This window comes from Exiguobacterium sp. SH1S21 (assembly GCF_004337175.1).
GTDB lineage: Bacteria > Bacillota > Bacilli > Exiguobacteriales > Exiguobacteriaceae > Exiguobacterium > Exiguobacterium aurantiacum_A.
Genome location: NZ_SJUY01000002.1, coordinates 282,735 through 340,405 on the forward strand (window position 1 = coordinate 282,735; position 57,671 = coordinate 340,405).

Consider the following 57,671-nt stretch of genomic DNA (forward strand, 5'->3'; position numbering starts at 1 on the left):
CCTTTAAGTTGCGTTTGTCAGACCAATTGAAGTTCACGAGATTGAGTGTATCTCGTTTAGGACGTCGATACAAGCTATTTGTTTGAATTCGTTAAAATATTTTTGACGAAATATATTTTCTCAAGCGTGCGTTTCTTGTTGGCCGATTTGAAGGTAGCTCGCCACCATATCCAAAAGATCGACGACACGGCACGAATAGCCCCATTCGTTGTCATACCAAGCGAGCACTTTGACGTGGTTGCCACCGAGCACCATCGTCGAATCCGCATCGATAATCGAGGAGCGCTCGTCTCCATTAAAGTCGATTGAGACGAGTGGTTCGTTCGAGACACCGAGAATCCCGGTCATTTCTCCGTAAGCGGCCCGTTCGAACGCTTCGTTCACTTCGGCGGCCGTGACATCACGACGCAGCTCGACGACGAGATCGACGAGCGAGACGTTCGGCGTCGGGACGCGGAGCGCCATCCCGTTCAACTTGCCTTGCAGCTCGGGAAGCACAAGGCCAATCGCCTTGGCTGCCCCGGTCGAAGTCGGTATAATGGAACTACCACAAGCCCGGGCCCGGCGCAAATCTTTATGCGGATTGTCGATATTGTTCTGGTCGTTCGTGTAGGCGTGTACCGTCGTGACAAGTCCTGTCTCGATGCCGAACGTCGAATCGAGCACTTTGACGACAGGTGCGAGGCAGTTCGTCGTACAAGAGGCGTTAGAGATGATATGGTCTTGCTCCGGCATATACTCGCGATCATTGACCCCCATCACGATCGTCCGTAAGTCGCCTTTGCCCGGCGCCGTCAAAATGACTTTCTGCGCCCCGGCCGTCAAATGTTTGCGCGCCAAGACGTCCGAATTGAATTTCCCCGTCGCCTCGACGACGATCTCGACATCAAGTTCTTTCCATGGTAATCGTTCCGGATCACGCTCTGCGATTAACCGAATCTGTTTCCCATCGACAACGAGCGTATCCCCATGCGCCCGAACAGTGAGCTCAAACGGCCCATGGACCGTATCGTGCTTGATCAAGTGAGCAAGCGTCTCCGCCGGATAACTCGCATTGATCGCCACGACGTCGTGACGCCCTTCAAGCATCAATTTACGAAATACCATTCTCCCGATTCGTCCAAACCCGTTGATTGCAACTTTCGTCCCCATTCCAGTTCCCCCTTTTTTCTGCGTTACGACACCATTATAACGGAAAAATGGAAGCGTTTTCACTATGTATCGTCACATTTTTATCACTTTTTTACAGTTTCGTTTTTGAAAAAGAGGGAAATTTGGTGTAGAGCTTGGAAAGGAGCTACGTTATATGTTTGATTGGACAGACTTAGACAAATTTGTCATCTCGTTTTTTATCATCTTGCCGATTGTGACAATTATCCATCAATTCGGGCATTTCTTTTTCGCAAAATTATTCGGGGGATCACTCGATATGGAGATTGGGACCGGGAAGAAACTATTCAAGGTCGGGCGCATGCAGTTTAACCGCGTCTACTTCTATGACGCCTGGTGCGAATTCTCGGACTTGAAATACAGTAATCGCTTGACGAGGAGTATCGTCTACGCGGGCGGGTCGATCTTCAATCTATCGAGTATCTTAATCGTGAACTGGTTTATCCTGACACGAGAGATTGAACCGACCCTCTATACGTATCAGTTCGCCTATTTCTCGTTTTATTATGTGTTCTTCTCGCTCTATCCGATTTATTACTCGAACGGGCACCCGAGCGACGGGCGCGCTATTTTCGACACATGGAAAAAAGGGCGACCGGACGCAGATCCGCTCAACTGAACAAAAAAAGAAGGCGTCAGTCGCCTTCTTTTTTCATGTCTTGAAATTGTTCGACGAGACGCGTCACTTGAGGCAACAAGTCCCCGAGTGCCCCGTTGTTGTTGATTAAAAAGTCAGCGTGATGCTTCTTTTCTTCGATCGGCATTTGCGAGTGGATCCTTGCGAGCGCTTCTTCTTTCGTCAAGCCGTTACGCTCCATGAGACGCATCAACTGCATCTCTTCCCGGCAATAGACGACGACCGTATAATCGACGAGGTCACGCATCGTCCCTTCGAACAAGAGCGGGATGTCGAAGATGACGACAGATTCCCCTGCTGCCGCAAAGGAATGCATCTGCTCCTGCATTTCTTCCCGGATCGCCGGATGCATGAGCTGATTCAACAATTTCCTTTTTGCTTCGTCATGGAAGATCTCTCGCCCGAGCGCCGGCCGGTTCAACTGCTCACCTTCAAAACAGCGCGGAAACGCTTCTCGGACAGCAGAGTAAGCTTTACCTTCAGGGTCGACGACGGTACGGGCAATCTTGTCGGCATCGATAATCGGGATCCCTTGTTGTCGGAATAGGCGGGACACCGTCGACTTCCCTGTCGCGATGCCGCCTGTCAAACCAATTTTCAACATTGTGTCCACCTCTTACTGTTGGCAGTGCGGACAGTAATGCGTCCCCCGTCCGCCTAGTTTCATCTTTTCAATCGGCCGACCGCAATTGTGACACGGTTCACCGGTCTGTCCGTATACGTAAAGCGTCTCTTGAAACGTTCCAGCCGCCCCGTCCGGATTCGTATAGCTGCGGATCGTACTTCCACCCCGCTCGATCGCTTCTAATAACACGGCGACCGCTTCTTGACGGACGGTCTCAACTTCAGTGAGTGAAAGCGAGGCTGCTGGCCGGGTCGGATGAATCCGTGCCCGGAACAACGTCTCGTCGACATAAATATTGCCGAGACCGACAAAAATCGATTGATCGAGCAACGCCGTCTTGATTGCTCTCACGTTCATGCGCTTCAGACGGGCGTACAACGTTTCGGCCGTCACTTCAGGGTCGAACGGCTCGAGCGCGAGCAGCGACAGCGGCGGCGTCACGAACAACTCTTCGTTCGTCCGAAGTTCCATCGTGCCGAACTTCCTGACGTCGTTATAGTGCAGGCTCGTACCGTCGGTGAACGTGAAGACGACGTGCGTATGCTTGACCGGATCGACGGCTTCGCTGTGCGGAAAGAATTTCCCTTCCATCCGTAAATGAGAGACGAGGTAGCCGTTCGTCAATTTAAATAAAATGAACTTGCCGCGCCGCTCGACGTCGACCATCGTCTCGCCGATAAGCTGTTGTACCCACACATCGGCCTCATGTCCGCGAATGATTTTCGCGTCGCGTACATTGACGTCTTGAATCGTTTTTCCGGAGACGAACGGTCGCAGTCGGCGACAGACCGTCTCTACTTCTGGTAATTCTGGCATATCGATTTCCTTCCTTTACTTTATTTCGTGTCGAACCACGTCTCACCGAACGAGCCGTCCGCCCGAAGCGGGACATCGAGTGTGATCGTATGTTCCATCGCTTGTTTCACAAGTTTTTCAAGCGCGGACTTCTCAGCAAGCGGTCCTTCAAAGATGAGTTCATCGTGGACTTGAAGCAATAGTTTCGATTGCAGACCCGATGCCTGAAGCGCCGTATCGACGTCGATCATCGCTTTTTTAATGATGTCCGCCGCGGTTCCTTGAATCGGCGTGTTGATGGCCGTCCGTTCGGCAAAGCCGCGCAAGTTGAAGTTGCGTGAATGGATGTCCGGGATGTTACGGCGACGTTTGAGCATCGTCTCGACATATCCGTGTTCCCGCGCCCGCTCGATGGCGGCATCCATGAAGCGCTTCACACCAGGGAACTGCTCAAAGTACGTGTCGATGAACGTCTGCGCTTCTTTACGGCTGATGCCGAGGTTTTGCGACAACCCATAATCACTGATGCCATAGATGATCCCGAAGTTGACCGCCTTCGCTTGACGCCGCATGAGCGACGTCACTTCTTCTTTGGCGACACGGAACACGTTTGCCGCCGTCGACGTATGAATATCTTCGTCATTCAAAAACGCTTCGAGCATCTTCGCGTCTTTCGACATATGCGCCATGATCCGGAGCTCGATCTGCGAGTAGTCGACCGCATACAGCACCCAGCCCGGCTCACTTGCCGTAAACGCCTTACGGATCCGGCGTCCTTCCTCGAGCCGAATCGGGATGTTCTGCAAGTTCGGATTGACCGATGACAGTCGCCCTGTCTGTGTGAGCGTCTGCGTGTAGCGTGTATGAATCTTCCCGTCCGCTTTGATGACTTTTTGTAAGCCCTCGACGTACGTCGACTGCAGTTTTCCGAGCTCACGGTAATGCATGATATGTTCGACGATCGGATGGAGCGGCGCTAGCTTCTCTAACACGTCGGCCGCCGTCGAGTATCCAGTTTTCGTCTTCTTCACGGGTGGGAGTGCCAACTTCTCAAACAAGATGACGCCAAGCTGTTTCGGCGAATTGATATTGAACGACTCGCCGGCCAATCCGTGAATTTCTGTCTCGAGCTGATTGAGGCGGTCCCTGAGATCCGTTTCCATCGCTTGAAGCGTCGCCACGTCGACGTAAATTCCGGCCCATTCCATTTCCGCGAGCACCGAGGCGAGTGGACGTTCTAAATCTTGATAAAGTGACGTCTGCTCGTTTTCATCGATTTCCGGAATGACTTTCGCGAACAACGTGAAGATGGCCATCGCCTTCTCGCCGAGATGTTGGTCGAGCACCGCTTGTTCCGGAACGTGGAGTTTCGCCCCTTTCCCGTAGACGGCCTCGTCTTCAGGCAACGCGTAATCGAAGTGCGCGGCGATCGAATCGAGCGTCGTTCCGCCCGACAAGTTGAGCAAATAACCGGCGACGAGCAAGTCTTCGTAGCCGCGAAGTATCAGTTCGTTCCGTTTCAATTGAATGATCGTCTGTTTGGCGTCCAAACAGATCGTTTTCCGGGTCTCATCCGCTAGCCAAGCCTTCACATCCGGTACGTCTAACAACGACATATCACCGACGGTCACACCGACTTTCGATGCGATCGCCACACCGATGATGTCGTCTTCGAAATAGTCGTCCCGCAGCTGTTCGATAAACAGGACGGCTTCCGTAAAATCTTGCTGTTCGATGCCGACGTGCGTCACGTCTCGCGCTTCTGCCGCCTCTTCCGTCGTCGCATCAGTGTTCAGCTTACTGACCAGTGATTTGAACTGAAGGCTCATGAACAACGGTTTGACTTTTGCCGCATCATACGGGTGGAACTGTAAGTCATCCACACTGACGTCGATTGGGACGTCCGTATGGATCGTCGCGAGTTGTTTTGACATTCGAGCTTCCTGCTCGTTCGCCTCGACTTTTTCTTTTTGCTTCCCTTTTAATTCATGTGTATGTTCATACAGCCCTTCGACCGAGCCGTAATTTGATAGCAACTTGAGCGCCGTCTTCTCGCCGACACCCGGAATTCCCGGGATGTTATCGGATTTATCACCCATCAGCCCTTTGAGATCGATCATTTGGCGAGGTGCCAAGCCCTCGTAACGTTCGTGGAACGCCGCCTCATCCATCGTCTCGACGTCAGTGATGCCACGTTTCGTTAAGTAGACGGTGACTCGCTGATCGATCAGTTGAAGTAAATCTTTATCACCCGTGACGACCGTGACTTGTTCGAACGCCTCGTTTTTCGAAAGTGTCCCGATTATGTCATCAGCCTCATATTGATCGAGCTCGAGCACTTTGATTCCGAACGCCTCACACAGTTCACGAACGATCGGGAACTGTTCGCGGAGCTCACCTGGTGTTTTCTGCCGCCCACCTTTATAGTCCGCATATGTATCGTGGCGGAACGTCTTCTTCGACGCATCGAACGCGACCGCGAAATGCGTCGGTTGCTCGTCTTCCATCAATTTTAAAAGCATCATCGTGAACCCATATACCGCGTTCGTGTTTCGTCCCGATGCATCCGTCATCGGAGGCAACGCGAAAAACGCACGATACGTCAGTGAGTTTCCATCGAGGAGCAGTAATTTATTCATCGTCCAACCTCCATTCTCTTCTGTATCCATCATATCATACGGGCACATGCGTTCGAAAAAAAAGACCCTTTTCTAAGTACTAGAAAAGGGTCAATCTTCTCGACCGAGTGGAGATGAGCACCGGCCGGGATACGAGATGATGAAGAGGTCTCATCAATAGAGTAGCATCTGTTTGTAAAGTTCGTGTGAACGCGACATAAATTCCTTGTTAAGCGAGCGGGAATTCGATTGTGAACGTCGTCCCAACGCCTTCGTCGCTGTCGACATGGATCGTCGCGTGATGAAGATCGACGATGTGCTTGACGATGGCGAGGCCAAGGCCGGTCCCTCCAGAATTCCGGCTCCGGGCCTTGTCGACCCGGTAAAACCGTTCGAATATGCGGCTCACTTCTTTTGGAGCGATGCCGATCCCGTTGTCTTTGACGATCAAGCGCGCCGTCGTCTCCCGCTTCTCGACCGTAATCTCGACCTGGCTGCCTTCTGGCGAATAGTTGATCGCGTTCGCGACAAGATTCAAGATGACTTGCTTGATCCGATTCAAGTCCGCTTGCAAGACGACGTCGCCTTCGTGATGCGCTTCAAGATGGATTGATTTTTGCTCCGCCTTCTGGCTTAAGACGAGACACACCTCTTCGACGAGCTGATTGAGTTGGACAGGCGTGAACTCCAAATGGAAATTTTCCTGCTCGAGCCGTGACAGTTCGAGCAAGTCCTCGACGAGCATTTGCATGCGTGTCGCTTCTTTTTGGATGATATCCAAAAATTGATCGCGTAACTCGGGCACTTCTTTCGCCCCGTCGAGTAACGTCTCACTGAAGCCTCTGATCGAAGTGAGCGGCGTCTTCAACTCATGGCTCACGTTCGCGACGAAATCTTTCCGCATTTTCTCAAGCCGTTTCAATTCGGAGATGTCGTTAAACAACAGCGTCGTCCCGCGCAACATGCCGGTATCGCTAAAGATCGGGGCAGCTGACACCATATACGTTCTCTGATTGAATCCGATTCGAATCGATAGCTGGCGACGGTGCGGCTCTTCTGTCAAATAGACGTCCTCGATCAACGTCTCGACGTCCGGACTCGGTAAAATGCCATGGTAAAACTGGCCGATCATCAAATCGTCATATTGGAACATATCCCGGTATGACCGGTTGACGAGCGTGACGATACCGCGTTCATCGACGAGCAACAGACCGGCTCCCATATACTCGATCAGTGACTCGAGCCTTGCCCGCTGCACCGACTCCCCGAGCGAGATCGTCTCTAAGTTACGGGCGAGGACGTTGATCGACCCGGCCAGGCTTCCCGTCTCTTCATCGTTGCGCAGTTCATACACACGAGCCCGGTAATTCCCGTCGGCGAGTTCGCGTAACACGATTGTCGCCTCATCGATCGGCCGGATGAACTGGTTCGTCAGATTGTGGAGGACGAATAGAATGAGGAAGAATGAGAAGAACAATGCGAGCGCGACCGTCAGCCAAATCCGGTTGTAGACACCTTCTAAGTCAGAAATATAGCGGATGAAGCTAAGGTAGACCGTTTCACCGGTCGACAGTTCAATCGGTTTCGTGAACTGGATCAAATCTTCGCGTGTCGCGTTGCCGAACGCACCGTTAGCCGGAATCGTGTCAGCGTCAATCCGGTATTCGAACGCTCCGACGCGGAACGGTGTGCCCGCAATCACTTCCATCCGGCGGTTCAACAGCAAGATGTCGAAACTGCTCTCATCATCGATTTGTCGAACGTAGTCACGAATCTCCTCAAGCTCACCCCCGTCCAAATACAAGGCGGCGAGTTGGGCATCTTCTTTCAACCGGTCGCGCTCCGAGTCCAAATAGAAATCTTTGAACAGTTGACCGAGCACGATCCCGAGTGTCAGCAGCACGCCCGTCACGAGCAGGATGAGTGTCGTCAAAAAACGCGAGCGATACGTCTTCATTCGGGCATCGGTTCTTCCATCTTATAGCCGAGGCCTCGGATCGTCTTGATGTACGTCGGCTTCTTCGTCACCGGCTCAATTTTTTCACGCAAATGACTAATATGGACGTCGACGATGCGCGTATCACCGACAAAATCATAGTTCCAAATGGCTGACAGCAGTTGATCACGCGTCAACACACGGCCTTTGTTTTTGGCTAGATAAGCCAGCAGCTCAAACTCTTTCGGCGTCAATTCGAGACGTTCACCTTTTTTGAAGACCTCATAGTTCGAAGCGATGATTTTGACGTCTCCGATTTCGATGACGTCAGCGTCGACCGTCGGCGTTTCCTGTGGGCCTGACCGGCGCAAAATTGCTTTGACCCGGGCTACTACTTCGCGCGGGCTGAACGGTTTCGTCAAATAGTCGTCAGCACCAAGTTCGAGACCGAGCACTTTATCGAACTCGTCGTCTTTCGCAGTCAACATTAAGATCGGCGTATTCACTTTTTGTTGGCGTAGCCGTTTACATACTTCAAGCCCGTCCATCTCCGGCAACATCAAGTCGAGGATGATCAACACCGCGTCTTGTTTCTCCGCTAATTCAAGCCCCGCTTTTCCATCATGGGCCGTCTCGACCTCAAATCCGGCTTGTTCTAAATTAAATTTTAATAACGTCGCAATCGATACTTCGTCATCAACAACAATTACTTTATCGGCCACACTAGTTCCTCCTCGAATCTATCTGTTCAGTCGTTTACACTACCTATTTTACAAATCAATCCCACTCGCGACCAACTTCAAAGTAATTCTTTACAAAAACAAAACAAATCCACTGTCTATCTCCAGTTTAGCACGCTTGAAAGAAAAACGAATCCAACAAAAAAAGTCTAGCCTGCGACGCAGACTAGACTTTCTTTCAAGTTAGGACGTTCAAGACGGAACGGACCGAGTCAGCCGAGCGTTTGAGCGCGGCTTGTTCTTCGTCCGTCAGGTCAAGTTCGAGCACACGCTCGATCCCGTTCGCACCGAGAACTGTCGGCACGCCAAGATAGAGGTCACGGAAGCCATACTCTCCATCAAGATACGTGATGGCCGGTAAAATGCGGCGTTGATCTTTTAAAATCGCTTCCACCATCTCGACGATGGCCGCGGCCGGCGCGTAGTATGCCGAACCGTTGCCAAGGAGTTGGACGATCTCACCGCCGCCTTTACGCGTTCTCGCGACGATCGCGTCGATGCGTTCACTCGGCAACAACTTCTCGAGCGGGATGCCTCCTGCGTACGAATAGCGGATGAGCGGCACCATGTCGTCGCCGTGACCGCCGAGGACGAACCCGGACACGTCTTTTACAGAGACGTTCAACTCCGAAGCGACGAACGTCCGGAACCGTGCCGTGTCGAGCACACCGGACTGTCCGATGACGCGCTCTTTCGGGAAGCCCGACTCTTTGAACACCGTATACGTCATCGCATCGACCGGGTTCGTCAAGACGATCAAGATCGCATCAGGCGAATACTTGACAATCTCTTTCGTGACCGACCGCATAACGCTAGCGTTCGTCGTGACGAGGTCGTCTCGGCTCATGCCCGGCTTGCGGGCGATACCAGCCGTGATGACGACGATGTCCGAATCAGCCGTGTCAGCGTAATCTGACGTCCCGGTGATCAACGAATCAAATCCTTGAATCGGCGCCGTTTCTTGCATATCGAGCGCTTTTCCTTTCGTCGGGTTCTCAAACTCTGGCATGTCGAGAAGGACGACGTCTCCTAACTCTTTTTGAGCCAAGTATAGTGCCGTCGTGGCCCCCGTGAATCCGCTACCGATAACAGAAATTTTGTTGCGACGAATCATTGTGCTCTCCCCCTTGGTTTAGTCCAAACTTGAGTGCTACTTACATGTTTTTGATCAGTTCATCCGCAAACTCTGAACATTTCACTTCTGTCGCGCCATCCATGAGACGGGCAAAGTCGTATGTGACGACTTTCGATGCGATCGTATTCTCCATCGAACGAACGATGAGGTCAGCCGCTTCGTTCCAGTTCATGTGACGGAGCATCATCTCGCCTGACAAGATGACAGATGACGGGTTGACTTTGTCAAGACCGGCATACTTCGGTGCCGTACCGTGTGTCGCTTCGAAGATGGCATGTCCTGTCACGTAGTTGATGTTCGCACCTGGTGCGATCCCGATTCCGCCGACTTGGGCAGCGAGCGCGTCCGAGATGTAGTCACCGTTCAAGTTCATCGTCGCGACGACGTCGAACTCACGCGGACGTGTCAAGATTTGTTGGAGGAAGATATCAGCGATTGAATCTTTCACGATGATCTTGCCTTCCGCTTCCGCTTTCGATTGCGCTTCGTTCGCAGCAGCTTCGCCTGACTCTTCTTTGATGCGGTCGTACTGGGCCCATGTGAACACTTTATCGCCGAACTCTTCTTCTGCGAGTTCGTATCCCCAGTTTTTGAAGGCGCCTTCTGTGAACTTCATGATGTTTCCTTTATGGACGAGCGTGAGCGATTTACGGTTGTTCGCGATCGCATATTCGAGCGATGCCCGAACGAGACGTTTCGTCCCTTCTGACGAGATCGGCTTGATGCCGATACCCGATGTTTCTGGGAAACGGATCTTGTTGACGTTCATCTCTTCTTTCAAGAACGTGATCAACTTCTTCACTTCGTCGCTGCCTGAAGCATATTCGATCCCTGCATAAATATCTTCTGTGTTCTCACGGAAGATGACCATGTCTGTGTCTTCAGGACGTTTGACCGGTGACGGGACGCCAGTGAAGTAACGGACAGGACGCAAGCACGTGTACAAGTCGAGTTCTTGACGGAGCGCAACGTTGAGTGAACGGATTCCGCCGCCGACCGGTGTCGTGAGCGGTCCTTTGATGGCAATCAAATATTCACGGATCTCGTCGAGCGTCTCGTTAGGGAGCCACTCACCCGTTTGGTTGAACGCCTTCTCGCCAGCGAACACTTCTTTCCATTCGATTTTCTTCTCGCCGCCGTATGCTTTCTCGACAGCTGCATCAAAGACGCGGACTGCAGCGTTCCAGATGTCTGGGCCTGTTCCATCTCCGATGATGAATGGAATCGTTGGTACGTTTGGTACGTTGAGTGCACCGTTTTCTACTGTAATCTTTTGACCTTGTGTTGACATATGAATCCCCCTAAGTACATTTATGTAGGCCGACGCGAGCGCCGACCTACGTCATCTGTTAGTTTACCAAAGTTTATGTCTAAATTGTGACGCAATCTTCGAACGATGCGTCAATTAACGCTCGTTTACCGGTACGTATGAACGATTCGTTTCACCTACGTACTCGGCACGCGGACGAATGAGACGGTTGTCGGCGTATTGCTCGAGAATGTGTGCGATCCAGCCTGACATCCGCGAGACCGCGAAGATCGGCGTGAACAGCTCTTCGTCAAGACCGAGCGCATAGTACGTCGAAGCCGAGTAGAAGTCGACGTTCGGTTTGAGCCCTTTTTCAGTCTCGACGAGGTGGTCGATCTTCTCAGACATCTCGTACCAGTGTGGCTCATTGATTTGAGCCGTCAGTTGGCGACTCATCTCTTTCAAGTGTTTCGCACGCGGATCGCCGTCCTTATAAACACGGTGACCGAAGCCCATGATCTTCTCACGGCGTTCGAACTTGCCTCGCACGTAGTCTTCGACTTTGTCGACCGAACCGATTTCGTGAAGCATCTTCATGACCGCCTCGTTGGCGCCACCGTGAAGTGGACCTTTGAGTGCACCCATCGCTGCCGTCACACCAGAATACATATCTGAGAGCGTCGCTACGCAGACACGGGCTGTGAACGTCGAAGCGTTCAGCTCATGGTCAGCGTGAAGAATGAGCGCCTTGTCGATCGTCGTCTCGGCGACTTCATTCGGTTCTTCCCCGTTCAACATATATAAGAAATTGGCTGCATACGACAAGCCTTGCTTCGGTGCAATCGGTTGCTTGCCTTTTCGTAACCGCGCGAAAGCAGTCACGATCGTCGCGATTTGTGCTTGAAGACGAATCGCTTTACGCATGTTTGCCTCTTCGCTCATGTCTTCAGCCTCTTCATCGTACAACGCGAGTTGAGAGAGTGCCGTGCGAATCGTAGCCATCGCGTTCGCAGACTTTGGTGCCCGCTCGAGTGTCGCGATGACGTCTTCTGGCAACTTCGCTTCTTGAACGAGCGCCGCTGAGAGTTTCGTTAATTCATCTGCCTTCGGAAGGCGGTCGTTCCATAATAGAAAGACGACTTCTTCGAACGTGGCATGGTCTGCCAAGTCATCGATTGTGTATCCTCCATAAGTCAATTGTCCGTCAATGATCGAACTGACTTTTGAGGCCGCTGCCACAATTCCTTCTAACCCTTTAGTTGTTGACATTAATAACTCCCCCTCAGTCTTTAAAATAGTCGACCGCATCATACAGTCTGTTTGTAGGGAATAAGGGTGGGGGTTCGATAAATCTCCCCAGCACGTATCGAGTTCGCGCCACCCTGTCCTTCGTCTAGTATAAACAATTTACTGAAAAAAAGAAATGTAAGCGTATCCAGGCGTAAAAAAATGTCAAACCCACTTCTCGATAAGGTTATATCCCCCTAAAATGAGCGCGGCAATCCCGGCACCAATCAGTGGACCGACCGGAACGCCTTTCATGAATCCGACCGCGAGAATGGTGCCTGCGAGCAATGCCGTCGTCACGACCGGATCGACACGCATCAGTTGCACGCCCTGGGCGGCGGCGAGGGCGACGAAGATACCGGACGAAAAGGCAATGATGCCGACCGGTCCTTTAATACTATTCCACAATTCTCTAAAACCTATGTCTCCGGTCGCGATCGGGACGAGGACGGCAATCGTGATGATCGTCACACCCCAATGGATCCCTTTTGCGGCGAGCGTCGGGAACAGCTGGTCACCGAAGCCGATTGCTTTAATGATTAAGAGTACGCTACTCGCGATAATGATGGACTGATTATGAGCAATCACGCCGATCAAGACGAGCAATAGCAGAAATAAATAAGCACCCATGATTCATCCCTCTTTCTGAATGGAAAAAGAACCGACCTCATGAGAAGGTCGGTTCGATTGTCATTCGATTACGCGTTATAAATTTTTCCAGTAAGCGGGTCGATCGAGATCATCTGTCCGTCACGGAACGTAGACGTTGCAGATTCAACACCGACGATGACCGGTTTACGGAGCGATGGTCCAACGATGCCAGCATGGCTCGTCAATCCACCGTCTTCTGTGATGATGCCGGCTGCTTTTTCGATCGCTGGCATCATTTCTTTATCAGTGAACGGTGCCACGAGGATCATGCCGTCTTTTGCTTTAGCGTTCGCTTCGTCAGCGTTGTTCGCAACGACGACTTCTCCGACGAGGCCGCGCTCACCGATGCCGCGTCCGTTTGCAAGAGCGTGTCCGACGATGTGAATTTTCATCATGTTCGTCGTACCAGAAGTCGCTGCCGGAATACCTGCTGAGATGACAACGAGGTCGCCGTCTGTGACGAGTCCAGCGTGACGAGCTGCTTCAGATGCTTGAACCAACATTTCATCCGTGTTGTTCGGCATCGTGTCAGCAACGATCGGGTATACGCCCCAAACGAGGTTCAACTGACGAGCGACGCGCTCTGATTCAGTCACCGCGATAATGTTTGCTTCCGGACGATATTTCGCCGTACGGGCAGCCGTATAACCTGATTGTGTTGGCGTCAAGATCGCTTTCGCGTTCAAGTTGATTGCTGTATGGGCAACCGCTTGTGAGATCGCATCCGTTACCGTATGTTCACTGCGTTTTTGACGATCTTTGAGCAAGTTTTTGTAGTCGAGCATACGCTCTGTACGAACAGCGATCGCTGCTTGCATTTGAACTGACTCGATTGGGTAGTCCCCTGCAGCCGTCTCACCTGAGAGCATGACCGCATCCGTACCATCGAGGATGGCGTTGGCAACGTCAGACGCTTCCGCACGTGTCGGACGCGGGTTGCGTTGCATCGAGTCAAGCATTTGTGTCGCTGTGATGACCGGCTTACCGAGGTCGTTACACTTCTTGATCAATTCTTTTTGTACCGGTGTGACTTCTTCAGTCGGGATCTCGATACCGAGGTCACCACGCGCAACCATCAAACCGTCAGAGATAGACAAGATCTCGTCGATGTTATCGACACCTTCTTGGTTTTCAATTTTCGGGTAAATCTTGATGTGCGACGCATCGTGCTTCTCGAGAAGTTGACGAATGGCGACGACGTCAGACGCACGACGTACGAATGAAGCTGCGATCACGTCGATATCTTGCGAGATACCGAACTCGATGTCCGCGATATCTTTGTCTGTTAAGGCAGGAAGGTTAACCTTGACGTTCGGCAAGTTTACACCTTTCTTCGTCTTGATGACGCCTTCGTTTTCGATGATGCAACGAAGATCGCGGTTCGGAAGTTTTTCGACGACACGGAGACCGATGAGTCCGTCATCGAGCATGATGCTAGAACCGACTTCGACGTCATCGAACAATCCTTCGTACGTGACCGAGAAACGGTCTTTCGTTCCGACGATTTCTTCTGTTGAGACGATTGTCACTTCTTTCCCTTTTTCAAGGAGTGCCTTTCCGTCTGCGAACGTATGCGTCCGAATTTCAGGACCTTTCGTATCGAGAAGGACAGTCACGATTTTGCCTGCGACGCGTGATGCTTCACGGATGTCGCGGATACGTGCTCCGTGCTCTTCGTAGTCACCGTGTGAGAAGTTAAGACGAGCCACGTTCATTCCAGCTTCAATCATTTCTGGGAGAAGCTTCTCTGAAGCTGGTCCGATCGTACATACAATTTTCGTTCTACGCATAAATAAAAACCTCCTAGGGGATGTATTACATTTACACACAGAAAACGGGGGGTCGATTGACCTGATCCCGTCTCTGTGGAGTTCACTGTCACTCGTTAAATCGAAAGTTGGTTCGACAGGTCGATCAACTTCATGTCAAGCGTATGCTTGTTATGGTCGAGCGCCTCGTCGATATCGAGGTCCATCATTTTACCGCCACGGATTCCAACGACCCGTCCAGCTTTGCCTTCTAACAGGATTTCAACGGCGTAAGCGCCCATCCGGCTAGCAAGCACGCGGTCGGCGGCAGTTGGTGAACCACCACGTTGGATATGTCCAAGGATCGTGACACGTGTTTCCGAGTTTGTCTGCTCAGCAATGAGCTTACCAATCTCTTCGGCACTGCCAGCTCCTTCAGCAACGACGACAATCGAATGTTTCTTGCCGCGGGCAACACCATGGTTGATCCGCTCAACAATCGCACTCAAGTCTTCAGGACGTTCTGGGACGAGGATCGACTCCGCTCCACCGGCAAGACCGGCGTAAAGAGCGATGTCTCCCGCGTCGCGACCCATCACTTCAATGACATACGTACGTTCATGTGAAGAAGCAGTGTCACGAATCTTGTCGATCGCATCGAGCGCCGTGTTGAGCGCTGTGTCAAATCCGATCGTCGCGTCCGTTCCCGGAATATCATTGTCGATCGTACCAGGCAGCCCGATTGTCGGGAAACCAAGCTCCGTCAACTTCTGAGCTCCACGGTAAGAACCGTCTCCGCCAATGACAACAAGCGCATCGATGTTGAATTTCTTCAACTGTTTGACCGCTTTAGCCCGGCCTTCTTCAGTTCTAAACTCTGGGCAACGGGCAGAACGTAAGAACGTTCCTCCGCGTTGAATGATATCGCCGACTGAACCTAGGTTCAATTCAACGAGATCGCCTTCAATCAATCCTTGATAGCCGTTATACACACCGTACACTTCTAGACCTTCAAAAATTGCTTTTCGGGTCACTGCACGGACTGCAGCGTTCATTCCAGGGGCGTCTCCCCCACTTGTCAATACCGCAATTCGTCTTAAATTCACGTCACTCACCTCTTATGTGTTTTAACGAAATCTGAAATAAAAATACCATGTCTGACCTTTGTTTTACAACACAAGTATGTGAAAAAAATGCATGGGGTACCGTCGAAAGCAGTCATTTCGTGAGTGGTTTAACGTGAACCTCAAGCGGTTGTTACCGTTTTCACGAGCCAAATGTGCCAATTTGATGATATTTGGCAGCGCGCCCTTGCAGCAACTCATCGCGCGAGCGTTTCACCAACTCACTGACATGCTGTGTTAATACAGGCTTCAAGAGCGAAGACTGTATTGACACATCGATGTGGGCTCCGCCAAACACTTCCGTTACAATCTCATCGACAATCCCTAAATCGAGCAAATCTTGTGCTGTAATCTTCATCGTTTCAGCGGCCCTTTCCGCTAGCTTCGCATCTTTCCAAAGCAGTGCTGCCGCACCTTCTGGCGAGATGACCGAGTACGTGCTGTTCTCGAGCATGAGCAGCCGGTCGCAGACACCGATGCCGAGCGCTCCTCCAGAACCGCCCTCGCCGATGACGACAGAAACGATCGGGACTTTCAACGTCGCCATCTCAAACAAGTTGCGTGCGATCGCCTCGCTTTGTCCGCGTTCTTCGGCCGCCTTACCCGGGTAAGCACCTTTCGTGTCAATGAACGTGATGACCGGCCGGTTGAACTTCTCGGCCTGCTTCATGAACCGTAACGCTTTACGATACCCTTCCGGATGAGGCATGCCAAAGTTTCGCAACATGTTCTCTTTCGTATTGCGGCCGCGTTGATGGCCGATGATTGTCACCGGGACACCGTCGAGCGTGGCAATCCCCGCGACGATCGCCGCATCATCATATCCATGTCGGTCGCCATGCAGTTCAATAAAATCCGGGAACAGCTGATCGATATAGTCGAGCGTCGTCGGCCGTTTCGGGTTCCGTGCCAATTGCACGCGATCCCACGGTTTCATATTCCCATAATTGTCTTTTTCTAATCGGTGGAGCTTCGTCTCGAGATGGCGGATCTCCCGGGATAGGTCGATCCCTTTCGTTTCCGCCATCTCGCGCAACTTCACGAGTTGTTCGTTCAATTCTTTCGTTGAGTCAAACATGATGTGCCCCCCCGTCATGTAAATCGATGATGTTCTTTAAGAACGAACGCATCTGTTCACGATGAACGACGGCATCGAGTTGACCAGCCTCTAGCAAGAACTCAGCAGTTTGGAAGTTGTCTGGTAATTTTTCACGAATCGTCTGTTCAATGATCCGCCGCCCGGCGAAGCCGATCAACGCACCCGGTTCGGCGACGTTCAAGTCACCGAGCATGGCAAAACTAGCCGAGACGCCACCTGTCGTCGGATGGGTCAAGTAGGCGATATACAGCAATCCGGCCTCGTCATGTTGCTTGAGCGCGATGGACGTATTGGCCATCTGCATGAGGCTGACCATACCTTCTTGCATACGCGCACCGCCTGAAGCGGTGAACAACACGACAGGTAATCGTTCCGCAGTCGCAGTCCGGACGGCTGAAGCGATCGCTTCCCCAACGTAAGCTCCCATTGACCCCATCCGGAAGCGCGCGTCCATGACACAGATGACGGCGTGACGGCCAGAGATCATTCCACGGCCGCAGACAATCGCCTCTTCAATCCCAGTTCGTTCCCTGTCTTTTTTTAATTTTTCTTCATAATCTGGAAAATCGAGCGGGTTTTCTTTCACGCGCGGTCCAGCAAATTTCACGAATGAGTTCTCATCAGTGAGCAATCGAATCCGCTCATCTGCACTGAGCGGGAAATGGTAGCCACAATCGCACACTTTATGGTGTTCGTTCAATTGTTTCGTATAATGCATATATTTACAGGATGGACATTTCGTCATCAATCCTTGTGGTGCGTCAATTTTCGGTTCTCGTTGACGCAACGGCATGTATCGTTTTGGTTTCTTGAAAAAAGCAGTCATCGCTTCCCCCTCGTTCATTCCGGCATCCTCACCTTACGCCACATCTCCAATAATTGTGTTCGTTCTTCGATCGTATACAGTTCACCTGCGTCCGTCCCGTCATAAAATCGGTTCACTTCACTCCAAATTCGAATGAAGAGCTCGTTGTCTAGGCCTAGAATCAGCTGTTGACGGAACTCGCGATCATTCGCTAAGTTCGCTTCGAGCAGCTTGACCCGCTCCGGTGTCGGCTCGACTTCAGAAAACGCAAGGCGCTCAAGCAACCGCAACATGTCGACGATGTCGGACGCTTTCGTCTGTTTCGTGACGATAAACTCAGACAAGATCTCGATGTAGCGGTGCCGATCTTGTTCGCACAAAAACGTCCCGCCCCCGTGACGCGTCTCCACGATTCCAAGAAAGCTGAGGGCCCGAAGCGCCTCTCGGACCGAAGCGCGGCTGATTGAAAGCGTCTCGGCTAGTTCACGTTCGGATGGAAGACGGTCGCCCGGCGCGAGCGATGCCTGAACGATCAACGATCTAATTTTAGAAATGTTTTCGTGAAATGAGGATGCGTATTTTCCATGCATCTGACCGTTCAACTCCTTTTCGGATGGCATTCTCTTTAAAGTGGTCAGACCAATCAAACAGATTATACCACTTTTTATGACTTGGTACTAGTTCCCGCGCCGGACGTTTTTGAATCGACCCGCTTCAAGACGACGTCCGCTTCCCCGAACCGGCTCTTCAAAGCGGTCATGAAGGATTCCGTTGGATTGACCGAGTAAGCAGATGCCAATTGCTTCACCTCTTTTGAGTCGGAGAAGCGACAAATTACCGGGACGTCCCCACTTGCTGTATGAAGGAGTTCTTCGAGCTCGGCGAACGATTCACGGCGAAGCCGGACGAACAACGCTTGACCGTTTAACGGCCGCACCCGCTCCACGACGAGTTGAATCCGCCCGTCCCGCTCGTTTGGATGAACCTCGAGCAACAGGACGTTCCCGACATAGAGCGAGCGTGCGTAGTTTGCGAACACGCGTGGGAAGATGACGACCTCATCTTGCGAGACCCCGTCATCGACCATGGCGACACCCATCTCCTCGTTTTTCTTCGTCTTGAACGTCCGGATCGCATCGACGTAGACGACGATGAACCCTCTGTCGCCGCGCAACACTTCCTCGATCGTGGCCGTGTCCACTTGAAGGGGTGCCACCGTCGTCAAAGGTGAGTTGACGATCCACGTCCCGAGCGCCTCGCGTTCTTCTTCCGACCAATTCGGTTCCGGCGTCTCGGTCCGTTTCAAACCGAGGGCCGACAGTTCATCCGGGAGCAGATGTGTCCCCGCCTCTTCCCGCAAGCGTTCCACGGCCCGGAAAGCCCGGCTCCGCTCCCCGTGGTACATGCGATCTAACGCCCCGGAACCGAGCAGACGGCGCAATTTCAACTGATCTTTCGTTCCCCAGTCCATCAGTTCCACGAGTCGTTTCACATCGGTGAACTGATCGTGATGCTCAATCAATCGTTCCACGTCCCGCTTCGTCAATCCTTGAATCGCCTTGAGGCCGAGACGGACTCCCGGACCTTCTAGAGACGCTCCCGCTTTCCCGTGCAAGACGTCAGGAGGATAGACGGGGATTTTACCTTTCCTTAGCATACGCACGAGTTGATTCGTCTTATCGTACGTCACGAGATAAAAAATGCGTTCAAAGTGTGCTTTCACATACGCCAATCGATAACTGATCAAACTATAGGCGACGGCGTGCGACCGGTTGAACCCGTAGCCTGCGAATTTTTCAATCCATGAGAACACTTGTCGCATCGAATCCGCGTCGTACTCCGCCGTCTTCTCCAAAAAACGGGTTTTCTCGACCTCGATGGCGGCCATATCCTTTTTAGCGATGGCTCGACGAATCAAATCGGCCTCGGCGTATGAATATCCGGCGAGTTCGCGCAATAACTTCATGACTTGTTCTTGGTAGACGAGCACGCCTTTAGTCGTCTCCATCACTTCGCCAACGATCGGATGGACCGGCTTGTACGGCATCCCGTGCTTGCGTTTGGCATACGTCTCGATGAACTGCATCGGTCCAGGGCGATAAAGCGACATCGTGACGACGATATCTTCAAACTCGGTCGGCTTCACTTGCCGCAGCGCCTGCTTCATCCCGTCCGACTCAAACTGAAAGACGCCGTCTGTATCGCCTCGTGCGAGAACACGTAACGTCCGATTGTCATCGAGCGGGATCGATTTCAGCGAGAAGAGTGAATCGGTGTCACGAATCAACATCTCCATCTCGCGCAATCGTGTCAAGTTCCGGAGACCGAGCAAATCGATTTTCAGCAGTCCGAGCGCCTCGAGATCCTTCATATTATATTGTGTCACTTGGCCCCCGTCCGTCGGTTGCAGCGGCGTTACCGTGTCAAGCGGATCTCGGCTCAAGACGATCCCAGCCGCATGGATCGATGCTTGTCTCGGCAACCCTTCCAATTGAGACGCGATCGTCAACAGGTGCGACCGTTTTTGACTTCCAGCAAACCACTTCATTTTAGTCGGATTGTTCGTAATGCCCGCAATCCCGTCGTCCTTGACTTGTTTACTGGCAGCCTGGCCTTCTTCAAGCGTCATCCCGAGAGCGCGTGCCACATCACGTAGCGCCGCCTTCGCTCCGAACGTCGCTAACGTACCGATTTGAGCGGCGTGATGCAGCCCATACTTGTCAAGCACGTACTGGACGACCTCGTCTCTCCGTTCGTCTTCGAAGTCTAAATCAATATCTGGCATACTGATCCGTTCCGGGTTCAAGAAACGTTCAAACAGCAAATCAAAGCGAACAGGATCGACTTCAGTAATATGAAGCGCGAAACTGACGAGCGACCCGGCCGCCGAACCACGACCTGGACCGACTTCGATGCCTTTGTCCCTGGCGAAGCGAACGATGTCCTCGACAATCAAAAAGTATGAGGCGAACCCCGTACCGGCAATGACGTCAAGCTCGTACCGGGCCCGATCGATATACGTGTCGTTGAGCAAACCAAGTGCTTTCAATCGCTCCGCAACAAGACGTTTGAGTCGATCGACGGCATCAGGAAGTTCCGGGATCGCGGCAGTCGCGGCCGGAATATGCGTTACCGACGCAAGTTGTTCGAATCGCGCGAGTTCCTCGAGCTCCAAGGGTTCGAACCAGTCGTTCATCTCGCTCGGCAGCCGCACATACTTGCCTTTTTGATGAACGTCCTCTTGGGAGATGACCTCGCCTTCACCGATTGCGACGATGGCACGATACGCTTCAAAATCTTCTGGTCGCATATAGCATGTCTCTGGCGTCGGCACTAAACGAACACCGAGTTCTTCGCGCATCCCCCGAAGCTGTTTGACGATGAGCGTCTGTTCGGTCGTCTGCGGAGCAGGCAACCCGAGCCATAACCGTTCTTCTGCCACAAAGCCGAGTATACGGTTAAACAAACGACGTCGGTGGACCGGGTCACTCGTTTTCCAATTTTCAGGTAAGATGACGACCGATAAATCCGTCGGTTCGGTCAATCCGCCTGCCTCGACGATGCGATACAACTTTGGAATATCTAGGTCGGTCATCGCATACACGAGCACGGCCAACTCGAGCCCATCGACATGAAGGCTCGTCCGTAGACCGATGACCGGCTTGACCGCATAGCGTTCGCATAGTCTCACAAATTGAGGAACGCCATAAAACGCGTCATCTGCGACCGCGACCGACTTACTCCCCCGCTCCGCCATCGAGGCGACATATTGCTCTAAGCGAATCGTGCTATGCATCAAGCTAAACGCTGATCTTACATTTAAATGGAGCACAAGCGCCCCCCTCTCTTGTTTCTTAATTGTCAAACTCATCTCGATGCTTCTCTGATACAATAATTATAGACAAAACGAATGATAAAAGGGGGTAAAAGCGTATGATTATTAATCGGGGTAAAATCGCGCGCGACAAGTTAGAACTTTTACAGAACGGACAGACCGTATTTGCCGACAGTCCTGAAATTATCGACCGGCTGCGCAAATACATTACCGAGTACCAACTTGACGTCGTCGAAGACGTCACCGATCGCGGCACGTGGTTCATTCCACAAGACGACGATACAAAATGAAGAGAGCTGACCGCGGTCAGCTCTCTTCATTTTCAAATTCGAACGGTGCGGCCACTTCTTCTAGCGCGGCAATCACATCGTCCATCTCTTCCCATGTGTCAATTGTCGCACCGGCTGCCATCGGATGCCCGCCGCCACGGTAACGTTTGGCGATTTCATTGATGACCGGGCCTTTCGAGCGGATACGGACACGAATCTCATCTTTGTTCTCGACGAACATGACCCAACATTTCAACCCCTCCAGTCCAGAGAAGCTGTTGACGAGCAACGATGCCGCTTCCGGCGTCGCATGAAACGTCCGGAGTACGTCGGCGTCGATTTTGACATATCCGACGCCCGACTCTGTCACTTGGACGTTTTGCAGGACGTAACCTTGCAGTTGGAGTGTCGCCAAGTTCGTCTTATACATTTGGCGGTACAAGCGATTCGTGTCGATGCCGTAACTGATCAAGTCAGCAGCGATCTCAAACGTGCGTGGCGTCGCGTTCCGGAACTGGAAGCGTCCCGTATCACCGACGATGCCCGCGAAAAGTAAGAACGCCGACTGCTCATCGATAGCCAAGTCCCATATCCGAGCGAGCTCGGCTACAATCTCCGACGTCGAACTGACCGTCGTATCGACGATCTGATGTGTCGCATACTCGTCTTCGTCCGGATGGTGGTCGATCTTGACGACGGTCTTCCCTTTCAAGGCGTATGGTCCATCGATTCGTTCGTGGTTCGCTGTATCAAGCACGAGGACGAGCGCTTCGTCATACATCTCTGGCTCCACATGTTGCATCTTCCCTAAAAATTCGAGGTCGCGGGCAATCCCGCCGACGACATAAACGTGTTTATCCGGGTAAGCCCGCTCGATGATCCGCTTTAAGCCGAGTTGGCTTCCGAGCGCATCCGGGTCGGGACGGACGTGTCGATGGATCATAATCGTGTCCGCCGCCTCGATTAAATTCAATATCGTTGTTGCTTCAGGCCAATGTGCCATGGTCGTTCCTCGCTTTCTTGATGTCCATTCTATGGTATGATGATAACAGATTATACGTTTGAAAGGGGTTTCTCACTTGAGTCAATTAATCATGATCGGACTCATCTTGTTCTCACTCGGTGCGTATTTCGTCTATAAACGTCGGGCCTTCTTGACGAAGACGCCGTACCGGAAAGCGTTGTTCAACACGCAAGCGCTCATCTGGCTCAGCTTGTTTTTGGCGCTGTTCGCCATCAACCAGATGGTCGGCGGCCTCGGCCTCAATTCGACCATCGGCTGGATCGTCAGCATCGTCATGCTCGTCCTCGGGCTTGGCAACGCAATCGTCGGGATCATTCGCTATCGCAAGATTTTCCCGAAGGCGTCTGAAGAACCGATCAACCAATCTTAATATGTAAAACGAGCTGATGACATCATCAGCTCGTTTTTCTTTACCGGTCGATCAGTTGCGCTGTGACGAGCGCTTTGGCGACGAGTTGTGTCCCTTGTGTCATCTCGACGTCGACTTTCCCGAATTTTCGTCCGAGGTCGAACACGTTCGCCGAGACGCGGATTTGGCTCTCGATTTGAATCGGTTTCATGAAGTAGACCGTGATATTCTCGACGACAAGGTCGCCTTTTTTCATATGCCGCAAACTCCGGGTCGCCCCTTCGACAAGAAGCGTCGTCAAGACTCCGGACGACGCCGTCCCCATGTGGCTCGTCATTTGAGGTGCCACTTCGACCGTGAACGCCGTCCCGTTCGAAGTCGGATCCTCTTTCAACTGATTGGTGATCATATTATCAAACGTCTCACCGACTTGCGGTTGCCGGTTCGCGAGCTGAAGCGCCTTTAGGACGTCTTGACGGCTGATGATGCCGAGCAGGCGACCGTAGTTGTCGACGACCGGCAACATCTCGATCCCTTCCCATACCATCTGGTGGGCCGCATTCGTGACACTTGTCTGAACGCCGGCCGTGATCGGGCTTTTCGTCATCACTTTTTCGATTTCTGTATCGTGCGGCCGATCGATGAGATCTTTGGCGGTGATGACGCCGACGACTTTCATCTGGTCGTCGATGACCGGGTAGCGGTTGTGCTTCGTCCGTTCATTGAGTTCGTGCCACCGTTTGACCGTATCGTCCACTTTTAAATAAAACGTATCGTGCAACGGAATGACGATATCCGAGACGAGCAAAATTTCCTTTTTGATCAAACGGTCATAGATGGCGCGGTTGATCATCGTTGCAACGGTAAAACTGTCATAGGAAGTCGAGATGACGGGCATGTTGTACTTATCCGCCATCCGTTTCACTTCGTCGGTCGTATCGAATCCACCGGTGATCAGCACGGCCCCGCCTGACTGCAAGACGAGTTCATGCGCTTTCTCCCGGTTCCCGATGATGACGAGCGAGTCGACGTCGATATATCGCATCATCGCTTCGAGCTTCATCGCCCCGATGACGAACTTAGACAGCGTTTTATGCAGGCCGTCACGTCCGCCGAGCACTTGGCCATCAACGATGTTGACGACTTCGGCAAATGTTAGTTTTTCAATGTTCTCTTTATGTTTGCGCTTGATGCGGATCGTGCCGACCCGTTCGATCGTTGACACGAACCCCAAGTTCTCCGCTTCTTTGATGGCCCGGTAAGCCGTTCCCTCTGATACCGCCAGTTCTTTGGCGATTTGGCGAACGGAGATTTTAGACCCGACATCGAGCGACTCGATATGTGCTATGATCTGTTCATGTTTTGTTGTCATGTCACGAGTCCCTTTCCTCAATACATTTTCTGTCATCCTCAGTATACTGTATCAGTGAACCTTGTTCAAACTGTACTACTGAAAATGCAACATTTCCTTTCCATTTTGGAAAACGCTATAATGAACGAGAAAGCCACTGAACAAGAAGGAAGGGAATCGAGTTGAATCAACGAACCAACCACATTGCACAATCTTTGGCCACGAAAGGGCTAGACGCCGCGTTTGTCACGTCAAAAGCGTCCGTCTTCTATTTTTCAGGAGTATACGCCGAGGCCCATGAACGTTTAATTGCTACCCTAGTACTGAAGAACGGGACAACGGCGCTCGTCTGTCCGGCCCTTGAAAAAGGAATCGTCGAAGCGAGCGACTGGAACGGTGAGATCGTGACGTACATGGACCACGAGAATCCGTGGGACAAGGTCGTCAAACTATTTCTCGACCAACAAATCATTCCGGAACGAATCGGGATCGAAGGCGAGCATTTACCATATAACCGCGTCGAACAACTGCGTGCCGGATTTGCCGGACTGTCGATCATTGACTTGACGGAAGAATTACAAGCGCTCCGAATGATCAAGTCGACAGATGAGATCCGGGTCATGAAACGCGCGGCCGAACTTGCCGACATGGCAATCGAAGCCGGCATCCGCGCGTTGCGTGAAGGGGTGACCGAACTTGAAGTCATCGCCGAGATCGAATACGCCATGAAACGGCAAGGTGTCCGTGAAATGTCATTTGATACACTCGTCTTGTTCGGTGAAAATAGCGCCGATCCGCACGGTGTTCCTGGCAACAACCGACTCAAAAAAGGTGACTTCGCCTTATTCGATCTCGGTGTCGTCTGGCAAGGCTACTGTTCAGACATCACCCGCACCGTCGTCTATGGTGAGGCGAGCACGAAACAGCGGGAAATCTACGAGACCGTGCTTCGGGCCGAAGAAGCCGCCATCGAGATGGCGAACGTCGGGACGACGCTTGGCTCGATCGATATCGCCGCCCGCCAAGTCATCACGACGGCCGGATACGGGGAATACTTCACCCATCGCGTCGGTCACGGTATCGGCATCGAGGTCCACGAGTTCCCATCGATGGCAGCCAACAACGATATGACGGCCCAGGTCGGCATGACGTTCACGGTCGAGCCAGGCATTTATCTCCCTGGTGTCGGCGGCGTCCGCATCGAGGATGACATCGTCATGACCGAAAGCGGACCAATCTTGTTGACGAGCTTCCCGAAGACGTTACAAGAAATTTAAAAGAGGTTGACTAACACAATCAAATTCGCTCGTCCTTCCGGTGCCCACGCTTTCCGCAGGCAACCCCTGAGCCGTAGTACCATCGGACGAGCAAAGCAAACGGTCGCCCTCGGGCGGCCGTTTCACGTTCTACCGCGGACGAGAACGACCGTTACATAGCATTTCTTCAATTTTATGTCGGGCAGAGCGCCTCAAGGTCTTCGGACATAATAAAAGACGAACGAAATCGCTTTTAGCGACCTCGTTCGTCAACAGCTTGAGGTTGAAGGCATATGTCTTCAACCTCTTTTTCAATAGAACAGGCGCCACATCACTTCGCGCTGCGGCACTTCGTCACGCTCCATCTTGTTCATGAAAGACGGTTTATCGTACGGGATCGTCTTAGCACTGACACGCAGTCCCGTCTCATCCCACTGCAGCACCCCATAGCGGGCCAAATCGTCTTTGGCGACGCCGAGCGCCCCTGGATTGAAATACCATTTGCGCTCATCTTGAAACGCGTGGACCGGGTGATGGTGGCCGAAACAAACGACGTCCGCCGCGTAATCACCAAATAAGCGTTGCATGTTCGGAAGCGTCGCTTCGACGATGTCATGAAACGGCTCGTCGACGATCGATGCCTCACGCTTTTCAGTCGGGATGTGGTAATGAATGCCGTATATATGCTCCCTGCCTATCGTTTGCTCGATCGTCCGCGGCAATTTCATAAGCGCATCGGCGTAGTCAGGGCGCAACGTTCGCGCGACCCATTCGTGATGAGGCCGCGTATGGGCATAACTTTCGGGATGTCCCGTTCCCGCGAGCAGTGAGAGGACGGCTTCATCGTGGTTTCCCGTGATCATCTTGACACCTCGGTCGAGGAGTCGTGCCATCACTTCGTTCGAATCTGGCCCCATCGCGATCATATCGCCAAGACTCCAGATGTCATCGATCCCTTGACCGTCCAACTCGTTCAATACTGCGTCTAACGCTTGGACGTTCCCATGAATGTCCGTCAAAATGGCCAACTTCATAAGAAGCACTCCTTACTTTCGATATTGGTGGACGACGTTGACGCCTCCGGTCACATCGATGACCGCACCGGTGACCATGTCCGAGTCCCGCGCGAGCAAGAACATGATCATTCGCGCGATGTCTTCGCCGGTCCCATGCCGACCGACCGGTGTTTGATTATCCGCTTCAGCGGATTCGATCCGCATCTCTTTCTGCGCACCGACGATATTACCCGGATTGATCATGTTCGCCGTGATACCGTGCACCGCTTCCTCGAGCGCGACCGTCTTCGTCAAACTGACGAGACCGGTCTTCGCGGCAGCAAAGGCGGACCGATGCAACCAGCCCGGTGCCGTCGCACTCTCAGGGAATCCATACGTGATGATACGCCCGAACCGCTTCGCCCGCATATCCGGAATTGCTCGACGCATCAGCCAAAACGAGGCGGACAAGTTCCCGGTGATCACTTCGTCCCATTCCTCGTCCGTCAAATCAACGAGACATTTCCGTTCGAAAATATACGGACCCGCGTTCAAAATCAAAGCGTCCGGCTCACCGAACTTGCTCACCGCCTCGTCATAACCGGCCGTCACCGCTTCTCGGTCCGTCAACGGCGTCTCGATCATATGTAGCCGTTCGTGCTCCCAATCAATCGGTTTTCGTTGAAGCACGCTGACATACCAGCCTTCCTCCAACAGTCGTTCCGTCACAACCCGGCCAATCCCTTTCGCACCAGCCGTGATGACTACGTGTTTCATCGTCATCCCTCCTCTGTATCATCTTACCCGTTCCATCTATTGATTTCCAAACTTCAACCTGTTCCGTAAGAAAGTTGTGAAAATTTCATCCATTCTCAAAAGAAGCGGGCGTGAATTTCGAGTGAAGTGGTATACTATATATGTAAGCCGCACGTACATTTCAAGCGAAAGGTTGGGATTTACATGGCAATTGTCTACAAACATATCCTTTCTGCCGTCGACGGCTCGAAAGAGGCGGAACGCGCATTCGAAACAGCAATCGACGTCGCACTTCGAAACGACGGAAAACTGTATATCGGTCACGTGATCGATACACGGACGTTCGCAACGGTCGAAGCATACGATCGGACGATTACCGAACGCGCAGAAACCTATGCGAAAGAACTGCTCGACGACTATGTCAATCGGGCCAAAGAACGTGGTGTCAAAGAAGTCGAAACGGTCATCGAATACGGTTCGCCTAAAGTAACGATTGCGAAAAAAATCGCACCGAATCACGAAATTGACCTTATCATCTGTGGAGCGACCGGCTTGAATGCCGTCGAACGCTTCTTTATCGGTAGCGTATCCGAGAGCATCGTCCGATACTCGAAGTGCGACGTCCTGATCGTTCGTCAATAATTTCATTAAAAGAAAGAGTCATCGCGTTTGCGATGACTCTTTCTTATTGGCTTATAAGACTTTGACCGTGACCGTCTTGCGACCGAAGTTGATGGCCGCACTTTGCGAGTACATGAGAATGTCGATCTTATGTCCTTTGATAGAGCCGCCTGTATCAGCCGCCGTGTACGTACCCATCAACTTCCCACCGACATACACTTGTACTTTAGAACCGAGCGGGATGACGCGCGGGTCGACAGCGACGACGTTATGTCTTTGTGTACGAACGTTCCATCCGAGTGCCGTCTTACCTGAACACCCTTTGCAGTATGGTGTGTAGGCAGAAGCGTTCATCGTATACGATTTCACGCTCGCTTTCGCAACCGGTTTAACGGTGCGTAAGTATTTGGTTGCGATCCAACCGGCCTTGCCTTTATAGTTGACGCGAATCCAAGCCCCTTTTGTACCAGTGCGTTGGAGTTGTTGTCCTTTATTGATTTTTCCAAGTACCTTACCATTAATCGTAGCCGCTGAGCGAACGTTCAATCCGTTCACTTGGCTTTTTACATAAATTTTAGAAGACGCCTCTACTGGTTGTTGCGGTAAAAGCATGGCGAATGTCATGACCGTCAGTAATAAGACCGTTCCAATTTTTTTTAGCATGAGGTTCGTCCTTTCCTAGTCGGTTTGTTTTGTCGTTTTTCATAGTTGTCAGTTCTTGGTGATTGTTACGTTCAAACATAAACACGATGCGTCAAGACGAGTAATGTTTCGTCCAGATAACTATATGACGAAACAACCGGACGTGCGTTTACAACTAAAATTCATTTGAATGACACTAAAATTACAGGAGTGTTACAAAAACGGGCTATTTTAACGGGAGATGACAACTTTACAGACACACCACCTTTTACGTTATATTAAATCCCAATTATTGGTTTCAATATGACTGAAACGTTACAAACGTATCGTTTTTTGACTCTATTTATTACAGCCAGCGTCTTTCGAATAATCCTTTAGACACAACTTCCCCGGATGAACTATGACAAAAGAACTAAAAAAAGTCGCGCTGTTCGGATGAACAGCGCGACTAGAGAGGTTAAATTGTGTGGATTAAGCGTGTGCTTCTAAAAGGTTTGCGATCCGAACTGTATCGCGAGCGATGACCAATTCTTCATTCGTCGGAATGATGATGACTTTGACCGGCGAATGCGGATAGTTGATGAACAACTCTTTGCCGCGCGCTCCGTTGTTGAGTGATGGATCCCAGTAGACGCCCATGAATTCAAGCCCACGCAGGATACGCTCACGAATGACGTCAGAGTTTTCACCGACACCCGCCGTGAAGATGATGGCATCGACGCCGTTCATCTCAGCAGCGTACTGACCGATGTAACCGTGAATCCGGTTCGAGAAGATTTTAAGTGACACTTCAGCCCGGTGGTTACCTTCTGCTGCAGCTTGTTCGATATCACGTAAGTCACTTGAAATACCCGAGAGACCGTAAACGCCTGATTCTTTGTTCATGACGTTCAATACGTCTTCAGCCGACTTGCCCGTTTTTTGCATAAGGAACGGGATGAGGGCCGGATCGAGTGATCCTGAGCGCGTTCCCATCGTGATTCCTTCAAGCGGCGTGAAGCCCATCGTCGTGTCGATCGAACGACCACCGGCAACCGCCGCGATTGACGCCCCACTGCCGAGATGGCATGAGATCAAGCGCAAATCTTCGAGCGGACGACCGAGTAGCTCAGAAGCACGTTGCGTGACATATTTGTGGCTCGTCCCGTGGAAACCATATTTCCGTACGCCGTGTTCCGTGTAGTACTCGTACGGGAGGCTGTACAAGAAGTTTTCTTCCGGCATCGATTGGTGGAAAGCCGTATCAAACACGGCGACTTGCGGCACGTTCGGCAAAATCGTTTGGAACGCACGAATCCCAGTCAAGTTAGGCGGGATGTGAAGCGGCCCGAGTTCGACGAACGATTCGATGTTCTTCATCACTTCCTCGTCGATCACGACTGAATCCGCGTACAGTTCTTTCCCGTGAAGAACACGGTGCCCGACACCCGAAATTTCATCAAACGAAGCCATGATTCCAAGGTCAATCAATTTTTCGAGCGCAAGCTCGACCGCTTCTTTATGTGTGTGAAGCGGCGTGACGACGTTGAACTTTTGCCCTTCGCCGTATTTAATAGTAAAGATCGCATCGTCTTTTCCAACGCGCTCGACGAGACCAAGCGCGAGCATGTTCTCAGATGGCATCTCGAGAAGTTGGAACTTCAGTGACGAACTACCTGCGTTGACTGCCATAATTTTTGTCATGTCATACACCTCTTACCTTTCGATTTAAACACGTTTCTTTATCTGTTCTCTTTAAAACCGATAACTGTATCATAATGAAGATACTTGATATGGCATATGTTTTTCAAGTCTTTTGCCCAATAAATATTATGTTGTTTTAAACCATTCATCAATCTGTTTCACAATATTGGCAACAGCGCGCACATCAGTGAACGATGGCAACTCGACGAGGAGCGCTTGTTTCGGGCGTGTGACGCCCTCTCCTTGCTTCTGTAAGATGAGGATACTCTTCGCATACCGTTCATCTTTGAACATCGTCGTCGGCAGTTGGAGGACACCTTTCACGACCGCTTCTCGGTCCATCCACAGTTTTAATTTCCCTTCATCATCCTGTTCAAACAAATTGTTCGGGATGACGAAGACACCATGGCCTCCCGGCAACGTATGCCGCATCGCCTGCTCGATCATCAAGAAGTGAGAGTAGGAATGACCTTCTTCTCGCTTCAACTCATAACCGCTCGCCACTTCGTCGTTCGGATAATAACCGATCGGCAAATCGACGAGTGTGAGGTCACTCGGCTCGACGAACAGCGGTGCAAGTGCGTCTTGATGGAAGTAAGAAACCGGCTTTTTGAGCAAATTGCTGATCGCATATGACAAACGAAGCATCAGTTCATCGACTTCGACGGCTTGTGCGGTCGCGTCTTTCACTTGCGATAAAATGGCGTGGACGAGAGTCCCGGTGCCGCTTCCGAGTTCAAGCACGTTCGCTCCGTCTTTGACGAGCTTCGTCGCCAAATATCCGATAAATAAGCTGACTGCGTCCGGTGTCGGTTGATGGTTCGGCGGAAGCGTTGTCGTCTCTTCAAGCACAAGCAGACTCACTGCCTTGCGCACGTCATCCGGTTTCTCCGATTCAACGTCGACTCGTTCAAACACTTCGATCAAAGCTTCGAGCGGCAATAAATCGAGGTCGGCCACCAATTTTTTCGTTTCTTTCTTCCAATCTCGGTACAACTGTTCAAATCGTTCCATAGTCGTTCATCTCCTCCATACAAAACCGGCTCTCGTTTCGAGAGCCGGTTGGTTAACTACAATATAGTGTAAGCTATTCGTCCACGTTTCGCCAAGTGAATCAGTTTGCCGCGTCGAACGCTTCAAGCGCCGCGTCAAAATCGACTTCGTCTGTCATCTCATCCATATACTGAACGTATTGGATAGTTCCTTCCGAGTCGATCACAAAGACTGACCGGGCCAGCAAACGAAGCTCTTCCATGAGCACGCCGTACGAATGCGCGAACGACTGGTCGCGGTGATCTGACAACATGATGACGTTATCGAGACCTGACGCCGCACACCAGCGCCGCTGGGCGAACGGTAAATCGTTCGAGACGGTCAATACCGTTCCACCGAGCGATGCCGCGTTTTCATTGAACGCACGAGTTTGCGTGTCGCATAGTCCTGTATCGATCGATGGGACGACACTAATCAATTTTTTCCCTGGGTAAGACGCGAGCGACACTTCTTCGAGTGCAGTCGTGAGGGCGGTGAAATCGGGTGCAGCATCTCCCACTTTCACTGGATTCCCTTGCAATGTGACTGTATTCCCTTTAAATGTTGGCATCAAATCATCCCCTTGTTCTGAATTTTACTTCTTCATCATATCGATGGTGCCGTCACGAAGACAAGCATCCTGCTTCAGACGGCCTGATTGTCATTTTCCCTATATCGGACGCCTAAAACAAGTTATAATGAGAAGGACACAATTGACAAAGGGGATGATTTAGATGAGAAACAACGTGTATCTGCACCATCGTAACGTCAACGAGTTCACGAAAGAGGTAAAGAAATTAAGAGAGATCGGGGAGAAACATGGTTTCAACATCATGGACCGCCCGGAAGATGCCAACATCATCGTCGCCATCGGGGGAGATGGCGCGTTTTTACAGGCCGTCCGTTACACCGGGTTCCGTCAAGACGCCATCTATGTCGGTTTCGGCCGCGGCCTCAACGAATTTTACTGTGACTTCGATATACATAAACTCGACGAAGTCGACCGTTTATTCTCGGATAACTCTGCCCGGATCGAAGCCGGTCTCGAAGTACGGAAATATCCGCTCTTATCCGCTTCGATCAACGAATCGTCGCCACTCCTCTGCCTGAACGAGGCATCGATCAAATCGAGTATCATCAAATCGCTCGCGATCGAAGTCTACATCGACGACCTCCACTTCGAGACGTTCCGCGGGGATGGAATGGTTGTATCGACACCGACGGGATCGACCGCCTACAATAAATCGTTGAATGGCGCGGTCGTCGACCCGCTCATCCCATGCATGCAAGTGAGTGAAATTGCTTCAGTGAACAACAACCGTTACCGCACGCTCGGCTCAGCGTTCATCGTCCACGATTCACGTAAGCTGTCGCTCCGCATCGTTGAAGACGGAAACGATTATCCGATTATCGGTATGGATAACGAAGCGCTTAGTTTGAAGTATACAGACCGGATCGACATCGAATTGTCGGACAAGGTCGTCAAAACGGTCAAGTTGAAAACCAACTCGTTCTGGCACAAAGTGCAACGCTCTTTCTTCTGAACTGACAAAGGCTAGTCGTCCATCGCGGACGACTAGCCTTTTCTCATGCTTTGATGACGTCCGCCTCGTAGACGGGCGAACCTTCGACGACGGTCATGACAAGTCGGTTGTTCAAAATATCTTGTCCGTTCAAGTCAAAGAAATCTTCTTCCCAAACGGTGAACGTCGCGTTATAGCTTTGAATCAACAGGCCGTCACGGCCATGTGTTCCGGTCGCGACACGTGGCGAGTAGGTGAAACTCCGTAGCGCCTCGTACATCGACAGACGTTCCGGTGGATTCAGTGCACCCGACGCTTCAAACGATTGTCGTGTCACAGCGGCATAGAGCCCCTTTCTGACGTCGACAGAAGAGATCGGGGCATCACTCCCCCCGAGTACGAGCGCACCCGTATCGAGCATCGATTTGAACCGATACGCGTCGTCGACCCGTTCGTTGCCTAGGCGGTCGAACAACAAGTCCATATCATCCGACAAAAAGACCGGTTGCGCGTCGATGAGGACCGGCAACGCACTGATCCGCTTCAACAGCGAATCGTTCAATAGCGAAGCGTGGATGATGCGGTCGCGCGTCCCTCGTTTCGCCGGATACTTCTCGAGCAGCGTGATGAACTGCTCAGCCGCCGCATCTCCGATGACATGAGCCGCAACGTTCATCCCGTATGAGCGCGCTTTTTTGACGAGCGCCTCGAGGTGGTCCGGGCGGTGGACTTCGATCCCGCGCTGCCCGACTTCATCAGCATACGGCTCGGACAAGAGCGCCGTCCGACCGCCGAACGAACCGTCGACGAAAATCTTCATCGCCCCGAAGTCGAAGCGTAGGCGCTTCGCGAGCGCATCTTTTTGCAGCAATTGATCAACGACTTGTTCATGGACGAGCAGATGGGCATGGAACGGAAGTTCTTGAAGCACATCTTCATATGCTTGAATCGTCTCGAGCGGGTCTCCGTGGTAGAACAAGTCTTCCGTGTGGGCTCCGACGATCCCATGGGCGAACAACGAGTCGACGGCCCGACGGATCGAGGCGACGTTCTTCTCACGATTTCCGCCGAGCTCTTTATGGAGCAGATCGAGCGCCGCATCGTACAACACGCCGTTCAATTTCCCGTCATCATCACGTCCGAGCTTTCCGCCTTCGATGACGGTGTGATGAATGAGGCCTAAGCGCTCGAGGCCTTTCGAGTTGACGACGGCGACGTGGCGACAGACGCGCTTCAAGACGACCGGGCGATCCGGAATGACGGCATCGATCATCTCACGTGTCGGCATCTGTCCGAGCAGACGATCGTTAAAACCTTCAGCGACGATCCAGTCGTCCCCTCCCGACTTCGCTTTCATCGCTTCGAGCAAGGCGTTTAAATCCGTCGTCTCGGTCGCGTCGATGCGGTCGAGCGCCTCGCCATATCCGATCAAGTGAATGTGCGAGTCCGTAAACGCCGGATACACGCTCTTCCCTTCGAGGTTCACAATCTGTTTGATCCGGCCCGCGTATGTACGGCGAAGATGACCTTCCTCCCCGAGTTTCAACACGCGTCCGTGCTCGACATACATCGCCCGTGCCATTTCATGTTCTTTGTTCAGCGTATAGATCTTTCCGTTTACCCAAAGCGTTCCCATCACAAAATTCCTCCTCGATTCAAAAAAGATTGACGTCTACGTTAATTCCCGTTTACGTCAATCTTCATGCATAGATTATTTTCGAAGCATATCTTGTTGTTCCAAACCTTTTTCAACACGTTGACGGATCTCGCGAGCCGCTCCTTCGTCGAAGCGCCCGAGCACACGTTCACCGATTTCGACGGCCGTACCGTACTCGCCGTGTAAAAACTTGTTCTCAGCGAGCGTCAAGGCGACATGCACCTCGTTATCACGACGACGGTACCGATTCGCATACTGGAGCAACTGTTCCGCATAAGTCACTTGCCGGAGCAGCGCTTTGACGCGGTCACGGAAGTTATCCATCGTTTCCTCGACATCGTGACTGAGGCCGACGATATACGTCATGTTGAACGGTGCCTTCTCGAACTGTTCATCTAGCGACTGCACCCCTTTTTGAAGTTGTCGCATGTCACTCGTCAAATCAGTCGGAACGACCGGCATCGCACTCTTCGCCAAGAGGCGACGGTGAGCGGACAATTCCTTCTTCCATGACTCGAGTTTATTTCGAACTTCGAGCTCTTCTTTACGAAGCGAGTTCGTATTTTCGATAAACCGTTCATGCATCGCACCGAACTGGTCGAGTGACCGTTTCGCATCTTGCACTTTTGATTTGATCAGACTGAACGGAATCACCTGAGCGACGAGTGCTTGTTCGATATCAAGGACGTTCGCCGCGAGCACCGCACGTTCCCGGTCCAATTGTTCGAACTCCTCACCGACCCGGGCATTGATCTCATAGTTGCTGACAAGCCGCGACATCTCTTGGTGAAGGCGCGTCATCAATTCGTTCGTCTGCCGTTCGCGTTCTTTGACCCCAGCAAACTCTTTTTTTACGTACTGCCTTGCATCGACCTCGGAGCTGAACGCCTCGAACAATTGATCGATATCCGAACTGAGTTGCTGCATGTCCGTTTCAAAGTGTTCAAAATCAAGCTGTTCGATCCGAGTCATGAGCGCGAGACGGCGGTCTTCTGCCTGCTCGATCTCTTCGACTAACCCGAGCGTCTCGAGGGCGTAGCCATCCATCTGCATTTCTTTATGACCCGCACGCAGTTGATTCAGTTGGTGCTTTAAGTCAAATTGAACCGTCCGGACAAACTGGGGAATCACTTGAACGAGTTCTCGGATCTTCGTCACCTTTTCAGACAGGACTTGACCGGCCATGAACGCCTCTGAGACTTGCCCTTCTTGCTTGAGGGTCATCATCTCGGTCCGTTTCGCTTCCGCAACAGCGATTTCGGTTTCGACGAGATCGTACGTCGGGCCAAAAGCGCTATTTTGAGAAATGAGCGTCTTGCGGAACTGATACAGTTCTTTCTCGTCTTTTTTGACGATATCTAGCAGGGAGGCATGATGGTCGTTAAACTCTGCCATCTCATCGAGCATCGCGTGAACCATCGATTCGAGTTCTTCGATCAACTGTTCGGTCGCAGCCAAGTCTGATTTGACTTTAAGGAAACGATATTTGTCGAGGTCTTCCTCTGAACGGTATAACGCCTCATCGATTTGACCCGTGTGGACGCTGACGAGTTCATCCCACGACTGGTGCCAGCGTTCGAATTTTTCTTTCGTTTCGCCTTCCATCGGCCACTGTTTGAACTTTTGAAGCTCGGCCGGGACACTCGCACTTAAAATGCCTTGTTTTCGCATATCCAAATCATCAATTTTCTGGTAAAAACTTCGTCTAGCTAGCATACTACCTAACATTGCTCCTAGAGCGATGACAATAATTCCAATTAAAATTCCGTATATTCCGTAATCCATCTCTGTAACAACCTCCAAGCCGCTTTCGTGGACTTATGTATCTTAAAGAAGAAAATGAAGTATTTTATAAGTATAGATATTAATAATCATATTATAGAAACAATGTTTTGCATAGGTTTTCCAACGGTTTAGGGAGAGAATGTTATTTTTCGCGAAAATCTTTTTGGGAGACAAAATAAAAAAATGCGTGTACCATGATGCTAATCTGAAATATATCTCGATTAGGAGGGAAATAAATGTTCCAAACTACTACTTACTCTGGCGACCTTGCCGCCGGCTATTCATTACTTAACAAGCAACTCGCTGCCCTGCTCGAAGGAGAGACGAACCAAGTCGCTAACCTTTCGAATGCGAGTGCTCTGCTCAACCAGTTCCTTGACCGTATCAACTGGGTCGGCTTCTATTTGACTAACGGTGATGATAGCCTCATCCTCGGACCGTTCCAAGGTCTTCCGGCTTGTGTCCATATCGCCTTCGGCAAAGGCGTCTGCGGTACGGCCGCTTCGACACAAGAGACGCAGTTGATCGCCGACGTCCACCAATTCCCAGGCCATATCGCCTGCGACGCGGCCTCAAACTCCGAAATCGTCGTCCCGCTCATCCGTGACGGCAAAACGATCGGCGTCCTCGATATCGACAGCCCTGAGTTCGACCGCTTCTCAGAAGTCGATCGCCAAGGGTTAGAACAATTTTGCCAAACATTACTTCGCTTCATCTGATTGACAAGCTGTCCAATCCATCGTATACTGATTTTTGTGCATGAAATGACGATAGCAGTCCTAGACAGACGTATCCACCTTTCGGGCCTCGACTGAGTCGGAGGAGCATCTTGTAGCTTCGCTATCAAGTGAAGGTGCTTGAACCTAGAAAGGGGCGTCACCCGTCTTTGACACCGTTGTTCTTTTGTGCAAAATACATGAACAACAAGGAGGAGTCCAATCATGGCTCGTTACACAGGTCCAGCTTGGAAACTCTCGCGTCGCTTAGGCATCTCGCTTAGCGAAACGGGTAAAGAATTAGCAAAACGTCCTTACGCACCAGGCCAACACGGCAATGGTCGTCGTAAAATCTCTGAATACGGTCTTCAGCTTCAAGCGAAGCAAGCACTCCGTCACATGTACGGAATCAACGAGAAGCAATTCCGTCGCATCTTCAACGATGCTGGGAAAATGCAAGGTATCCACGGTGAGAACTTCATGTTCTTGCTCGAGTCACGCCTTGACAACCTCGTTTACCGTATGGGCCTCGCTCGCACACGTCGTGGAGCACGCCAACTCGTCAACCATGGTCACATCCAAGTTGACGGTTCACGCGTAGACATCGCGTCTTACCGTGTAAAACCAGGTCAAGTCATCTCAGTTCGCGAAAAATCGAAAACTTTCAAAGCGATCGCTGAAGCTCTTGAAGTAGCACCAGCTACAAAAGAGTACATCACATTCGACGCTGAGAAACTCGAGGGTACGTACGTACGTATGCCTGAGCGCGCTGAATTGAACGACCAAATCAAAGAGCAACTCATCGTTGAGTACTACTCACGTTAATGCTTTTATCCCCTTCTCTCGAGAAGGGGATTTTTTTATTGTTGTAAAATCTGTTCGCGAATCCGGCCCATCTGCGTATCGAGCGCGTCTGCCATACGAGCCGCTTCGATAAGCTCTTGTCGCGACGTCTCGGGGATTTTTTGCTGATACTTATATTGAAGCTTATGTTCGGTCGCCGCCCAAAAATCCATCGCGAGCGTCCGGATTTGAATCTCGGCCGGCACCCAGATGACACGTTCCGCCAAGTACACTTTCGTCCGCACGATCAGATGGAGACTGCGGTAACCGCTCGGCTTCGGATGTTCGATATAGTCTTTGATGACGTCGATCTGTAAGTCGTCCCGCTTTTTCAAGTGATCGAGAATCGCGTAGATGTCATCGCGGAAACTCGTGACGATCCGTACGCCGGCGACGTCATAAATATTGTCCCATAACGCTTCCACTTCGAGTGGGAGCTGTTTTTGATTCATCTTTCGAATGATCGACGGTAACGTCTTCATCCGCGTCTTCACGTGCTCGATCGGCGAATAGCCAAGCCGTGTCTGCCAATCGAGGTCGATGATGCCAAGGTCGCTCTCAAGCTCCGTGATCGCCATCTCGTAATAGCGGAACCGTTCCCGCCACTGATGAAACTGTTCGCCAAAAAACTCTTCGATATCCATTAGACGTCCTCCTCGTTCTCTATATTTGAAATGGTATCAGACCATACCTGATTTGACACAACAAAAAAAGTCCATGTTCGCAAACTTTGCGGACATGGACGGACCGGTTAGACGTGACGGATCACGAAGTATTTCTTTTTGCCTCGGCGGATGATTGTGAAGTCCCCGAGTGTGTCTTCACGCGTGACGAGCTTGTCGAGCGCTTGCTCGCGTTCGCCGTTCAAGTAGATCGCCCCGTTTTGGACGTCTTCGCGCGCTTGGCGTTTCGATGGAGCGATTTTCGCCTCGACGAGAAGATCGACGAGATTGCGTTCGCCGTCAAGCTCGAACTGCGGCATCCCTTTGAACGCGGCATCCATATCCTCGGGCTTGAGTGTCTTCAAATCGCCGCTGAAGAACGCTGTCGTGATGCGTTCCGCTTGGTCAAGACCCGCCTCACCGTGGACGAGCTTCGTCATCTCCTCGGCAAGACGGCGCTGTGCCGCACGTTTTTCAGGTGCTGCCGTCATTTCCGCTTCGAGCGCGTCGATCTCTTCATGCGTCATGAACGTGAAGTACTTGATGAACTTGATGACATCGGCATCGTCGACGTTGATCCAAAACTGGTAAAACTCGTACGGTGTCGTCTTGTCCGCGTCGAGCCATACCGCACCACCGGCCGTCTTCCCAAACTTCTGTCCGTCCGACTTCGTGACGAGCGGCACAGTCAGACCGAACGCCTTCTCCGAATGGCCGAAGCGACGGATCAATTCAAGCCCGGCCGTGATGTTGCCCCACTGATCGCTGCCGCCGACTTGGAGACGGCAGTTCTCTGTCTCGTATAACTTCAAGAAATCAAACGATTGGAGCAACATGTATGAGAACTCCGTGTATGAAATCCCGTTTTCCATGCGCGAATCGACCGAGTCTTTCGCGAGCATGTAGCTGATCGGGAAGTGTTTGCCGATGTCACGTAAGAAATCGATGATCGACAGCTCTTCTGTCCATTCATAGTTGTTGCGGATCGTGATCGGGTTCTCCCCTTCGAGCGGGAGGAAGCGGCTCAACTGATCTTTGATCCGGTCAGAAAATTCTTTGACCGTATCGAGCGTGTTGAGCGAGCGTTCGTCCGACCGTCCTGACGGGTCGCCAATCATCCCGGTCGCGCCACCGACGAGCGCGATGACGTGGTGTCCCGCCTCTTGGAAACGCTTCAACGTCAAGATCGGTAGCAAGTGTCCGATATGGAGCGAGTCCGCCGTCGGGTCGAACCCTGTGTATAGTGTCGTCGGTTTGCTCAGTTGTTCTTTCAATCCTGCCTCATCCGTCATTTGGTTGACGAGCCCTCGAAATTCTAAATCTTTTAATAGTTCCATGTTTTCCACTCCTTCAATTGACATAAAAAAAACGCCCCTTCTCAAATGAGAAGGGACGGAGATTCCGCGGTACCACCCTAATTGCCACAGCCGTGGCCACTTAAAACGAGAGATAACGGTCCCAACCCGGCCGAATGGCACGCTCCAAAAGTGTAATTCATCGTTGACATTGGCTAGTTCACAGCACCCACTAGCTTTCTGGACAAGCGGTCAACCGACTACTTCGTTTTTTTCATCGCGTCTACTATTATTGACTATGCTATTCATTTTATAAGTTACGTTTCCTCGTTGTCAACTGGAAGATTGAAACTTGCATTAGTCTGCTCATTCACGATAAGGTGGGCAAGGACTTGTGCTATAATCGTATATAATACTGTCTAAAATAGTTTTACACCATATTAAGGAGGCTGTCATGCTGCAGAAGATTCGAGACATATGGAACACACCAAAGTCGTTGAAAGCTCGCCGTTATGCCAATGTATTTTATGATGTGTCGTGGAACGTTTTGCTCCTCACCATCATCTCTGTCGTCCTCATCGGTTTCTTAGGTGCCGGGATCGGGGCCGGATATTTCGCATCACTCGTTAAAGATATGCCGACTCCAGCCTATAAAACGATGACGTCACAAATCAATACGTACTCATCGACGTCCGAGATTTACTTCGGAAGCGGTGAACGGATTGGGAACTACACGACCGATGAAGTTCGGGTACCGATCACGGTCGATAAAGTTTCACCTTTCGTCGTCGATGCCTTACTCGCCACCGAAGACGTCGAGTTTTATGAACACGACGGCGTCGTCCCGAAAGCGACGCTTCGGGCCATCCTGCAAGAGGCGACCGGTTCGGAAGAGCGGACAGGTGGTTCAACACTAACCCAACAGCTCATTAAAAACCAAATGCTGACGAACGAGGTCTCATTCGAACGGAAAGCAAAAGAAATCCTGCTTGCCCTCCGTTTAGAGAAAGCGATGGACAAAGATGAGATTTTAAACGCCTACTTGAACGTCGTCTCGTTCGGACGTAACTCGATGGGACGCAACATCTCAGGCATCGAGGCCGCCTCTCGTGGCGTCTTCAACACGTCGGCCGAGAAGCTGACGTTGCCGCAAGCCGCTTTCCTCGCCGGGATTCCGAAAAACCCGTTCCTTTATACACCTTACTATCAAGGCGGGGTCATTAAAGAAGACGTATCACCGGCGATCAACCGGATGAAAACGGTATTGAATCGGATGTATGTCGCAGGCAAGATTTCTAAAGAAGAATATGATGCCGCATATAATTACGACATCACGCAAGACTTCATGAAGACACAGTCGAAGCCGCGGGACCGTTATCCGTATGTTGTGGATGAAGCCGAGCTTCAAGCACGTGAACTCGTCACAAATTACTTGCTCGAACAAGATGGCATCGTATTATCAGATTTAAAGACCGAAGAACAAGATACGATTCGAACGACATATGCTAAACGAGCGCACAACATGTTACGTCAAGGTGGTTTCAAAATTCATTTGACGCTTGATAAAGAAATTCACGAAGCGATGCAACAACCGGCTAAAAATGCAAATAACTTCGCCCCTAATCAATATATCGCAGAAGAAGACCGCAATTTGCCAGAACAGACGGCAGCTGTCATGCTCGAAAACAAAACTGGACGAGTTCTTGGATTTGTCGGAGGCCGATACATTAACGGTAAAACTGACGAGGTGAACCGCGCCTTGCGTATGGAGCGTCAAATCGGATCGACAGCGAAACCAGTTCTTGTTTATGCAAATGCTATTGAAGCTGGAATGATTACACCTGAGACAACCATTCTGGATGAACAATACTTCTATAAATTCACCGGTCCAGGACAGCCGAAAAAAGAAGTAATGAACGAAAGTAGAACACATAACGGTGCAGTGACAGCGCGTGAAGCGTTGAAACGCTCCCTGAACGTACCAGCTGTTAAAATTTATGAAGAGCGCAACCAAAAACCAGCCGATACGCAAAAACTCGTTGATATGGGTATTCCGGTGTCTGAAGCAAACCGTACAGCTTCGGCAATGGCGCTAGGAACTGGTGAAGTTACTCCGGTCGACTTGGCATCGGCTTACGCGATGCTAGCTAACTACGGTGAACATGTTGAACCGTACTTCATCGAACGCATCGAGTACAATGGTGAAGTCATTTTTGAGAAACAAGCGAAGAAGACGCGTATCTATACAGATCGTACTTCGTACCTTGTTATTGATATGCTACGTGACGTTTACTCGTCGGGTACAGCGACATACGCTAACTCGCTCTTGAACGTCCCTGGCGACTGGATGGGTAAAACCGGTACAACCAATAATCGACGCGATTCGTACTTGGTCGGTTCAACGCCAAACGTCACGCTTGCTGTTTGGTCTGGATTCGACTCTCAGTTTGGTGAATTGGTCAACAGTGGTGAAGTAGGTCAGTATTACCAACGTACGCAACGGATCTGGTCACAGACTGCTAACCTCGTGTACGCTGATAAGCCTGAAATTTTCAACACAAACGCACGATTCAGCCAACCAGCTAGCGTCAAACCTAGCGACTTCAAAGACTCTGGAACGTTCTCTGAGAAGAAGAAACTCGAAGAGAAGAAGAAAGAAGAGGAAGCGAAGAAGCAAGCTGAAGAAGCAAAACAGCAAGCCGAAGAAGCCAAAGAAAAGGCTGAACAGGCACAGCAAGATGCCGAGGCACAACGCGACGCTGATGCAAAAGCTGAAGCTGAAGCGAAGAAACAAGCAGAGGCCGCACAGAAAGCCGAAGCTGAAGCCAAGAAGAAAGCTGAAGCTGAAGCCGAGGCTAAGAAAAAAGCCGAAGACGAAGCAAAAGCAAAAGAAGACGCCGAGAACGAGGCGGACGCATCATAACGCAAAGAAAGGTCGACACATCGCGTGTCGACCTTTTTTATGCTCAATCTTCCATCGTCGATAAGTCTCCGGCCTCAAGGTTCAACTCCCACGCTTTGAGGACGCGACGCATAATTTTCCCGCTCCGTGTTTTCGGAAGCTTGTCTTTGAACTCGATCTCACGCGGTGCCGCATGGGCCGCCAAACCTTCTTTGACGAATTTTTGGATCTCTGCTTTCAATTCGTCCGATGGCTCATAGCCTTTGCGGAGCGCGATGAACGCCTTGATGATCTCACCGCGGATCGGATCCGGTTTCCCGATGACTCCGGCTTCGGCGACAGCCGGATGCTCGACGAGGCGGCTCTCGACTTCGAACGGTCCGACCCGCTCTCCTGCCGTCATGATGACGTCATCCACTCGGCCTTGGAACCAGAAATAGCCGTCCTCGTCCATATAGGCCGAATCACCAGACACGTACCAGTCACCCCAGAAGTAGCTCTCGTACTTGGCATCATTTTTCCAAATTTTACGCATCATCGACGGCCAAGGCGTCTTCAATGCCAAGTTGCCCATCCGATGCGGTGGTAGCGGTTGGCCACGGTCGTCTAAGATCGCCGCCTCACAGCCAGGAATCGCTTTCCCCATCGACCCCGGTTTAATGTCCATCGTCGGATAGTTACAGATCATCATCGCTCCTGTCTCCGTCATCCACCACGTGTCATGAATGCGTAGTCCGAACGATTCGTTACCCCAGCGAATGACTTCCGGGTTGAGCGGTTCGCCGACCGATAGAATGTGGCGCAGTGATGACAAGTCGTACTTCTCGAACGCTTCTTCCCCCGCGCCCATCAACATCCGGAACGCTGTCGGCGCGCTGTACCAGACGGTGACGCCGAACCGCTCGATGACCGAGTACCAAAACTCAGGGTTGAACCGTCCGCCGACAATCACGTTCGTCGCCCCGTTCAAGAACGGCGCAAAAATTCCGTAACTCGTACCCGTCACCCAGCCCGGGTCAGCGGTGCACCAGTAAATATCGTCCGGTTTCAAATCGAGCACCCATTTCCCGGTCATTAAGTGCTGGACCATGGCGTTATGGACATGCAAGACACCTTTTGGTTTCCCGGTCGAGCCCGACGTATAATGCAAGATCATGCCGTCTTCCCGGTCGACCCACGTAATATTAAGATCGGTCGATGCATCGTGCGCCAGTTTCCGGTAATCGATGATTTTCCCTGACTCGTCGACGTCGTCGCCAACAAGCAAAATTGTCTCAAGATGTGGCAATTGATCGACGGGTATACGCGGCAACAGCGCCTCTGTCGTCACGATGACTTTCGCTTCCGCGTCGAGCAACCGGTCGTGTACAGCCTGTTCCATGAACGCCTCAAATAGCGGTCCGACAATCGCACCGAGCTTTAACGCACCGAGTAAAATAAAATAAAGTTCTGGACTCCGTGGCATGAAGATAAAGACACGATCGCCTTTCTCCACCCCAACCGATTTCAGAACATTTCCAGCGCGATTGCTTTCCTGTTTCATCTGCGCGTAAGTATACCGCTCTTCCCGATCCCCATCGAAATAGAGCAGTGCCAGTTTGTCCGCCAGCTCCCCTTCAGCGTGACGGTCAATCGCCTCGTACGCCATGTTGACATTTCCAGTCAAGTTCCAAGACAATAATGTTTCTGCTTGCGTCCACTCGAACGACTGACAAGCCTCTTCATACGACGCCAATTGATGCTCCCCTGATAACGCTTTCAATTTTTCCATCGTCAAAGATTCGCCTCCCCCTATAATGAATGGTGTAACCACTTTCAGTATAGTGTTAATATTATGACAAATCAATGAATTTCCAAAAACTCCAAAACAGTGTGAACGTTGCGCAATGAAAGCGCTATAATAGAACGTGAAGAAGGTGGTGACTCCATGGAAAAACAATATCATTCAAAAGTGTGGGAAACCTCACTCGGAGCCGTAATCATCGATGGACCAATCGAGAGCGACGTGCTCGCAACGTATCGGCTTGATGAAGGCTTGACTGCGTTTCGAGAGCCAGAAGACCAACATAAGGCGCTCGTTGAAATTGCCGGGTTGAAAGAAGGACGGATCATCGTCGCGCGCGTTGACGACCTCGTCATCGGTTACGTCACGTATTTATATCCGGATCCGTATGAACGTTGGAGTGAGGGCAATGATCCGTATATTCTCGAGCTCGGCGCCATCGAGGTGAGCCCACGCTTCCGGGGACAACGGATCGGTAAACAGCTACTCGAAGTGTCGATGCTGGATCCACATATGGATGATTTTTTAATCTTGACGACGGAATACTATTGGCACTGGGATTTAAAAGGAAGCGGTCTGTCGATTTGGGACTACCGCAAAGTGATGGAGAAAATGATGAACCACGGCGGTCTTGTCTTCTATCCGACCGACGACCCGGAAATCGCGTCCCACCCGGCCAACTGTCTGATGGCCCGCATCGGAAAAAACGTGCGGCAAGAATCGATCGATCACTTCGATTCACTCCGGCTTCGACGCCGGTTCATGTATGACTGAGGAGGGTTACGATGCTGATTGAGCAAATGATGAATCGCCACGTCGTGACGATTCAACCGACCAATACGATTGCGCACGCGGCAAAACTCATGCGCGACCATAAAGTACGCCACTTGATCGTCACCAATCCGGCCCGGCAAGTCGTCGGGATTGTCGGTCAGTTCGAGATGAGCGGCGCCACAAGTGTATTTCATCCAGAGAGTGAGCGTGCCGACTTTAAAAACCCGGTCTCGAGCATTATGCGTCAGGATGTGACGACGGCCCACCCGTACGATTTTTTTGAAGACGCGGCGGCCCTGTTCTATGAATATCGTTTGACGTGCCTGCCGATCGTCGAACAAGGGAAACTTGTCGGTGTGTTGACCGAAACCGATTTACTTCGTTATTTCGTCCAATTGACGGGCGCACTCGAACCGAGCTCGCAAATCGAGATCCTCGTCGAGAATACGACCGGGGCACTTGAAAAAGTGACACGGCTCTTAGCAAAAACGAACGTGAATATCATCAACGTCTTCGTACATCCGACACCCGATCCATATAAGCGAATCATCTCATTCCGTGTTCAAACGATGAACCCGCTGCGCATCATCGATCGATTAAAGCGAGAAGGTTTTGACGTACTGGGTCCGGAGATGTTCCAATGAGACCCGCCTACATATTCGGGGAGAATGAGAACTCGTACCGCTTCCACGCGGATCATCCGTTCAATCCGATCCGTTTAGAGCTGACGACATCTCTTCTGGTCGATTCCGGAAAACTGTCAGCCTCTGAGTGGATCACCTCACCGATCGCTTCAGTCGAGTCGCTCGCGCTTGTCCATGACGTCGACTACATCGAGGCCGTCCAAGCAGCTGCCGCGGGTAAACTGTCAGGGCTGAAAGCAAATAAATTCGGACTCGGGACGGAAGATACCCCCATCTTCCCAGCTATTCACGAAGGAGCTGCCCGGCTCGTCGGCGGAACGATGCATGCGCTTGAACTCGTCGCGAGCGGACAAGTCGAACGCGCTTTTCACGTCGGTGGCGGGCTCCATCACGGGATGAGACGAAAAGCGTCCGGCTTTTGCGTCTATAACGATGCCGCCGTCGCCATCGCTCACGTCCGCAAGCAATACGGGACGCGGGTCCTCTACGTCGATACAGACGCTCACCACGGAGACGGTGTCCAATGGCTGTTCTATGATGACGCTGATGTGATGACGCTTTCAATCCACGAGACCGGCCGCTACCTCTTCCCAGGCACAGGGGCGGTCACAGAGCGCGGCAACGGGAACGGCTACGGCTATAGTTGGAACGTCCCGATTGATGCTTTCACCCAAGACGAATCGTTCCTGCGCTGTTACGAGACTGTGCTCCGGGAAGCGTGTGAGTGGTTCAAACCAGATATCATCTTGACGCAGAACGGGGCTGATGCGCACGCGTTCGACCCGTTGACGCATCTCGCCTCGACGATTCATACGTTCGAACAAATCCCTCAAATCGCCTCTCGCCTCGCCGACGAGTACACGGAAGGACGACTCGTCGCCCTAGGCGGCGGCGGGTACGACTGGTTCCGAGCTGTCCCGCGCGCCTGGTCGCAAGTGTGGGCCGGATTGACACGCGAAGCTCCGTACGCAGGCGACATCCCGTCCGCTTGGATTGAACGGTGGCAAAACGAGTCAGACCAGCCGTTGCCGACGAGATGGGATGATCATTCGTACACGTTCGACCATATTCCGCGACGGCAACAAATCGAAGAGAAGAACTGGGAAGTGACGAAACGCGCATTTTGGCCGTTCATCTCAAACGACCGCAAGTCACTTTACTTATGAAAAACCCGATGTAAGTTGGCAATTGCCAACTTACATCGGGTTTTTTGATTCAGTCTTTTCGTAACGAGTCACGACGCTCGATCCGGTGCGGCAAGACGACGTTCTTCTCTTCGATTTCTTCAGCATTCAAGATTTTCGTCAATAATCGCATAGCGACAGCTCCGATGTCATACATCGGTTGAACGACCGTCGTCAACTTCGGACGAATCATCGTGGCGAGACGCGTGTTATCGTGACCGACGACTTCAAAATCGTTCGGCACAGAATACCCAGCGTCTTGAATCGCATGGATGACGCCGAGTGCCATCTCGTCCGTACCGGCGAAGATTGCTTTCGGGCAGTCATCGCGTCCGAGCATCTTTTGCATCGCTTCAAGGCCAGACGCATACGTATAGTTCCCAAGGATGACATCGTTCTCACGGAACGGAAGTCCTGCATCCTCAAGGGCACGGCGATAGCCAGAGAACTTCTTCTCGCCATTGATTTGTTGCTCGAGCGGCCCCGTGATGAAGCCGACTTGTTTATGGCCGTGGCCGATCAACATTTTGGTTGCGTCATAGGCAGCCTGCTCATAGTCGATATTGACCGCTGGGAGGTCATACCCTTGGTTCAACGTCGCTGCAAGAACGATCGGGACCGGTGATTTTTTGAACTCATCGACGAGGTCTTCGTGAAGACGGCCGCCCATGAAGATGATCCCATCGACTTGTTTACCGAGTAACGTGTTCAACAAATGAATTTCCTTGTCGCGGTTCGAGTCCGAGTTGCCGAGGATGATGTTGTATTTATACATCGTCGCCACGTCCTCGATTCCGCGTGCTAAATCAGCAAAAAAGATGTTTGAGATGTCTGGCACGATGACGCCGACTGTCGTCGTCTTTTTACTCGCGAGACCACGTGCGACGGCGTTCGGACGATAACCGAGTCGATCGATTGCTTCCTGTACTTTTTTACGGGTTGTCGGTTTCACGTTCGGGTTTCCGTTGACGACACGTGAGACGGTCGCCATTGACACCCCGGCTTCGCGTGCGACGTCATAGATTGTGATATTGTTACTGTTCATTAAAACTCCTCCTACAAGCAATGATTTTCAAACGATTTTCAAAAAACGTATCAAAAAAGGAAGACAGGTATCTGTCATCATTTTACCCTGTCTTCACGCTATATAAAACGTTTCCAATTGGAAAGCTTATTTTTTCACCAAATCAAGTTGAGGGAACTGAGCTGTGAGCCCATCGATGAACTGATCAAATTGATCGAAATCAAGCTGCTGCTGGGCATCGGACAAGGCGATTGCCGGATTCGGATGCACTTCGACCATGACACCGTCGGCCCCGACCGCGAGCGCCGCTTTCGCTGCCGGAAGCAACAAATCGCGTCGTCCCGTTGAATGGGTGACATCGACCATGACCGGTAAATGTGTCTCTTGTTTTAAAATCGGCACGGCCGTGATGTCGAGCGTGTTACGTGTCGCCCGCTCATACGTTCGGATACCGCGTTCGCACAAAATGACTTGGCTATTGCCGCTCGCCATGATGTATTCCGCCGCATAAATGAATTCTTCGATCGTCGCCGCAAGACCCCGCTTCAGTAGAACCGGTTTTGATGTCTTTCCGACTTCTTTCAACAAATCGAAGTTTTGCATGTTGCGCGCCCCGACTTGAATGATATCGACGTAAGGTAGCGCTGACTCGACCGCACCCGGTGTCATGATCTCTGAGATGACACGCAAGTCGTGGCGATCGGCCGCTTGTTTCAACAGTTTGAGACCTTCAAATCCGAGACCTTGGAAGTCGTACGGTGAAGTCCGCGGTTTATAGGCGCCGCCTCGCATGATTTTCACGCCTGACAACGCTAACTTCTCAGCCACTGCATTCACTTGCTCGAACGATTCGACCGCACATGGACCGGCAATCAATTGCGGCCGGCCGTTGCCGATAACTACATCTTGCAGTGTGACGATCGTATCTTCGGCTTGACGCTTGCGCGACACGAGCAACGTTTTATCTCGGTCTTCTCCTTGCAACTCGGCAGACGCTTTAAACATTTCTTTGAACAAATGCTGAAGGCGTGACGTCTCGAAAGGACCGGGATTCGAGGCGGCGATGAAATCTAACATTTCTCGTTCTCGAACCGGATCATACCGCTCCACACCTTGAAGACGTTTCACTTTTCCAATTTCGACCGCGAGCGTTCCACGACGACTAATCAAGTCGAGCATCTCACGGTTCAACTCATCCATTTCACGACGTAATCGATTCAATTGATCTTGTGGACTCATAATTTCCCTCTCATTCCTAATCCGTTCTTTCCAGAATCTTAATTATAGCGAACTTTATTCGCTTTGTCATAGAGAAATGGGCTGTGACACAAAATCCACAAAAAAAGTGTCCGGATCGTCCGGACACTTTACGCATTATTTATTGCCGTTCTTCAAGTCGTTCTTCAATTCTTTCAGCTCTTGTTTTGATTCATCGTCGAGCAAGTCTTTGACAGGTGCTTCGAAATCCGACTCATAGTTCGTCGACTCGTCGCGACTATTTTTCGGCTCTTGCTTGCTCGCATTCGACTTATTCGTGTTCGACTTGTTCGCATTCGAATTGTTCGCTTTCGAGTTTGATTCGCCTTTTGATTGGGTCGATTCTGGCTTAGCGTCTGTGTCAGCTTGTTCTGTTGCTTCGCTTGACGTCTCTTCTGCTGCTTGATCGAGCTGTTCTTTCACTTCGGCTTCCGCTTCCGCGACGAGCTGATCCGCTTTTTCCATCGCTTCTTCGATTGAGAGTTCATCTTCGTCAACTTGCTGTTTCAGTTCAGCAGCCTCGCGTGCTTTATCTTTGACGAGATTGAGGACCGGAGCAGCCTTGTCGCTCGCTACTTTGATCCATTCCCCGACGACCGGCTCAGCTTTTTCACGTACTTCTTTTGATTTGACAGTCAAGCGTTCACGTGAAGTCGATGTTTTTTCATCGAGATAAGTGCGTACTTCGCGTCCACTTTTTGGCGAGGTGAGCAAGGCAACGGCTGCACCGACGATACCGCCGAGGACGACGCCGGCTAGGAATCCACCGCTTGATTGCTGTTCTTGATTCGTTTGGTCTTTTTTAACGTATGTCATAATATATCCTCCTTGGGCTTGTTATGATTTGATTGTATCGTCTGTCGCGATTAATCCTGGTGAGACCGACGGCGTGTCTTGCTTACGCTCCCGGCGGCCACGACGGCGTGACGGGCGCTCTTCTGAAGAAGTTTCTGTTTTGTTTTTCTTGAATAATTCTACTGCGACCGAGCCCCAACGTACGGCTTGGGCAATCTGGTCTTTATTTTCGTCTGCTGCCACGTGAACAGATGAAGAAACTGTTCGTACCGACTCGGTCACTTCATTTAGCGATGTGCCGAGCTCATCGAGGGCATGCGCCACCGGTGCGAGCAACTCTGTCTTCTCTTCCACGTTATCTACGAGACGGTTCGTCTTATGTAAGAGCGCCGTCACTTCCATTGTGATGCCGTCCAACTGACGTTCTAAATTTTCTGTCGTATTCGCGACGCTGCCGAGTGTGCGATTGACGTTCGACAAGACGCGAGCCAAGAAAAATACGAGTACGACAAATGCAAGTGCTGCGATGAGCCCTGCAATGCCTCCTAAGGTGATTTCCATTCGTCCATTCCTCCTGTTCAATTATCTGGTGATTTCATTATAGCACCATTATGACTGAAAAGATTTGTCACTACCGTTTTCGCCATCCGGTCTGATTATTCCTTTACCCGTTTTTATGTTTTCGATTACACTAAAATAGAAATAAATTAAAAAAAGTTTAAGGGGTGTTTGTATGAGAGATCCAAGAATCACGCAATTGGCAGACGGACTGATCAATTATTCAACCGAATTAAAGCCAGGCGAACGCGTTCTCATCGAGAATTTCGGCGTCGAGGAGTCGCTCGTCGAGGCACTTGTCGAAAAAGCGTACGAAGCCGGGGGGCAGCCGTTCGTCTTGTTGAAAGAAAGCCGTATCTTGCGGAAGTTATACACGCAAGCAAGCAAGGAACAGCTCGAGTTGATGGCCGACATCGAACGCAAGCAAATGCAAGCGATGGACGCCTATATCGGTCTCCGTGCGGGTGATAACATTAACGAGCTGTCGGACGTTCCCGCCGAGCAACAAAAGCTTGTCGGCGCCACAATCGGTAAAATGCATACGGAAGATCGCGTCAAAGGGACGAAATGGGTCGTCTTACGTTACCCATCACCGTCAATGGCTCAACTCGCTGGAAAATCGACGGAGGCGTTCGAAGACTTCTATTTCAACGTCTGCACACTCGATTACGGCAAGATGGACCGGGCTATGGACGCACTCGTCACGCTCATGGACCAGACCGACCGTGTCACGATCAAAGGACCAGGCACGGAGCTCACGTTCTCAATCAAAGACATCCCAGCCATCAAGTGCTCGGGTCAAATGAACATCCCGGACGGAGAAGTGTTCACCGCACCGGTCAAAGATTCAATCAACGGCGTCATCACGTACAACACCCCATCGCCGTACCACGGTTTTACGTTCGAGAACGTGAAATTAACGTTCAAAGACGGAAAAATCGTCGAAGCGACAGCGAACGATACCGCACGCATCAATGAAGTGTTCGATACGGACGAAGGAGCTCGTTACGTCGGCGAATTTGCGATCGGCGTGAACCCTTACATCCAACACCCGATGAAAGATATTTTATTCGATGAGAAAATCGATGGCAGTTTCCATTTTACCCCGGGACAAGCGTATGACGATGCCTATAACGGCAACAACTCTTCCATCCATTGGGACCTCGTCAATATCCAACGTCCTGACTATGGCGGCGGTGAGATTTGGTTTGACGACGTCTTGATCCGGAAAGACGGCCGTTTCGTCGTCGACACGTTACAACCGTTGAATCCAGAAAACTTAAAATGAACGAAAAAAGGTGCGCCTACAATTGGCGCACCTTTTCATTATAGTTTCGTCTTTCTGCCGAGAGCAGCAGACATCATCCAAATTTCTTTTTCGAGACGCTCGATGTGGGAAACGAACGTATCTTCGATCGCTTCGTCCCCGTCTTCAAAGTTTTCCATCGCATCTTGCATCTCTTGACGGATTTGTTTGAAATCATTGATCACGTCTTTGATCATCTGTTCTGTATCGGCGTGACGATCACCTTCTTGTAGTGTCGAGTGCTCTAAGTACTCTTTCATCGTCGCATACGGTTCCCCGTCATTCATGAGTAAACGCTCGGCGACATCGTCATACAGCTCAGCGACCAAGTTGTAAAGCTCCTCTAATTTTTCATGGTATGTGAAGAAGTGAGGTCCGCTAATATACCAGTGGTAGTTATGAAGTTTGACGAATAATAGGCCGTAGTTGGCCACCTCTTTGTTCAACGTATTCAATGAGCCTTGGCTTGCCATCCTTAACATCTCCTTTTCTGTGTTCAGTCGATAATACTATTTCCTTCTTTAATCGAGTTTAAACACAAAAAAAGCGAATGGCCCGGGCCATCCGCTCACAACTTACGCTTCGAGTTTGACGAAGTTCTCATACTCGCGTTGATACGTCTGAATATCTCCTGCTCCCATGAACAACAAGACCGCATCGCGATGTTGACGGAGAACGCCGACATCAGGACGTTTCAATACGTTCGCACCGTCGATCCGCGATTGAAGGTCTTCGATCGTGACCGTTCCTTCTTGTTCTCGGGCTGAGCCAAAGATATCGCACAAATAAACGGCGTCCGCTTCGGCGAGTGATGACGCGAAGTCATCCATAAACGACTTGAGACGCGTGTACGTATGCGGTTGGAAAATCGCGACGACTTCCCGTCCGGCATACTTTTTACGTGCCGCTTCGACGGTGGCACTGATTTCGCGCGGGTGATGCGCGTAATCATCGATCAGGACTTGCCCATCGAGCGTCGATTCACTGAAACGGCGTTTAACGCCGTTGAACGTCTCGAGGCGCTCTTTCACAAGATCTTTCGATAAGTTCTCGTAGTCGCACGTCGCGATGACGGCAAGGGCGTTCAAGACGCTGTGGTTACCATATCCCGGAATGCGGAACGTCCCATAGAAATCGTCACGCAAATAGACGTCAAACGTCGTCCCGTTATCCGTCGAGTTCACGTTTTCGGCGCGGAAATCGTTATGGGCACCAAACCCGTAATAGACGATCGGCACGTTCGCTTGAATCTGTTGAAGATTCTCATCGTCACCACAAGCGATAATACCTTTTTCCACTTGTTTCGCCATTTCTTGGAACGCATCAATGACATCGTCTAGGCCAGAGAAATAATCTGAATGATCAAAATCGACATTCGTCATAATCGCATAGTCTGGGCGATAGTAAAGGAAGTGACGCTTATACTCACACGCCTCAAACACGAAGTTTTTCGAGTCTTCCACTCCTTCGCCCGTACCGTCTCCAATCAAGAATGATGTCGGCTCAATCCCACGCATGACATGAGCGAGCAGACCCGTAGTAGACGTCTTTCCATGCGATCCTGTGATGGCGACACTTGTATAATGATCCGCTAGTTCACCAAGGAACTCGTAATATTTATAAATCGTCAAACCGAGCTCACGCGCGCGCAAGATTTCAGGATGATCGTCAGTGAACGCATTTCCTTGAACGACGATTTGACCTTCAGTAATATTTTCAGGATCAAACGGAAGAATTTCGATACCTTTCCGTTTCAATGCTTCTTCTGTAAAAAATGTTTTGTCAACGTCCGAACCTCGGACTTCATTGTTCATATCATTTAAAATTTGAGCTAAAGGACTCATGCCCGTTCCTTTAATTCCGACGAAGTGATAACGGTTCATCTGTAAATAGCCCCCCTAATTCATTGCGGTTTGCAAAAAAAGCGACAAACCTTTGTCATTATAGCAAAACTCATGGAGTCGTGCTATTACAGATTATTGTTTTTTTGAGCAAGGCGTCGGCTTCGGTACATCGCCATCCGGTCTTGCGGAGTCATCATGACGTTTAATGGAGGGCTATCCGCTTTGTACGACACGTTGACAGCAGGTGTCAATTCGGCTTCGTCATGAGCGTGAAAGGGCTCGTCGGTATCGGTCTGTAATGTTTTTGCAACATCCTCGACGACAGGAGCTACTTCTTCGACCGATGTCACCTCGATTGAAACGTCCGCTGAAGCTGCCTCTTCTTTTTCTTCACGGACGGCGATCTTTGACGTTTTCAAATGGGTCGAACCCATGAACACCGAGGCAAAGCCGTCTTCTAAAATAGATACGTCTCCGAGTAACGGTTTCAGATCACTCGACGAGTCGGATGCGTTGTCGGCCTCCGATACAGAAGACTCATCAGCGTTCACGTCAGACGTTTCCAGGGAAATAGTCGTCTCTTCTGCTTCTGGCTCAGAAGGCTCGGCCACAGTCTGATGTTCTGCCGAGACCGTTTCCTCTACCACGAATGGAGACTCCACCGACTCGTTCACTTCCACGACAACCTCGTCTGGAACGAAAGGTTCTGTAGCTTGCACAGGTTCGTCAACGACTATTTCCTTGGTAACGGGCACTACAGTCGATGGTTCTGGATCAATATCAGGCTCGCTTTGATTGATGGACAGATCGTCCCTCGTCTCAGGTGAATGCTCGGTCGGTAAGTTGATTTTTGGTTTCGGTCGCGCATATCCATAAATCGGAGATGGGACGTCAGACGGAATGAACTCGCCCGTTGGTTCAGGTTTTGGTGCAGGCGCACTTTTCTTCCCTTCTTGGGATAGTTCGCGCCGAATTCGCTCTGCTTGCTGTTTTAATGAACGTTCATATGCATCCATAGTCGATTCCTCGCTTTTTCACTCAATCCTCATTTAGCAAAAAATCGGTCGAGTTTAGCGACCGATTTCAAATGCTTTCCCTACTTCATATTCGTCATCTAACACTAAAATTCCTTTTTCTTGCGGTGCATCAGGAAGGTTCAACTCGCGCGCTGAACAAATCATCCCGTGCGAGCTCTCCCCACGGAGTTTAGACGGTCGGATAATGAGACCCGATGGCATGACCGCTCCTGGTTTTGCGACGACGACCTTTTGCCCGGCCGCAACGTTCGGTGCTCCACAAACGATTTGAACCGTACCTTGATCGATCTCGACTTGGCAAATCGATAATTTATCCGCATCGGGATGTTTCTCAGCCGATTCGACATAACCGACAACGAACGTCGGTGTGAAGTCAACGCCCGATAAATCCGCTTCGATATTCTGCTTGCGTAAAATGACACCGAGCGTCTCAATCAATTCTGCCGTCAAGCCGACCGGACCGTGCCAGTCACTGACATTGAAATAATTACTCGCATTAAACACGTTGTAGCCGTTCACTGATCCGTCTGCCGCTTTAACGATGGCGACATCGTCTTTTCGTTCGACGACTTGATGATGGCGATCGCCTTCTTTTAACAACACCATGAGAACATCGCCAATTCCTTCACGATTATAAAAAGCATTAATTTGCATACGTAAATACGCCCCTTCTTTCAAACTAGACACAAATAGTTTAGCAGATTATGCGTCCGTTGGTGGGTTCTTTTTTCCAAAAATAAAAATTGGTTCGAGAACGCCGTCCTCATAATGAAACGCGAGAGCTGTCACCGGGATGCGTCCGTTCGTAAAAAAGTCGAACATGAGCTGTTGCATCGCGTCGTATCCTTGATCGTTCCGGATATCGGCGATGATCATCACATCTTGATGCGGCACCCCGACTAACATGTCTCCTTCGATTCGTCGATCCATGACCCGTAAAAATTCGTCATTGAGGATACGAGACGCCTCGTAGCCATCACGGGCAGACAGGAAATAGAATTTGTTGCCGGCGACATCGTCTTCTTTTAAGTCGGTCGGTAACTTTTTCACGTTATCCCGCGCCACTTGATCGACTCGCTCTTTCGTCATCATCGCATTCAAATGCCGCTCTTCAATCAAACGATACCCGTTGCCAAGGTCGAGGGCATAGTAGATGGCCGTCTCCGCCGTATGCGGTGTCATGACGAGCGCTTGTCCGGTTTTTGTTTCTGTCGAGAACGAAGCGGCCCGAATGACCGGGAAAATTTGTGCTTCGTTGCCGACTAATTCAATCTCTTGGTCGGCTGTAAGGGCCGTTTTTATATATTCGACGATTTCTTCAACCGCAATATTGCCGCGCACTTTTGCTTTGGCAACAAGTGGGGCCAGTCGAATGTTGACGCCGAACCGGTCAGCTGCCCGTTCGATTCGCAACACTTCATTTTCTCTGTCATAAGACGTCCGATACCCGTCAGTGAATTGACGTTCGATCGCTCGCCGCAGTTCATTCCGTTCCATCTAGATCACCCTAACTCGCTAAGAAATGCTTCGACTTGCTCCGGCGTTTTACGTTCGCGTCCGACATAGCGGTCCACTTCTTGTCCACCGTTAAAAGCGACAAAACTCGGAATTCCGAAAATATCGAGTTCTTGTGCGAGCTCCATCCATTCGTCACGGTCGACGTAGTAGAACGTCCACTCGTTGAACTTTGACTCCAGTTCGGGCATGAACGGATCGAGAAAGCGGCAATCGCCACACCATGTCGCCGAGAACATGAACACACTTTTCCCTTGCTTTGCTTCCGTATATTCAACCATCGTTTTCAGTCGTTTCATCTTCATCACTCCTGTTCTATTTTCCTCGTTAATGATAGCATAAGTCCGTTCTCACAATCCGCTCTCGTGTTTTGCTATAATCAAGGGCGAAGACTATTTGAAAAAGGTGACGATATGACAAAATGGACGCGTGAACAATTAAATCCGGATATGAAACACCCACTCGAACAGCTCGTCGGCGCCGTCGGAATGCTCTCCATTCTCCGCTACGGGTACTTGTTCATCGATACAGATAAGACACGAAGTCAGATTCTCGTTTGGCTCATCGTTGGATTCGCCATCATTTACATCGTAGAACGTGGATTGAAACGCCTTGTCCGCTACTTGCCGATTGTAAGGAAACGTTTTTTACTTCCCATCTACGCATTGATACTCACGCTGTTCTTCGTCAGCTTTAGAATCCCGCGCGAAACCGTCGAGACCGTCCGTAACTTCTTCGGCTGGTGATCAGCTCGGCGTCATATGAATAAGCGTCTCGCAACTTGGCGAGACGCTTATTTTTGTGTGTCGGTTCAATATTCGATTTTCATATCATTCGGCTGAATCCGGTTCATCCGGGTCAATACTTGATATACCGCATAGCTGAGTATGGCGGGACCGACGATCAAGAAACCGAAGACGACGATCAACGTATGCCAACTGAAGCCCATCGTTTCGAGCATGACGATCGGACCGACGAGGCCGCTCGTCCCCATCCCGGCCCCGGCCGCGACACTCTCTAATTCAAACAGCAAGATGGCGATCGGGGCGAGCACCGCACCGGCAACCGTCGGGGGCAGTAGGATCCATGGGTTTTTGACGATATTCCCGACTTGAAGCATCGACGTGCCGATCCC

General features: G+C 51.1%; 54 protein-coding genes and 1 other annotated feature (1 of these 55 only partly in view). Of the genes, 14 read left to right on the forward strand and 40 right to left on the reverse strand.

The window, feature by feature from the left end; all coding sequences use genetic code 11:
* Window positions 1-120 precede the first annotated feature (120 nt).
* Window positions 121-1,152 (reverse strand): glyceraldehyde-3-phosphate dehydrogenase, encoded by a 1,032-nt coding sequence (locus tag EVJ24_RS04945; protein WP_131440010.1) that lies wholly within the window; start codon window positions 1,150-1,152, stop codon window positions 121-123.
* A gap of 154 nt (window positions 1,153-1,306) precedes the next feature.
* Here EVJ24_RS04945 and EVJ24_RS04950 point away from each other — a divergent pair, with 154 nt between their 5' ends.
* On the forward strand, window positions 1,307-1,789 hold the full coding sequence (locus tag EVJ24_RS04950) for a site-2 protease family protein (protein WP_131440012.1): 483 nt from the start codon (window positions 1,307-1,309) through the stop codon (window positions 1,787-1,789).
* Window positions 1,790-1,805: 16 nt separating this feature from the next.
* Here the strand turns inward: EVJ24_RS04950 and coaE are convergent, their stop codons facing one another.
* The 15 genes from coaE to dnaE all read right to left on the reverse strand — a co-directional run bounded on the left by coaE (window position 1,806) and on the right by dnaE (window position 21,451).
* Complete coding sequence (gene coaE / locus EVJ24_RS04955; protein WP_070326944.1) at window positions 1,806-2,411, reverse strand: dephospho-CoA kinase; 606 nt, start codon at window positions 2,409-2,411, stop codon at window positions 1,806-1,808.
* A gap of 12 nt (window positions 2,412-2,423) precedes the next feature.
* Complete coding sequence (gene mutM / locus EVJ24_RS04960; protein ID WP_131440014.1) at window positions 2,424-3,248, reverse strand: DNA-formamidopyrimidine glycosylase; 825 nt, start codon at window positions 3,246-3,248, stop codon at window positions 2,424-2,426.
* A gap of 20 nt (window positions 3,249-3,268) precedes the next feature.
* Window positions 3,269-5,866, reverse strand: coding sequence for a DNA polymerase I (gene polA / locus EVJ24_RS04965; RefSeq protein WP_131440016.1), 2,598 nt, complete (start codon window positions 5,864-5,866; stop codon window positions 3,269-3,271).
* A 208-nt stretch (window positions 5,867-6,074) separates the two neighbouring features.
* Window positions 6,075-7,802 carry a two-component system histidine kinase PnpS gene (pnpS, locus tag EVJ24_RS04970; RefSeq protein ID WP_131440018.1) on the reverse strand — a complete coding sequence of 576 codons (1,728 nt, stop codon included), beginning with the start codon at window positions 7,800-7,802 and terminating at the stop codon, window positions 6,075-6,077.
* Window positions 7,799-8,503: a response regulator transcription factor gene (locus tag EVJ24_RS04975; protein ID WP_071397818.1), complete on the reverse strand. Its 705-nt coding sequence runs from the start codon at window positions 8,501-8,503 to the stop codon at window positions 7,799-7,801. The genes pnpS and EVJ24_RS04975 overlap by 4 nt, the downstream gene beginning before the upstream one ends.
* A 196-nt stretch (window positions 8,504-8,699) precedes the next feature.
* Entirely contained in the window at window positions 8,700-9,635 is a 936-nt protein-coding gene (gene mdh, locus EVJ24_RS04980) for a malate dehydrogenase (protein WP_070326939.1), read from the reverse strand.
* A gap of 40 nt (window positions 9,636-9,675) precedes the next feature.
* Window positions 9,676-10,947, reverse strand: a complete 1,272-nt coding sequence (icd, locus tag EVJ24_RS04985; RefSeq protein ID WP_131440020.1) for an NADP-dependent isocitrate dehydrogenase — start codon at window positions 10,945-10,947, stop codon at window positions 9,676-9,678.
* Between the two features lie 114 nt (window positions 10,948-11,061).
* Window positions 11,062-12,174, reverse strand: a complete 1,113-nt coding sequence (gene citZ, locus EVJ24_RS04990) for a citrate synthase (protein WP_071397821.1) — start codon at window positions 12,172-12,174, stop codon at window positions 11,062-11,064.
* A gap of 183 nt (window positions 12,175-12,357) precedes the next feature.
* On the reverse strand, window positions 12,358-12,822 hold the full coding sequence (locus tag EVJ24_RS04995) for a DUF441 domain-containing protein (RefSeq protein ID WP_131440022.1): 465 nt from the start codon (window positions 12,820-12,822) through the stop codon (window positions 12,358-12,360).
* 68 nt (window positions 12,823-12,890) lie between these two features.
* Window positions 12,891-14,633 (reverse strand): pyruvate kinase, encoded by a 1,743-nt coding sequence (gene pyk / locus EVJ24_RS05000; protein WP_070326936.1) that lies wholly within the window; start codon window positions 14,631-14,633, stop codon window positions 12,891-12,893.
* A gap of 95 nt (window positions 14,634-14,728) precedes the next feature.
* Entirely contained in the window at window positions 14,729-15,697 is a 969-nt protein-coding gene (pfkA, locus tag EVJ24_RS05005; protein ID WP_131440025.1) for a 6-phosphofructokinase, read from the reverse strand.
* 160 nt (window positions 15,698-15,857) lie between these two features.
* Complete coding sequence (locus EVJ24_RS05010) at window positions 15,858-16,793, reverse strand: acetyl-CoA carboxylase carboxyl transferase subunit alpha (protein WP_131440027.1); 936 nt, start codon at window positions 16,791-16,793, stop codon at window positions 15,858-15,860.
* Window positions 16,786-17,640 (reverse strand): acetyl-CoA carboxylase, carboxyltransferase subunit beta, encoded by an 855-nt coding sequence (accD, locus tag EVJ24_RS05015; RefSeq protein WP_071397830.1) that lies wholly within the window; start codon window positions 17,638-17,640, stop codon window positions 16,786-16,788. The genes EVJ24_RS05010 and accD overlap by 8 nt, the downstream gene beginning before the upstream one ends.
* A 14-nt stretch (window positions 17,641-17,654) precedes the next feature.
* Window positions 17,655-18,155, reverse strand: coding sequence for a FadR/GntR family transcriptional regulator (locus tag EVJ24_RS05020; RefSeq protein WP_233589565.1), 501 nt, complete (start codon window positions 18,153-18,155; stop codon window positions 17,655-17,657).
* Between the two features lie 128 nt (window positions 18,156-18,283).
* On the reverse strand, window positions 18,284-21,451 hold the full coding sequence (gene dnaE / locus EVJ24_RS05025) for a DNA polymerase III subunit alpha (protein WP_236637561.1): 3,168 nt from the start codon (window positions 21,449-21,451) through the stop codon (window positions 18,284-18,286).
* Window positions 21,452-21,552: 101 nt separating this feature from the next.
* Between dnaE and EVJ24_RS05030 the strand changes: the two genes are divergently transcribed.
* The gene (locus EVJ24_RS05030; RefSeq protein WP_131440031.1) at window positions 21,553-21,744 is read left to right on the forward strand and encodes a hypothetical protein; all 192 of its coding nucleotides are present in this window, start codon (window positions 21,553-21,555) and stop codon (window positions 21,742-21,744) included.
* 16 nt (window positions 21,745-21,760) lie between these two features.
* Here the strand turns inward: EVJ24_RS05030 and EVJ24_RS05035 are convergent, their stop codons facing one another.
* Window positions 21,761-22,726, reverse strand: coding sequence for a DHH family phosphoesterase (locus EVJ24_RS05035; protein WP_131440033.1), 966 nt, complete (start codon window positions 22,724-22,726; stop codon window positions 21,761-21,763).
* 76 nt (window positions 22,727-22,802) lie between these two features.
* On the opposite strand from EVJ24_RS05035, the gene EVJ24_RS05040 reads away from it, so the two are divergent.
* Entirely contained in the window at window positions 22,803-23,117 is a 315-nt protein-coding gene (locus EVJ24_RS05040; RefSeq protein WP_233589567.1) for a YtpI family protein, read from the forward strand.
* A 40-nt stretch (window positions 23,118-23,157) separates the two neighbouring features.
* Here the strand turns inward: EVJ24_RS05040 and EVJ24_RS05045 are convergent, their stop codons facing one another.
* Window positions 23,158-24,468 (reverse strand): DRTGG domain-containing protein, encoded by a 1,311-nt coding sequence (locus tag EVJ24_RS05045; protein WP_070329497.1) that lies wholly within the window; start codon window positions 24,466-24,468, stop codon window positions 23,158-23,160.
* Window positions 24,469-24,629: 161 nt separating this feature from the next.
* Between EVJ24_RS05045 and EVJ24_RS05050 the strand changes: the two genes are divergently transcribed.
* The gene (locus EVJ24_RS05050; protein ID WP_131440035.1) at window positions 24,630-25,724 is read left to right on the forward strand and encodes a M24 family metallopeptidase; all 1,095 of its coding nucleotides are present in this window, start codon (window positions 24,630-24,632) and stop codon (window positions 25,722-25,724) included.
* A 290-nt stretch (window positions 25,725-26,014) separates the two neighbouring features.
* On the opposite strand, the gene EVJ24_RS05055 is transcribed toward EVJ24_RS05050, so the two are convergent.
* Both EVJ24_RS05055 and EVJ24_RS05060 read right to left on the reverse strand, forming a co-directional pair.
* Window positions 26,015-26,737: a metallophosphoesterase family protein gene (locus EVJ24_RS05055; protein WP_131440038.1), complete on the reverse strand. Its 723-nt coding sequence runs from the start codon at window positions 26,735-26,737 to the stop codon at window positions 26,015-26,017.
* A gap of 12 nt (window positions 26,738-26,749) precedes the next feature.
* Window positions 26,750-27,475, reverse strand: coding sequence for an SDR family oxidoreductase (locus tag EVJ24_RS05060; protein ID WP_131440040.1), 726 nt, complete (start codon window positions 27,473-27,475; stop codon window positions 26,750-26,752).
* A gap of 183 nt (window positions 27,476-27,658) precedes the next feature.
* Between EVJ24_RS05060 and EVJ24_RS05065 the strand changes: the two genes are divergently transcribed.
* Window positions 27,659-28,096, forward strand: coding sequence for a universal stress protein (locus EVJ24_RS05065; protein ID WP_016508455.1), 438 nt, complete (start codon window positions 27,659-27,661; stop codon window positions 28,094-28,096).
* Between the two features lie 51 nt (window positions 28,097-28,147).
* Here the strand turns inward: EVJ24_RS05065 and EVJ24_RS15545 are convergent, their stop codons facing one another.
* The 4 genes from EVJ24_RS15545 to tpx all read right to left on the reverse strand — a co-directional run bounded on the left by EVJ24_RS15545 (window position 28,148) and on the right by tpx (window position 32,003).
* On the reverse strand, window positions 28,148-28,738 hold the full coding sequence (locus EVJ24_RS15545) for a 3D domain-containing protein (RefSeq protein ID WP_131440042.1): 591 nt from the start codon (window positions 28,736-28,738) through the stop codon (window positions 28,148-28,150).
* Between the two features lie 450 nt (window positions 28,739-29,188).
* Window positions 29,189-30,400, reverse strand: a complete 1,212-nt coding sequence (locus EVJ24_RS05075) for an acetate kinase (protein ID WP_131440044.1) — start codon at window positions 30,398-30,400, stop codon at window positions 29,189-29,191.
* Window positions 30,401-30,526: 126 nt separating this feature from the next.
* A complete protein-coding gene (locus tag EVJ24_RS05080; protein WP_131440046.1) occupies window positions 30,527-31,414 on the reverse strand; it encodes a class I SAM-dependent methyltransferase in 888 nt (295 codons plus the stop codon).
* A 100-nt stretch (window positions 31,415-31,514) separates the two neighbouring features.
* Window positions 31,515-32,003, reverse strand: a complete 489-nt coding sequence (gene tpx, locus EVJ24_RS05085; RefSeq protein WP_071397833.1) for a thiol peroxidase — start codon at window positions 32,001-32,003, stop codon at window positions 31,515-31,517.
* A gap of 163 nt (window positions 32,004-32,166) precedes the next feature.
* Here tpx and EVJ24_RS05090 point away from each other — a divergent pair, with 163 nt between their 5' ends.
* Complete coding sequence (locus EVJ24_RS05090) at window positions 32,167-32,976, forward strand: NAD kinase (protein ID WP_071397834.1); 810 nt, start codon at window positions 32,167-32,169, stop codon at window positions 32,974-32,976.
* Window positions 32,977-33,019: 43 nt separating this feature from the next.
* Here EVJ24_RS05090 and EVJ24_RS05095 read toward each other — a convergent pair whose 3' ends face one another.
* Together EVJ24_RS05095 and ezrA are read right to left on the reverse strand one after the other, a co-directional pair.
* The gene (locus tag EVJ24_RS05095; protein ID WP_131440048.1) at window positions 33,020-34,591 is read right to left on the reverse strand and encodes an amidohydrolase; all 1,572 of its coding nucleotides are present in this window, start codon (window positions 34,589-34,591) and stop codon (window positions 33,020-33,022) included.
* 75 nt (window positions 34,592-34,666) lie between these two features.
* Entirely contained in the window at window positions 34,667-36,397 is a 1,731-nt protein-coding gene (gene ezrA / locus EVJ24_RS05100) for a septation ring formation regulator EzrA (protein ID WP_131440050.1), read from the reverse strand.
* 236 nt (window positions 36,398-36,633) lie between these two features.
* Between ezrA and EVJ24_RS05105 the strand changes: the two genes are divergently transcribed.
* Both EVJ24_RS05105 and rpsD read left to right on the forward strand, forming a co-directional pair.
* Window positions 36,634-37,116, forward strand: a complete 483-nt coding sequence (locus EVJ24_RS05105; RefSeq protein WP_131440052.1) for a GAF domain-containing protein — start codon at window positions 36,634-36,636, stop codon at window positions 37,114-37,116.
* A 222-nt stretch (window positions 37,117-37,338) separates the two neighbouring features.
* Complete coding sequence (gene rpsD / locus EVJ24_RS05110; RefSeq protein ID WP_131440054.1) at window positions 37,339-37,938, forward strand: 30S ribosomal protein S4; 600 nt, start codon at window positions 37,339-37,341, stop codon at window positions 37,936-37,938.
* 35 nt (window positions 37,939-37,973) lie between these two features.
* On the opposite strand, the gene EVJ24_RS05115 is transcribed toward rpsD, so the two are convergent.
* Complete coding sequence (locus EVJ24_RS05115) at window positions 37,974-38,600, reverse strand: GTP pyrophosphokinase (RefSeq protein ID WP_131440056.1); 627 nt, start codon at window positions 38,598-38,600, stop codon at window positions 37,974-37,976.
* A gap of 107 nt (window positions 38,601-38,707) precedes the next feature.
* The gene (gene tyrS, locus EVJ24_RS05120) at window positions 38,708-39,955 is read right to left on the reverse strand and encodes a tyrosine--tRNA ligase (RefSeq protein WP_070329484.1); all 1,248 of its coding nucleotides are present in this window, start codon (window positions 39,953-39,955) and stop codon (window positions 38,708-38,710) included.
* A gap of 48 nt (window positions 39,956-40,003) precedes the next feature.
* Window positions 40,004-40,200, reverse strand: a binding site (T-box leader).
* 167 nt (window positions 40,201-40,367) lie between these two features.
* Here tyrS and EVJ24_RS05125 point away from each other — a divergent pair.
* Window positions 40,368-42,836: a transglycosylase domain-containing protein gene (locus EVJ24_RS05125; RefSeq protein WP_131440058.1), complete on the forward strand. Its 2,469-nt coding sequence runs from the start codon at window positions 40,368-40,370 to the stop codon at window positions 42,834-42,836.
* 43 nt (window positions 42,837-42,879) lie between these two features.
* Here the strand turns inward: EVJ24_RS05125 and acsA are convergent, their stop codons facing one another.
* Complete coding sequence (acsA, locus tag EVJ24_RS05130; protein ID WP_131440060.1) at window positions 42,880-44,586, reverse strand: acetate--CoA ligase; 1,707 nt, start codon at window positions 44,584-44,586, stop codon at window positions 42,880-42,882.
* Window positions 44,587-44,742: 156 nt separating this feature from the next.
* Between acsA and EVJ24_RS05135 the strand changes: the two genes are divergently transcribed.
* Genes EVJ24_RS05135 through EVJ24_RS05145 form a run of 3 tightly spaced genes read left to right on the forward strand, consistent with a single transcriptional unit; the run spans window position 44,743 to window position 47,182 of the window.
* Window positions 44,743-45,372: a GNAT family N-acetyltransferase gene (locus tag EVJ24_RS05135; protein ID WP_071397839.1), complete on the forward strand. Its 630-nt coding sequence runs from the start codon at window positions 44,743-44,745 to the stop codon at window positions 45,370-45,372.
* Window positions 45,373-45,383: 11 nt separating this feature from the next.
* Window positions 45,384-46,016, forward strand: a complete 633-nt coding sequence (locus EVJ24_RS05140) for an acetoin utilization AcuB family protein (protein WP_070329481.1) — start codon at window positions 45,384-45,386, stop codon at window positions 46,014-46,016.
* Window positions 46,013-47,182: an acetoin utilization protein AcuC gene (locus EVJ24_RS05145; protein ID WP_131440062.1), complete on the forward strand. Its 1,170-nt coding sequence runs from the start codon at window positions 46,013-46,015 to the stop codon at window positions 47,180-47,182. The genes EVJ24_RS05140 and EVJ24_RS05145 overlap by 4 nt, the downstream gene beginning before the upstream one ends.
* 49 nt (window positions 47,183-47,231) lie before the next feature.
* Here EVJ24_RS05145 and ccpA read toward each other — a convergent pair whose 3' ends face one another.
* The 4 genes from ccpA to EVJ24_RS05165 all read right to left on the reverse strand — a co-directional run bounded on the left by ccpA (window position 47,232) and on the right by EVJ24_RS05165 (window position 50,837).
* Complete coding sequence (gene ccpA / locus EVJ24_RS05150; RefSeq protein WP_070329438.1) at window positions 47,232-48,245, reverse strand: catabolite control protein A; 1,014 nt, start codon at window positions 48,243-48,245, stop codon at window positions 47,232-47,234.
* Window positions 48,246-48,371: 126 nt separating this feature from the next.
* A complete protein-coding gene (locus EVJ24_RS05155; RefSeq protein WP_131440064.1) occupies window positions 48,372-49,463 on the reverse strand; it encodes a bifunctional 3-deoxy-7-phosphoheptulonate synthase/chorismate mutase in 1,092 nt (363 codons plus the stop codon).
* Between the two features lie 135 nt (window positions 49,464-49,598).
* Window positions 49,599-50,297, reverse strand: coding sequence for a YtxH domain-containing protein (locus EVJ24_RS05160; protein ID WP_131440066.1), 699 nt, complete (start codon window positions 50,295-50,297; stop codon window positions 49,599-49,601).
* A 21-nt stretch (window positions 50,298-50,318) separates the two neighbouring features.
* Window positions 50,319-50,837 carry a DUF948 domain-containing protein gene (locus tag EVJ24_RS05165; protein ID WP_070329435.1) on the reverse strand — a complete coding sequence of 173 codons (519 nt, stop codon included), beginning with the start codon at window positions 50,835-50,837 and terminating at the stop codon, window positions 50,319-50,321.
* A gap of 172 nt (window positions 50,838-51,009) precedes the next feature.
* Between EVJ24_RS05165 and EVJ24_RS05170 the strand changes: the two genes are divergently transcribed.
* Window positions 51,010-52,122, forward strand: a complete 1,113-nt coding sequence (locus EVJ24_RS05170; protein ID WP_131440068.1) for an aminopeptidase — start codon at window positions 51,010-51,012, stop codon at window positions 52,120-52,122.
* 38 nt (window positions 52,123-52,160) lie between these two features.
* Here EVJ24_RS05170 and EVJ24_RS05175 read toward each other — a convergent pair whose 3' ends face one another.
* From EVJ24_RS05175 to EVJ24_RS05200, 6 genes are all read right to left on the reverse strand, one after another.
* Window positions 52,161-52,613, reverse strand: coding sequence for a Dps family protein (locus tag EVJ24_RS05175; RefSeq protein WP_016508447.1), 453 nt, complete (start codon window positions 52,611-52,613; stop codon window positions 52,161-52,163).
* Between the two features lie 102 nt (window positions 52,614-52,715).
* Window positions 52,716-54,023: a UDP-N-acetylmuramate--L-alanine ligase gene (murC, locus tag EVJ24_RS05180; protein WP_070329432.1), complete on the reverse strand. Its 1,308-nt coding sequence runs from the start codon at window positions 54,021-54,023 to the stop codon at window positions 52,716-52,718.
* An 86-nt stretch (window positions 54,024-54,109) separates the two neighbouring features.
* Window positions 54,110-55,000 (reverse strand): hypothetical protein, encoded by an 891-nt coding sequence (locus tag EVJ24_RS05185; RefSeq protein ID WP_131440070.1) that lies wholly within the window; start codon window positions 54,998-55,000, stop codon window positions 54,110-54,112.
* 54 nt (window positions 55,001-55,054) lie between these two features.
* Entirely contained in the window at window positions 55,055-55,675 is a 621-nt protein-coding gene (ytpR, locus tag EVJ24_RS05190; protein ID WP_131440072.1) for a YtpR family tRNA-binding protein, read from the reverse strand.
* A 48-nt stretch (window positions 55,676-55,723) separates the two neighbouring features.
* Window positions 55,724-56,518 carry a DUF1444 family protein gene (locus EVJ24_RS05195; protein ID WP_131440074.1) on the reverse strand — a complete coding sequence of 265 codons (795 nt, stop codon included), beginning with the start codon at window positions 56,516-56,518 and terminating at the stop codon, window positions 55,724-55,726.
* Between the two features lie 5 nt (window positions 56,519-56,523).
* Entirely contained in the window at window positions 56,524-56,835 is a 312-nt protein-coding gene (locus tag EVJ24_RS05200; RefSeq protein ID WP_131440076.1) for a thioredoxin family protein, read from the reverse strand.
* 114 nt (window positions 56,836-56,949) lie between these two features.
* On the opposite strand from EVJ24_RS05200, the gene EVJ24_RS05205 reads away from it, so the two are divergent.
* Complete coding sequence (locus EVJ24_RS05205; RefSeq protein WP_016508496.1) at window positions 56,950-57,282, forward strand: hypothetical protein; 333 nt, start codon at window positions 56,950-56,952, stop codon at window positions 57,280-57,282.
* Window positions 57,283-57,347: 65 nt separating this feature from the next.
* On the opposite strand, the gene EVJ24_RS05210 is transcribed toward EVJ24_RS05205, so the two are convergent.
* Window positions 57,348-57,671 carry the 3' end of a PTS transporter subunit IIC gene (locus EVJ24_RS05210; protein WP_131440078.1) on the reverse strand. The gene runs 693 nt beyond the window's last position, so the window shows 324 of its 1,017 coding nt (coding positions 694-1,017); its start codon lies beyond the right edge, outside the window; its stop codon occupies window positions 57,348-57,350.

Bases quoted from the DNA above. Each gene is read 5' to 3' on its own strand.
- EVJ24_RS04945 (WP_131440010.1), bottom strand. From the start codon at position 1,152: ATGGGGACGAAAGTTGCAATCAACGGGTTTGGACGAATCGGGAGAATG.
- EVJ24_RS04950 (WP_131440012.1), top strand. From the start codon at position 1,307: ATGTTTGATTGGACAGACTTAGACAAATTTGTCATCTCGTTTTTTATC.
- coaE (WP_070326944.1), bottom strand. From the start codon at position 2,411: ATGTTGAAAATTGGTTTGACAGGCGGCATCGCGACAGGGAAGTCGACG.
- mutM (WP_131440014.1), bottom strand. From the start codon at position 3,248: ATGCCAGAATTACCAGAAGTAGAGACGGTCTGTCGCCGACTGCGACCG.
- polA (WP_131440016.1), bottom strand. From the start codon at position 5,866: ATGAATAAATTACTGCTCCTCGATGGAAACTCACTGACGTATCGTGCG.
- pnpS (WP_131440018.1), bottom strand. From the start codon at position 7,802: ATGAAGACGTATCGCTCGCGTTTTTTGACGACACTCATCCTGCTCGTG.
- mdh (WP_070326939.1), bottom strand. From the start codon at position 9,635: ATGATTCGTCGCAACAAAATTTCTGTTATCGGTAGCGGATTCACGGGG.
- icd (WP_131440020.1), bottom strand. From the start codon at position 10,947: ATGTCAACACAAGGTCAAAAGATTACAGTAGAAAACGGTGCACTCAAC.
- citZ (WP_071397821.1), bottom strand. From the start codon at position 12,174: ATGTCAACAACTAAAGGGTTAGAAGGAATTGTGGCAGCGGCCTCAAAA.
- EVJ24_RS04995 (WP_131440022.1), bottom strand. From the start codon at position 12,822: ATGGGTGCTTATTTATTTCTGCTATTGCTCGTCTTGATCGGCGTGATT.
- pyk (WP_070326936.1), bottom strand. From the start codon at position 14,633: ATGCGTAGAACGAAAATTGTATGTACGATCGGACCAGCTTCAGAGAAG.
- EVJ24_RS05010 (WP_131440027.1), bottom strand. From the start codon at position 16,793: ATGTTTGACTCAACGAAAGAATTGAACGAACAACTCGTGAAGTTGCGC.
- accD (WP_071397830.1), bottom strand. From the start codon at position 17,640: ATGACTGCTTTTTTCAAGAAACCAAAACGATACATGCCGTTGCGTCAA.
- EVJ24_RS05030 (WP_131440031.1), top strand. From the start codon at position 21,553: ATGATTATTAATCGGGGTAAAATCGCGCGCGACAAGTTAGAACTTTTA.
- EVJ24_RS05035 (WP_131440033.1), bottom strand. From the start codon at position 22,726: ATGGCACATTGGCCTGAAGCAACAACGATATTGAATTTAATCGAGGCG.
- EVJ24_RS05045 (WP_070329497.1), bottom strand. From the start codon at position 24,468: ATGACAACAAAACATGAACAGATCATAGCACATATCGAGTCGCTCGAT.
- EVJ24_RS05055 (WP_131440038.1), bottom strand. From the start codon at position 26,737: ATGAAGTTGGCCATTTTGACGGACATTCATGGGAACGTCCAAGCGTTA.
- EVJ24_RS05060 (WP_131440040.1), bottom strand. From the start codon at position 27,475: ATGAAACACGTAGTCATCACGGCTGGTGCGAAAGGGATTGGCCGGGTT.
- EVJ24_RS05065 (WP_016508455.1), top strand. From the start codon at position 27,659: ATGGCAATTGTCTACAAACATATCCTTTCTGCCGTCGACGGCTCGAAA.
- EVJ24_RS15545 (WP_131440042.1), bottom strand. From the start codon at position 28,738: ATGCTAAAAAAAATTGGAACGGTCTTATTACTGACGGTCATGACATTC.
- EVJ24_RS05075 (WP_131440044.1), bottom strand. From the start codon at position 30,400: ATGACAAAAATTATGGCAGTCAACGCAGGTAGTTCGTCACTGAAGTTC.
- EVJ24_RS05080 (WP_131440046.1), bottom strand. From the start codon at position 31,414: ATGGAACGATTTGAACAGTTGTACCGAGATTGGAAGAAAGAAACGAAA.
- tpx (WP_071397833.1), bottom strand. From the start codon at position 32,003: ATGCCAACATTTAAAGGGAATACAGTCACATTGCAAGGGAATCCAGTG.
- EVJ24_RS05090 (WP_071397834.1), top strand. From the start codon at position 32,167: ATGAGAAACAACGTGTATCTGCACCATCGTAACGTCAACGAGTTCACG.
- EVJ24_RS05095 (WP_131440048.1), bottom strand. From the start codon at position 34,591: ATGGGAACGCTTTGGGTAAACGGAAAGATCTATACGCTGAACAAAGAA.
- ezrA (WP_131440050.1), bottom strand. From the start codon at position 36,397: ATGGATTACGGAATATACGGAATTTTAATTGGAATTATTGTCATCGCT.
- EVJ24_RS05105 (WP_131440052.1), top strand. From the start codon at position 36,634: ATGTTCCAAACTACTACTTACTCTGGCGACCTTGCCGCCGGCTATTCA.
- rpsD (WP_131440054.1), top strand. From the start codon at position 37,339: ATGGCTCGTTACACAGGTCCAGCTTGGAAACTCTCGCGTCGCTTAGGC.
- EVJ24_RS05115 (WP_131440056.1), bottom strand. From the start codon at position 38,600: ATGGATATCGAAGAGTTTTTTGGCGAACAGTTTCATCAGTGGCGGGAA.
- tyrS (WP_070329484.1), bottom strand. From the start codon at position 39,955: ATGGAACTATTAAAAGATTTAGAATTTCGAGGGCTCGTCAACCAAATG.
- EVJ24_RS05125 (WP_131440058.1), top strand. From the start codon at position 40,368: ATGCTGCAGAAGATTCGAGACATATGGAACACACCAAAGTCGTTGAAA.
- acsA (WP_131440060.1), bottom strand. From the start codon at position 44,586: ATGGAAAAATTGAAAGCGTTATCAGGGGAGCATCAATTGGCGTCGTAT.
- EVJ24_RS05135 (WP_071397839.1), top strand. From the start codon at position 44,743: ATGGAAAAACAATATCATTCAAAAGTGTGGGAAACCTCACTCGGAGCC.
- EVJ24_RS05140 (WP_070329481.1), top strand. From the start codon at position 45,384: ATGCTGATTGAGCAAATGATGAATCGCCACGTCGTGACGATTCAACCG.
- EVJ24_RS05145 (WP_131440062.1), top strand. From the start codon at position 46,013: ATGAGACCCGCCTACATATTCGGGGAGAATGAGAACTCGTACCGCTTC.
- ccpA (WP_070329438.1), bottom strand. From the start codon at position 48,245: ATGAACAGTAACAATATCACAATCTATGACGTCGCACGCGAAGCCGGG.
- EVJ24_RS05155 (WP_131440064.1), bottom strand. From the start codon at position 49,463: ATGAGTCCACAAGATCAATTGAATCGATTACGTCGTGAAATGGATGAG.
- EVJ24_RS05160 (WP_131440066.1), bottom strand. From the start codon at position 50,297: ATGACATACGTTAAAAAAGACCAAACGAATCAAGAACAGCAATCAAGC.
- EVJ24_RS05165 (WP_070329435.1), bottom strand. From the start codon at position 50,837: ATGGAAATCACCTTAGGAGGCATTGCAGGGCTCATCGCAGCACTTGCA.
- EVJ24_RS05170 (WP_131440068.1), top strand. From the start codon at position 51,010: ATGAGAGATCCAAGAATCACGCAATTGGCAGACGGACTGATCAATTAT.
- EVJ24_RS05175 (WP_016508447.1), bottom strand. From the start codon at position 52,613: ATGGCAAGCCAAGGCTCATTGAATACGTTGAACAAAGAGGTGGCCAAC.
- murC (WP_070329432.1), bottom strand. From the start codon at position 54,023: ATGAACCGTTATCACTTCGTCGGAATTAAAGGAACGGGCATGAGTCCT.
- EVJ24_RS05185 (WP_131440070.1), bottom strand. From the start codon at position 55,000: ATGGATGCATATGAACGTTCATTAAAACAGCAAGCAGAGCGAATTCGG.
- ytpR (WP_131440072.1), bottom strand. From the start codon at position 55,675: ATGCAAATTAATGCTTTTTATAATCGTGAAGGAATTGGCGATGTTCTC.
- EVJ24_RS05195 (WP_131440074.1), bottom strand. From the start codon at position 56,518: ATGGAACGGAATGAACTGCGGCGAGCGATCGAACGTCAATTCACTGAC.
- EVJ24_RS05200 (WP_131440076.1), bottom strand. From the start codon at position 56,835: ATGAAACGACTGAAAACGATGGTTGAATATACGGAAGCAAAGCAAGGG.
- EVJ24_RS05205 (WP_016508496.1), top strand. From the start codon at position 56,950: ATGACAAAATGGACGCGTGAACAATTAAATCCGGATATGAAACACCCA.